Source organism: Streptomyces sp. NPDC047981 (assembly GCF_040653315.1).
Taxonomy (GTDB): Bacteria; Actinomycetota; Actinomycetes; order Streptomycetales; family Streptomycetaceae; genus Streptomyces.
The window spans coordinates 1-55140 of sequence record NZ_JBEZNQ010000029.1 but is presented as its reverse complement, the minus strand read 5'-3'; the positions used below and the strand labels follow the sequence as shown (position 1 = coordinate 55140).

The following is a 55140-nucleotide window of genomic DNA, read 5'->3' as shown; positions in this document are numbered from 1 at the left end:
CGACCGCTAGGCCTGTCCGACCGGACCCGACCGGACCCGGCCCGACCCCGCCCCGCCGGACAGGGCCCCAGGTCGTGGCCGGCGGGTCCGGCCCGGCCGGGCGAGGCGACGCCCGGTGGGCATGTCGCCGTAGCCCTTCGGGCACGGGAGGTGCCCGGGCGCCGCGTTGCCGAATTGCCTGAGGGGCTCCGCGACCAGAACATCCCGGCCGTCCCGGCGCCTCGCGATCGCACGCACCGGCCGCCCCCGGCCCCGCCCTTCGGGCGGACGGCCGTACTTCCCGACCCCCCCTAGGGCCTTGGGCGCCGAAGAGCCCGCGTCAGTCCCTCCGTGAGCGAGCGGTGGGCCCAGTCGGCCAGGGCGCCCCGGTGGCGTTCCAGCAGGCCCAGCATCTCCTCGGCCTCCTCCCGGGACCCACCGGCGGTGATCCACCAGCCCCGCCCGGCCGACCTCGCGGCTCGCTCCCGCAGTCGCGGGTCCGGATCGTCCAGCATGCGCAGGGCGCAGAGCAGCCGGAAGCCGTCGTAGCGCTCGGACATCACCCGCAGCGCCGCCGCCCGCCGCGGGTACGGCCGATCCGGCGCGGCCCGCGTCAGCAACTCCTCCGCCGGCACCTGGTGGGCGTGGGCGACCAGGGTGTGCGCGACCTCGCGGACCACGGCCGCCGAGGGATCGTCGAGCAGCGGCAGCACCCCGCGCCAGTCGCGCGGCGCCGGCACCCGCAGCCCCGCGACCGCCGACGCCCGGACCCGGGCCACCGGATGGCCCGTCAGGGCGCGCAGCAGGCCGGTGTCCTCGTCCGTCCGCTCCCGGCACTCGGCGAGCCCGAGCGGTGCGTACGGCGGGATCGTGCTCTCGGCGCACCGCCTCCGGTACCAGTCCGCCGGATCGTCGCCCACCTGGCGTACGGCCCACCGTGCGCAGGCCCGCACCAGCCCCGAGCGGTCCGCCAGGAACCCTTCCGCCTCCCCGTGGCGCCCGGCTCCGTGCAGCGCGGTCACCCCCGCCGACCGGACGCCCGGCCACCTGGCCCCCAGCAGGGGATCGAGGAGCGCGGGGTCCGCGCCCGCGCGCACGGCGGCCAGGACCGCCTCCGCGCACTCCTCCCGCACGAGCACGTCCGGGTCCGTGGCGGCCGTGCGGGCGAGCTGTGCCAAGGTCAGCCGCCCGTTCGCGCCCGCCCAGCAGTGGGCGAACCGGCGCGTCGCCGGGTCCGGCGCGGCGAGCAGCGCCCCGAGCGACACCGCGTCGACGGCTCCCAGCGCCTCCTCCAGCAGGGCGAGCGCCCGCCCGCCGCGAGGACCAAACCGGCGGTGGCGGTGAGGACGTGCGGGGGAAGCGGCCGCCCGAGAGCCTCCCGCAGAACCTCCAGGGCGCGCTCCCGTACGGGCTCGGCCCAGTCCGCGCAGCGGACCGCCACCAGCGGCAGCACGTCCGCCCGCACCTCCGGGGGAGCTGCGGGCACCCGCGTGAGCGCCGCCTCGCGCTCCGGCCCCGAAGGGTGGCAGAGCGCCGCCGCGAGTCCGCGCGCCGCCGCGTCGACCGGCCCCACCGGGCCGAGCGGCACCGCCCGGCCGAACCGCAGCGCGTCGCGGACGGCCCGATCCAGATCGAGCCACCGCGACGGGGGTGCGCTCTCCCCGGGCAGGGCGATGTCGAACGTCGTCATGCGCGGGACTGTAATCCGCCTGTGCCGCCCCCACCTGCGAATATCCGCACTCGCTCAGCCATGGATTGACGAAACATGCAGAGTTCTGCATACTCATGCATATCAAGCGTTGCTTGCGTCCGTGCGTGCGTCAGCGCCTGCAAGGTAAGGAGAAACCCGTGGCCGAGCGTGTCGTACTCGCCTACTCCGGTGGCCTGGACACCTCCGTCGCCATCGGCTGGATCGCCGAGGAGACCGGCGCCGAGGTGATCGCCGTCGCCGTCGACGTCGGTCAGGGCGGCGAGGACCTGGACGTCATCCGCAAGCGGGCCCTCGCCTGCGGGGCCGTCGAGGCCGAGGTCGCGGACGCCAAGGACGAGTTCGCCGAGGAGTACTGCCTCCCCGCGATCAAGGCGAACGCCCTCTACATGGACCGCTACCCCCTCGTCTCCGCCCTCTCCCGGCCCGCCATCGTCAAGCACCTCGTCGCCGCCGCCAAGAAGCACGGCGCGGGGACCGTGGCCCACGGCTGCACCGGCAAGGGCAACGACCAGGTCCGCTTCGAGGCCGGCATCCAGGCCCTCGGCCCCGACCTGACCTGCATCGCCCCGGTCCGGGACTACGCGATGACCCGGGACAAGGCCATCGCCTTCGCCGAGAAGGCCGACCTGCCGATCGCGACCAGCAAGAAGTCCCCGTACTCCATCGACCAGAACGTCTTCGGACGGGCCGTCGAGACCGGGTTCCTCGAGGACATCTGGAACGCGCCGATCGAGGACATCTACGAGTACACCTCGAACCCGGCCGTCCCGCGCGAGGCGGACGAGGTCGTCATCTCCTTCGAGGAGGGCGTCCCCGTCGCCCTCGACGGCACGCCCGTCACCGTCCTCCAGGCGATCCAGCAGCTCAACGAGCGCGCCGGCGCCCAGGGCATCGGCCGGATCGACATGGTCGAGGACCGGCTCGTCGGCATCAAGTCCCGCGAGGTGTACGAGGCTCCCGGCGCGATCGCCCTCATCACGGCCCACCAGGAGCTGGAGAACGTCACCGTCGAGCGCGAACTCGCCCGCTACAAGCGGCAGGTCGAACAGCGCTGGGGCGAACTCGTCTACGACGGGCTGTGGTTCTCCCCGCTCAGGCGCGCGCTCGACGGCTTCATCCAGGAAGCAAACCAGCACGTCACCGGCGAGGTCCGGATGACCCTGCACGGCGGCCGCGCCGTCGTCACCGGCCGACGGTCCGAGGAGTCGCTGTACGACTTCAACCTCGCCACCTACGACTCGGGCGACACCTTCGACCAGTCCAAGGCGCAGGGCTTCATCGACATCTTCGCCCTCTCGGCGAAGATCGCCGCCCGGCGTGACCTCGCCTGACCACGATTCGTTCCACAGCCGCCTCCCCACCGCAGGGACCGGGGAGGCGGCCTGTTATCCACCTCCTGAGGAGCAGTAGCTGTGAGCAGCAACAACGGTGACGTCCGGCTCTGGGGCGGCCGTTTCGCCGACGGCCCGGCCGAGGCACTGGCGAAGTTGTCCGCGTCGGTCCACTTCGACTGGCGTCTCGCGCCCTACGACATCGCCGGTTCCCGCGCCCACGCGCGCGTGCTCCACAAGGCCGGGCTGCTCACCGAGGACGAGCTGACGCGCATGCTGGCCGGCCTCGACCAGCTGGAGGCCGATGTCGCCGACGGCTCCTTCGTGGGCACCATCGCCGACGAGGACGTCCACACCGCGCTGGAGCGGGGCCTGCTGGAGCGCCTCGGGGCGGACCTCGGCGGCAAACTGCGCGCCGGCCGGTCCCGCAACGACCAGGTAGCCACGCTCTTCCGGATGTACCTGCGCGACCACGCCCGGATCATCGGCGGTCTGATCGCCGACCTCCAGGACGCCCTCGTGGGCCTCGCCGAGGCGCACGCGGACGTCGCCATGCCCGGCCGGACGCACCTCCAGCACGCCCAGCCGGTGCTCTTCGCCCACCACGTCCTCGCCCATGTCCAGTCCCTCTCCCGGGACGCGGAGCGGCTGCGGCAGTGGGACACCCGTACGGCGGTCTCGCCGTACGGCTCCGGCGCCCTGGCCGGTTCCTCCCTCGGGCTCGACCCGGAGGCGGTCGCCAAGGACCTCGGCTTCGAGCGGGGCTCGGCGGGCAACTCCATCGACGGCACGGCCTCGCGCGACTTCGTCGCCGAGTTCGCCTTCATCACCGCGATGATCGGGATCAACCTCTCCCGCATCGCGGAGGAGATCATCATCTGGAACACGAAGGAGTTCTCCTTCGTGACGCTGCACGACGCCTTCTCCACCGGCTCGTCGATCATGCCGCAGAAGAAGAACCCGGACATCGCCGAGCTGGCGCGGGGCAAGTCGGGCCGCCTGATCGGCAACCTGAGCGGCCTGATGGCCACGCTCAAGGCGCTGCCGCTCGCGTACAACCGCGACCTGCAGGAGGACAAGGAGCCGGTCTTCGACTCCTGCGACCAGCTGGAGGTCCTGCTGCCGGCCTTCACCGGCATGATGGCCACGCTCACCGTGAACCGGGAGCGGATGGAGGAGCTGGCCCCGGCGGGCTTCTCGCTCGCGACCGACATCGCCGAGTGGCTGGTCAAGCAGGGCGTGCCGTTCCGGGTGGCGCACGAGGTGGCCGGCGAGTGCGTGAAGGTCGCCGAGGCGGAGGGCAAGGAGCTGGACGAGCTCACGGACGAGCAGTTCGGCAAGATCTCCGAGCACCTCACCCCCGAGGTCCGCACGGTCCTCAACGTCCCGGGCGCGCTCGCCTCCCGCGACGGCCGCGGCGGCACGGCCCCGTCGGCGGTCGCCGCCCAGCTGGTCGAGGTCAAGGCGGACCTGGTGATCCAGCACGCCTGGTCCACCGCCAAGCAGTAGCCCCCACCCCCACCCCCGTCACACCGCCGCCGCCCACTCCACGAGCGCGTCGACATCCCGGCCGGAGCATCCCTGGCCGAGGGCCGACACGCGTGAGGAGGGGGCGGCGACGTGTTTCTCCGCCACGTACTCCCGCTCGTAGGTGGGCCGCCGTCGTCGTCCACGCGCGACCGGTCGACACGGGTGAGTCGTGGATTTATCGAATGAGACATCAACGTCTCATTCGGTGTATGGTTGTCTCATGACAGTCGATCGCGCCCAGGTGCTTCTCGCCGCCGCCGCCCTGCTCTCCCGGAAGTCGACCGCCACCATGGACGAGGTCGCCCGGGCCGCGGGGATCGGTCGGGCGACCCTGCACCGGCACTTCGCGGGGCGGGACGCCCTGGTCAGGGCGCTGGAAGCGATGGGTATCGAAGAGTTCGAGGCCGCGCTCGACGCGGCGGAGCTCGACGAGGGGCCGGCCGACGAGGCCATGCGGCGCCTCGTCGCGAAGATCGAGCCCAACGCCCAGCTGATGGCCTTCCTCGTCACCGAGAACCAGCTCTTCGAGGGCGACCACGTCAACGCGGGCTGGGCACGCCTCGACGCCCGCGTCAGCGACCTCTTCAGACGCGGTCAGGAAGAGGGCACCTTCCGCATCGACCTGAGCCCGGCGTGGCTCACCGAGGCCCTGTACGGCCTCGCGTCCTCCTGCGCCTGGGCCGTCATGGACGGCCGCGTCGCGGCCAAGGACTTCCAATACATGATCACCGAGCTGATGCTCGGTGGCGCACGACGGAGCGTGGAGAAATGAGCGGCACCCGCCAACTGAACCCGACGACAGGGACCGAGGTGAAGAGCCCCGGCCGCTGGCTCGCCCTGTCCGTCCTCGTCCTCGCGGTCCTGCTGGTCGCGGTGGACGCGACCGTCCTCGGGCTCGCCACCCCCGCCCTGAGCGAGGAGCTGAAGCCGACCGGCACCCAGCTGCTCTGGATCGGCGACATCTACTCCTTCGTCATCGCCGGACTCCTCGTCTCCATGGGCTCCCTCGGTGACCGGATCGGCCGCAAGAAGCTCCTCCTGATCGGCGCGACCGCCTTCGGCGCCGTCTCGGTGCTCAACGCCTACGCCACCAGCCCCGAGATGATGATCGTCGCCCGCGCCCTCCTCGGTGTCGCCGGCGCCACCCTGATGCCGTCGACCCTGGCGCTGATCCGGAACATCTTCCACGACCCCAAGGAGCGCAGCCTCGCCATCGGCATCTGGGGCGCCACCGCCTCGGCCGGCGCCGCCGTCGGCCCGGTCGTCGGCGGAGCGCTGCTCCAGCACTTCTGGTGGGGCTCGGTCTTCCTCATCAACCTGCCCGTCATGGCCGCCCTCGTCCTCGTCGGCATCAAGCTGCTGCCCGAGTCCAAGAACCCGGTCGCGGGTCCCTGGGACCTGATCAGCGTCGGGCTCTCGCTCGTCGGCGTCATCGGCGTCGTATACGCGGTGAAGGAAGCCGCCTCCCACGGTCTGTCCTGGGAGATCGGCGCCGCCGCCCTCATCGGCGCCACCGCCCTGTGGGCCTTCGTCCGCCGTCAGCACCGGCTGACCGCACCCCTGCTCGACATGCGGCTGTTCAAGCACCGCGGCTTCTCGGGCGCGGTCCTCGCCGACCTGCTCACCGTCTTCGGACTGTCCGGCCTCGTCTTCTTCCTGTCCCAGTTCCTCCAGCTCGTCCAGGGCCGTGAGCCGCTGGAGGCCGGTCTGGCCGAACTGCCCGCCGCCATCGGCGCGGTGGTCACCGGTCTGGTCGCCGGCCGGTACGCCCGCCGGTTCTCCGTACGGGGCGTGGTGACCGGCGGTCTCGCGGCGATCGGGCTCGCCCTCGCCGTGGTCACCGTGATCCACAAGGAGACCGGCTATCCCCTGCTCGGCGCGGCCCTCCTCGTCGTCGGCCTCGGCGCGGGCTTCTCGTTCACCGTCACGGCGGACGTGATCCTGTCCAGCGTGCCCAAGGAGCAGGCGGGTTCGGCGTCCGCCGTCTCCGAGACCGCGTACGAACTGGGCGCCGCCCTCGGCATCGCCCTCCTCGGCTCGATCGTCACCGGCGTCTACCAGGGCTTCGTGACCCCGGCGGGCGTCCCCGCGGACGCCGCCGCGGCGGCGCACGAGTCGCTCGGCGGCGCGGTCGAGGCCTCCGCGGGCCTCGCCCCCGACTCGGCGAACGCCCTGGTGTCCACGGCCCAGGAGGCCTTCGTCGACGGCCTCAACATGGCGGCCGGCGTCGGCGCCGCGGTGCTCCTCGCGACGGCCGTCGCGGCCTGGTTCCTCCTGAAGGGCCAGAAGCTGGCGGACGGCATCGAGCACTGAGCCCGCTGGACGCAGAGGGGCCCCGCACGGAACGACGTCCGTGCGGGGCCCCTCTGCATGCCTTCTCGCGTACGGCTACGCGGCCTTCGCCTTCGTGGCGTACATGTCCACGTACTCCTGGCCCGACAGGCGCATCACCTCGGCCATCACCGAGTCCGTCACCGCGCGCAGCACATAGCGGTCGCGGTCCATGCCCTCGTACCGTGAGAACTCCATCGGCTCACCGAAGCGGACCGTCACCCGGCCCGGCCGGGGCAGGCCCGCGCCGCCGGGCTGGATCTTGTCCGTGCCGATCATCGCGAACGGGACCACCGGAGCGCCGGTCATCAGCGTCAGCCGCGCGATGCCCGTACGGCCCCGGTACAGCCGGCCGTCGGGGGAGCGGGTGCCCTCCGGGTAGATGGAGAACATCCTGCCCTCCTCGAGCACCCGGCGGCCCGTCATCAGCGCCGCGACACCGCCGCGGCCGCCGTCGCGGTCCACCGGGATCATGCCGACGCTGGTGAAGAACCAGGCCATCAGGCGGCCCTTCAGCCCCTTGCCCGTGACGTACTCGTCCTTGCCGATGAAGAAGACCGGCCGGTCGATGCAGATCGGCATGATCATCGAGTCGATGAAGGTGAGGTGGTTGCCCGCGAGGATCACCGGACCCGTCCCTGGGATGTTCTCCGCGCCGTCGACACGGGGGCGGAACATCAGGCGCAGGAGCGGTCCGAGCACTGCCTTGATGAGTGCGAGACGGGACAACGGTTCCTCCGGTGTCGGGGGCGGGGACGGCGTCGTACAGGGGCTGTGCAGGTGAGGACGATACTCGCGGGTCGTCCTCGCGCGCACATCGGGTTCATCGAGTGGATACGCAGTGTTGACGTGTGTTTCCGCTGTGTTCGGCCCAGGTCTGTCGCGTGGAGGGACCGACTGCCTACTGTCGGAGCCGCGTTTGACAGGTGCGGGACATCACATCGAAGGAGCCTTCATGACCCAGGGTGAGCACGCGAGCCCCGCTCGGCGCACGGTCCTCGGAGCGGCGGGCGCGGCCGTCACCGGGGTGGCCGGAGCCGCCGTCCTCGGCGCCTCCGCGGTCCTCGCCGCCGGCCCGGCGCAGGCCGCCGAGGCACAGGGCGGAACCCAGGACCGTGGACACGGCCACGGCCACGGCCACGGCTACCGCTCCCTCCCCGCCCCCACGGTGATCGCGCACCGCGGCGCCAGCGGCTACCGCCCCGAGCACACGCTCGGCTCCTACCAGCTCGCCCTGGACCTCGGCGCCCACGTCATCGAGCAGGACCTCGTCCCGACCAAGGACGGCCACCTGGTCTGCCGCCACGAGAACGACATCACCGGCACGACCGACGTCGCCGACCACCCCGAGTTCGCCTCCCGCAGGACCACCAAGTCCGTCGACGGCGTCTCGTACACCGGCTGGTTCACCGAGGACTTCACCCTCGCCGAGCTGAAGACCCTCCGCGCCAAGGAGCGCATCCCGGCCGTCCGCCAGGAGAACACCCTCTACGACGGCCGCTGGCAGATCCCCACCTTCGAGGAGGTGCTCCGCTGGGCCGAGTCCGAGGGCCGCCGCCGGGGCCGCCCGGTCTGGCTGCACGTCGAGACCAAGCACCCCACGTACTTCCGCTCCCTCGGCCTCGGCCTGGAGGAGCCCCTCGCCAAGCTGCTGCGCCGCTACGGCCGCCACCGCGCCGACTCCCCGGTCTTCCTCCAGTCCTTCGAGCCCAGCAGCATCCAGCGCCTCGCCAAGCTGGTGAACTCGCCGCGCGTCGTCCTGCTCTCCGCCGCGAGCAGCCGCCCCTGGGACTTCGTCCAGGCCGGCGACCCGCGCACCGTCGCCGACCTGGTCACCCCGCAGGGCCTTCGGTGGATCGCCTCCTACGCCCAGGGCATCGGCCCCACCCTGGACCTGGTCATCCCGCGCGACGCGACCGGCAAGCTCGGCACCCCGACCACCCTGGTGCGCGACGCCCACGCGCAGGGCCTGATCCTCCACCCGTACACCCAGCGCAACGAGAACAGCTTCCTGCCCGCCGACTTCCGGCGCGGCACCGACCCGAACGCGTACGGCGACGTCTTCGGCGCCCTGAAGACCTACCTGGCGACCGGCATCGACGGCATCTTCTCCGACAACCCGGACACCGCCCTCCTCGCGGCCGAGGACGCCGGCACGCGCTGAGCCCCGGCCACCGGCACGAGTTGAGCCCCGGCACCGGCACGCGCCGAGCCCGCGGACGCCGATCCCCGCGCCACCCGGTCGGAACGCCCGACCGGGTGGTTTGCGGCCCGTCCCGCAACCGCTCCGGCCCGCCCCGGCATCGTGCCGGGCATGACCCACCTCCTCCGTACCCTGGCCCCCCTCCTCGCCGCGGAATCGAAGGCCGAGGCCCCCGCCGCCGGCGTCGAGGCGGGCGACCTCGAACAAGCGGTGTGGCTACGGCTCCTCGAACGCCTCCGGGACGACGACGCCCCCACCCACCCCGCCGACTGGCTCCGCCGCGCCGTCCGCGCCGAGGCCCGCCGCGCCCGGCGCGCCGCCCTGCGGGAGCGCCCGTACCGGGGGGAGGAGGCCGACGAGGCGCGGGACGCCACTCCCGAGAGCACCGCCCTCACCACCGAGCGCCGCCGTGCCGTCCGCGCCGCCGTCCGCCGTACCCCCGGTCACTGCCCCCGGCTGCTCACCGCGATGCTCGACCCGACAGACCCCACCTACCGAGAAATCGCAGGAGAGTTGGGTATCTCACAGGGCAGTCTGGGGCCCATGCGTTCCCGTTGCCTGGGATGCCTGCGCAGAATGCTGGCTGCAGAGGTTCCTGCGACGACCCCGAGGGGAAGGGTGCGGGAGACCGACCGGTGGACCAGGTGAGCGGGAGGCATGCGCACATGGGCATGAGCGTGACCATCTCAGCGGCTGACGCGCAGGACGCGGAGCACATACTGAAGTTGCAGTACCTCTGTTACCAGAGTGAGGCGGAGCTCTACGGCGACTACGCCATCGAGCCGCTCACCCAGACCCTCGAATCCCTGCGCGCCGAGATCGCCGAGGGCTACGCGCTCGTGGCCCGCCTCGGCGACGAGATCGTCGCCTCCGTCCGCGGCCGGGTCGACGAGGCCGGCACCGTACGGATCGCCAAGCTCATCGTCCACCCGCGCATGCAGCGCCACGGCCTGGGCGGCCGGCTCCTCGACGCCATCGAGAGCCACTTCGCCGCCGACCCGGCGCCCACCGCCAAGCGCTTCCAGCTCTTCACCGGCCACCGCAGCGAGGGCAACCTCCGGCTCTACCGCAGCAAGGGGTACGAGCAGGTCGCCGCCCGCGAGATCGGCCCCCGGCTCACGCTCGTGACCCTGGAGAAGGCCGCCTAGGCAGCCTGGGCGGCGGTCGTCCGCGACCGCCGCAGCCACCAGATCCCGGTCACCGGCAGCAGGACCGGGATGAAGATGTAGCCGTAGCCGTAGTCCGACCAGACCGTGGCGTCGGGGAAGGCGGACGGATCGGCCAGCGTCCACGTCCCCACGGTCAGCACGCCCACCAGCTCGGCGGCGCAGCACACCAGCGCCGCCCTGCGGGCCGTCTCCCCGCCGCGGACGAGGGTGTACGTGATGAAGGCGTACACCACGGCCGCCACCGCCGACAGCGCGTAGGCCAGCGGCGCCCGGTCGAACTCCGTCGCGATCTGGTAGATCGAGCGCGAGACCGCGCCGACCGACATGACCCCGTACAGCCAGACCAGCAGCATGCCCGGGCCCTTGACGAGCCGCGTCCCCACGCTCGTCCCCTCGGTCGCGGTCATCAGCCCACCGTCCAGATGTCGAAGAGACGTACTTCCAGGACCGCGAGCACGACCCCGCTCGCCGCCACCGTCGCCGAACCCCACCGGCTGCGCTCCGTCAACGACATGAAGCCCGCCGCGGGCACCGCGCACAGCGCGCCCAGCAGATAGGCCACGAAGATCGTCGTGCCCTCCTCGGCCTTCTCGCCGCGCGAGAGCTGCACGATCCCGACGACCAGCTGCACCAGGGCGAGGAACGTCACCACGGCCATGCCGATGAAGTGCCAGTCCTTGGTCGGCTGGTCGCGGGTGAAGGCGAAGCCGCACCAGGCGGCGAGGGCGAGCGCGGCCACCGAGACCGCGACCGTCAGGACGTCAAGCATGCGCCCGAGGGTATTACGGGCCGAAAGGCCCGATGCGCTCGCCCCCCACCCGCCCCGTAGGGTCGGGAGCCATGAAGATACGCGCGGAAGCCCTCCTGTTCGACAACGACGGAACCCTCGTCTCCTCCATGGCGTCCGTGTACCGCTGCTGGACCCGATGGGCCGGGGAGTACGGGATCACGGCCGAGGACTTCGCCCGCGTCGAACTGCACGGCAGGCCCGCCGCCGAGATCATCGCCGACCTGCTGCCCGCCGCCCGGGTGCCGGGCGCCCTGCGCCGCATCGAGCAGCTGGAGGTCGAGGACGTCCCCGGCGGGGTCGAGCTGCTCCCCGGTACCAAGGAACTCCTCTCCTCGCTCCCGGCCGACCGCTGGGCCGTCGTCACCTCCGCGACCCGCCCGCTCGGCGAGGCGCGGCTGCGCGAGGCCGGCATCGACTTCCCCGCCCTCGTCGCCGCCGACGACATCACCCGCGGCAAGCCCGACCCGGAGCCCTTCCTCCTCGCCGCGGCCAGGCTCGGCGTCGACCCGGCCGCCTGCGTGGTCTTCGAGGACGCCCCCGCGGGCCTCGCCGCCGGCCGCGCCGCGGGCATGCGGACCGTGGCCTTGGCCACAACCCACGACCGCGCCGAACTCGACGCCGACTACGTCGTGACCGACCTCTCCGCCGTGTCCGCGCAGGCCACGGACGGGGGAGTGGAGCTCGTCCTCGGCCTCTGACACCCACCGGGGGTGTCCGCATGATGTCTCAACGACGTCCGCTATTCGGACACCCCCGAAGTCGTCGTACCCCCGCGTGCTTTACTTGCAGACATGACCACGACGAGCAGCCGCACCCTTGCGACCGAGGCGAACCTGACGCCCGGTGCTCGTTGTATGTGTCGAATGTGCGCCTTCTGAGGGCCCCCGCCGAGCCTCGCGCCCCGAAGCGAGACCCCGACGGCCGAGCCGATCCGCCCGCCGAAACCGGCGCCGGACCGTGCCCGCCCCGCGCACGCGCTGCCTCCGGTTCATCCACCGAAGCGGCCGATCTGCGCCTGACTGTCCGAACGACGAATGCCCCGTGCCCGGCGGACCCCGCGCCGTGCACTCGACAGTGACGGAAACCCCTGTGATCACCACTTCGGGCCTGACCAAGGTCTACGAGTCGCGAGGCCGCCAGGTCACCGCTCTGGACGGTGTCGACCTCCACGTCCGCGAGGGCGAGGTCTTCGGCGTGATCGGCCAGAGCGGCGCCGGCAAGTCCTCGCTCATCCGCTGCGTCAACCTCCTGGAGCGCCCCACCTCCGGCACCGTGACCGTGGACGGCGTCGACCTCACCGCGCTCGCCGCCACCGGCCGCCGCGCCGGCAAGGACCTGCGCCGCGCGCGCAGCAGCATCGGCATGGTCTTCCAGCACTTCAACCTGCTGTCCTCCCGCACGGTCAAGGACAACATCGAACTCCCCCTGGAGATCCTCGGCGTCTCCGGCGCCGAGCGCACCCGCCGCGCCCTGGAACTCCTCGACCTCGTCGGCCTCTCCGACAAGGCCAAGGCCTACCCCGGCCAGCTCTCCGGCGGCCAGAAGCAGCGCGTCGGCATAGCCCGCGCCCTGGCCGGCAACCCCAAGGTCCTGCTCTCCGACGAGGCCACCAGCGCCCTCGACCCGGAGACCACCCGCTCCATCCTCCAGCTGCTGCGCGACCTCAACCGGCAGCTCGGCCTCACCGTCCTGCTCATCACGCACGAGATGGACGTCGTCAAGACGATCTGCGACTCGGCCGCGCTGATGCAGAAGGGCCGCATCGTCGAGTCCGGCACCGTGAGCGAACTGCTCGCCACCCCCGGCTCCGAGCTGGCCGCCGAACTCTTCCCGGTCAGCGGCGCCGCCACCGGCCCCGACCGCACGGTCGTCGACGTCACCTTCCACGGCGAGGCCGCCACCCAGCCGGTGATCTCCCAGCTCTCCCGTACGTACAACATCGACATCTCGATCCTCGGCGCAGCCATGGACACCGTCGGCGGCAAGCAGATCGGCCGGATGCGGATCGAACTGCCCGGCCGTTACGAGGAGAACGTCGTGCCCGTCGGCTTCCTGCGCGAGCAGGGCCTCCAGGTCGACATCGTCGAAGAGGACGCCCCCGCCGGCGCCGTGCTCGTCAAGGAAGGTGCCAAGTGACCTGGTCGGAGATGCAGCCCCTCCTGGAGCAGGGCACCGTCGACACCCTCTACATGGTCCTGTGGGCCACGGTCGTCACCGTCCTCGGCGGACTGCCGCTCGGCATCCTCCTCGTCCTCACGGACAAGGGCGGACTGCTGCAGAACACGGTGGTCAACAAGGTCGTCGGCGTGATCGTGAACATCGGCCGCTCGCTGCCGTTCATCATCCTGCTGATCGCCCTGATCCCCTTCACGACCTTCGTCGTCGGCACCTTCATCGGCCCCACCGCGATGATCGTGCCGCTCGCCATCGGCGCCATCCCGTTCTTCGCGCGCCTCGTCGAGACCTCGATCCGCGAGGTCGACCACGGGCTCGTCGAGGCCGTCCAGTCCATGGGCGGCTCCGTACCGACGATCATCCGCAAGGTGCTGCTGCCGCAGGCGCTGCCCTCGCTGATCTCCGGGATCACCACCACCGTCATCGTGCTCATCGGCTACTCCGCGATGGCCGGCGCGGTCGGCGGCGAGGGCCTCGGCTCCAAGGCGATCACTTACGGATACCAGCGCTTCGACACTCAGTTCATGCTGGTCACCGTCGTCGTCCTGATCGCGATCGTCACCGTCGTCCAGCTCATCGGCGACCTCGCCGTCCGGCTCCTCGCCCGCCGCGGCCGGACCGCGTAACCCCAGACTTCGTCCTTCGAAGAAGTGCCCGGACTTGTTGTCCAGGCGTCCACCGCACCACCAGAAAGAGGCACTTTTCGTGCGTAAGAACATCAAGCTCACCGCCGGTATCGCCGCCACCGCCGCGCTCGCCCTCGGCCTCACCGCCTGCGGCACCGCCTCGGACCCGTCCTCCGCCAAGGACGCGGCCGGCTCCGCCGACAAGCCGCTCGTCGTCGCCGCGTCCCCGACGCCGCACGCCGACATCCTCAACTACGTCAAGGACAACCTCGCCGCGAAGGAGGGCCTGAAGCTGGAGGTGAAGGAGTTCACGGACTACGTCCTGCCGAACACCGCCACCCAGTCCGGCCAGGTCGACGCCAACTTCTTCCAGCACAAGCCGTACCTCGACGACTTCAACAAGAAGAACAACACCACCATCGTCCCGGTGGTCAACGTCCACCTGGAGCCCCTCGGCCTCTACTCCAAGAAGGTCAAGGCGCTCTCGGACATCAAGGCCGGCCAGACCATCGCCGTCCCCAACGACACCACCAACGGCGGTCGCGCCCTCCAGCTGCTTGCCGAGAACGGCCTCATCACCCTCAAGGACGGCGTCGGCACCAACGCCAAGCTCTCCGACATCACCGACAAGAAGGGCCTGGAGTTCAAGGAGCTGGAGGCCGCCACCGTGCCCCGCGCCCTGAACGACGTGGACGCCGCCGTCATCAACGGCAACTACGCCATCGAGGCCAAGCTCTCCCCGGCCAAGGACGCCATCGCCATCGAGAAGGCCGAGGGCAACCCGTACGCCAACTTCCTCGCCGTCAAGGAGGGCAACGAGAAGGACGCCCGCGTGCAGAAGCTCGCCAAGCTCCTCAACTCGCCCGAGGTGAAGAAGTACATCGAGGACACCTACAACGGCTCGGTCATCCCGGCCTTCGGCGCCGTCGCCAAGTAAGGCCCGCCGTACGGTTCCTGTGCCGAAGGCCCCCCGCACCCGCTCCGGGTGCGCGGGGCCTTCGCCGTAACACCCCGTCATCTGACGCCACATCGGACCCGGTCATGCGCACCGACCTCTGCATGCTGCATGCTGTGCGTTCACGGTCGATTCGGACGGTCCACGGCATGGAGCTGCGCATGACTACCACCTTTCCGGACATCTCCATCAACACGGACCGGTTGGTGCTGCGCGCGCTCGAAGACGTGGACGCTCCCGCCCTCGCCGAGATGATGAACGACGAGATGGTCGCCGCATGGACCGCCGTCCCCCAGCCCTACACCGAGGACGCCGCCCACCGCTGGATCGCCGAGTACGCCCCCACCGAACGCACCGCGGGACGCGGCCTCGACCTCGCCGTCACCGAATTCCTCACCCAGCGCCTCGTCGGCATCATCCAGCTCAGCCACACCGACTGGCGGGTCCGCTCCACCGAGCTCTCCTACATCGTCGCCCCCTGGGCCCGCGGCGAGGGGTACGCCACCGAAGCCGCCCTCGCCACCGCCCAGTGGCTCTTCGGCGACCAGCGCTTCGAACGCATCGAGCTGCGCACCGCCGCCGACAACACCGCCTCCCAGCAGGTCGCCCAGAAGATCGGCTGCATCAGCGAAGGCGTCCTCAGAAACGCCTGCATAGCCCGCACCCGCACCGAGGACGGCACCTGGGCCGACCTGCGCACCGATTTCATCGTCTGGGGACTGCTCCCCGAGGACCTCGAAGGGGTCGAGGACCAGATGGCGGAGGCCGGATACTCCTCCTTCACCGACTGGAGCTGAGCCCGCCACCGATCACGGGTACCCTCGTGTCGCCCCCGACCTGCGACAAGACCTCAGGAGACAGAAGACGATGGCCGACCGGGTCACGGTGATCGGCTGGGACGGCTCGCCCCTCACCGCAGCGGCCCGGTCCGCGCTCTCCGCCGCCACGCTCGTGGCGGGCGCCGCGCACCACCTCGCCCTGCCCGAGGTCCCCCGCGCCGCCGAGCGGATCCGCCTCGGCAGCGTCGACCTCGCCGCCCGCCGCATCGCCGGACACCGCGGCACCGCCGTCGTCCTCGCCGACGGCGACCCCGGCTTCTTCGGAGTCGTCCGCACCCTGCGCGCCCCCGAACACGGGCTCGAGGTCGAGGTCGTCCCCGCCGTCTCCTCCGTCGCCGCCGCCTTCGCCCGCGCCGGCATGCCCTGGGACGACGCCCGGGTCGTCGTCGCCCACCAGCGCACCCTGCGCCGCGCCGTGAACGTCTGCCGCGCCCACCCGAAGGTCGCCGTCCTCACCTCACCCGGCGCCGGACCCGCCGAACTCGCCCTCCTCCTCGAAGGCGTCCACCGCACCTTCGTCATCTGCGAGGAACTCGGCACCGACCGCGAACAGGTCACCGTCCTCACCTCCGACAAGGCCGCCGACCACGTCTGGCGCGACCCCAACGTCGTCATCGTCATCGGCGGCACCGCCGGAGCACCGCCCGGCGGCTGGCTCATGGGCCAGGAGACCCCGGCCGTACGCGGCTGGGCCCTGCCCCCCGAAGACCCCGCACACGGCGGCAGCGGCGAGGACCGCACCCTGCGCGCCGCCCAGCTCGCCCGCCTCGGCCCCCGCGTCGGCGACCTCGTCTGGGACATCGGCTGCGGCGGGGGAGCCCTCTCCGTCGAGGCGGCCCGCTTCGGGGCCGCCGTCATAGCCGTGGACGCCGACCCGGAGGCCTGCGCCCGGACGGAAGCGGCCGCCCGACGCCACGGCGTCCAGCTCCAGGCCGTACGCGGCCGGGCCCCGCACGTCCTGGAACGGCTGCCCGAACCCGACGTCGTACGGATCGGCGGCGGCGGCGTGCCCGTCGTCACCGCCTGCACCGACCGCAGGCCCGAACGGATCGTCGCCCACGCCTCCACCCGCGACGAGGCCGAGGCCGTCGGCGCGGCCCTCGCAGAGGGCGGCTACGACGTCGAATGCGCCCTTCTCCAGAGCGTCGGCCTCGACCCCGACGACTGGTCGGAACGCGACCGCACCGTGGTCTTCCTGCTCTCCGGACGCCGGATCGACCGCGCCCCCTGACCATGCCGCCCCACCGGCCAGGTAGGCTGGCCTGTCGTTGTACCGCGCCCGGGCCTTCGGTGTTTTGTTCGCCAATATCCGGACAGAGGGGGCCGATAGGGCCCCTGATGTGGTACGGGGCAACGGGGGGATGCGCGACGTGGCGCAGTCCACAGCAAACCGTGGCGGATCCGCCTGTCACGACGGCCGATGGCCGCGACAATGCTGGGGTGCCCGCGCGTCATTCGTGCCGCACGGCGCGCACGCTCGTTCTTGTTGACGGGCGAAGGTCTGAAGGAGCACAAGCGATGGGCGAGGGGTACGCATGACGGACACCGGCCAGGTCCCGGGCGAGGGGCTGCCGGAGAACGCAGGCATGGTCGAGCAGCCGGGCATCCCCGCTCCGGGCGCGTACACCTTCCTGGACCCCTCCGAGCACGCAGCCGAGGACGACGACCTGCTTCTCATGCCGGGCGCCCAGGGCGCCTGGAGCGAGCACCAGCCGGGCGCCGTGCCCGCGCCGCCCGTCGCCGTCCCGGCCCCCGGCATGATGCCGCCGGTCGGTGACCCGCTGGCCGGCCCGATCGCCGACGCCCTCGCCGCCCAGGCTCCGTTGACCCCGCCGGCTCCGGTCGCCCACGAGCCCGTCGCCACCCCGGCCCACGGCGTCCCCCTGGGCTTCTCGACCCCCGCGCACGGCGTGCCGGTCGAGGCCGTGACCGACCACGGCTACGAGCCCGGGATCCTGGACACCGGCGCCCACGAGGCCGCCGGCCGCGACTCGGGCTCCGTGGACCTCAGCGCCGTACGCATCGCGCCGCCGGCCGCCGCCACCCCGCCGCCCGCCCGCCGCCCGCTCCACATGGGCCCGCCGGTCCCGGAGACCGGCGGAGTCGTCCGCTCGCTCGCCGACCGCGGCCCCGCCGCCCCGGCTCCGGCGCCCGTACCGGTCGCCGTGACGGTCCCCGCGCCGACGCCGGTCCAGGTCGCGGGCCCGCCCACCTCGGGCCTCGAGTACCTCGACGTCCACCAGGAGCAGCCCGCCGCGCCCCAGCTCGGCGACGTGCCGCCGAAGGGCGCCGTGCCGTGGGACCCGCAGCCCCAGGCGACCGTGCCCGCAGAAACGGTCGGCCAGTTCGTCCCGGTCGAGGGGACGGTCCCGACGACCCCCCACCTGGCCCCCACCCCGACCGAGGCCCCCGAGGCCCTCGTGGAGGAGGCCCCCGCCGCGGTCCCGGCCCCCCGCGACGGCGGTCCGGCCGTCGCCGTACAGGTGCCGCCGGCCGAGGAGCCCACCCCGGAGCCGGAGCCGATCGAGGAGCCCGCGGCGGCGGACGTCACCCCCGAACCGGCAGCGGAGCCGACCCCGCCGGAGCCCGAACTCCCGGTCATGGCCGAGCCGGAGACGCCTCCGACGGAGACCGTCACCGCCGAGGCCCCCGCGGCGACGGAACTCCCCACCGAGCCCGCCCCCGTGGAGCACATCGCCGAGCCCCCCGCGGCCACGGAACCCCCCACCGCCGAGCAGCCGGACACCACCCCCGAGCTGACGGAGTCCACCCCGGAACCGACCCCCGAGCAGGCGGACACGGCCCCCGAGTTGACGCCCGAGCAGCCGGAGTCCACCCCGGAACCGACACCCGAGCAGTCGGACTCCACCACCGAGCTGACGCCCGAGCAGGCGGAGTCCACCCCGGAACCGACACCCGAGCCCGCGGACACCGCCCCCGAGCAGGCGGAAACGGCCCCCGAGCCGACGCCCCAGCCCTCGGAGCCCGCCCCCGAGCAGTCGGAGCCCGCCCCCGAGCAGGCGGAAACGGCCCCTGAGCAGTCGGAGCCCGCCCCCGAGCAGTCAGAGCCCGCCCCCGAGCAGTCGGAGTCCACCCAGGAGCAGGCGGACAATACGCCCGCTCCGGCGTCCGCCGCCCCGGCGCCCGCGTACGACGACGCGGAGCGCGAGGCGGTGCTCAGGGTCATGCGGGAACGCCGCGACATCCGCAACGGCTTCCGCTCCGACCCGATCCCGCACGAGGTGCTGCTCCGCGTCCTCGAGGCGGCGCACACGGCACCGAGCGTCGGCCACTCCCAGCCCTGGGACTTCGTCGTCATCCGCTCGGCGGAGACCCGCCGCACCATGCACGAACTGGCTCAGCGCCAGCGCGAGGCGTACGCCAAGTCGCTGCCCAAGGCGCGGGCGAAGCAGTTCAAGGAACTGAAGATCGAGGCCATCCTCGACACCCCGGTCAACATCGTCGTGACCGCCGACCCCACGCGGGGCGGCCGGCACACTCTGGGCCGCTACACGCAGCCGCAGATGGCTCCGTACTCCTCGGCCCTCGCCGTCGAGAACCTCTGGCTCGCCGCGCGTGCCGAGGGTCTCGGCGTCGGCTGGGTCAGCTTCTTCGACGAGCGCGAGATGGTGCGCGAGCTGGGCCTGCCCGAGCACCTCGAAGTGGTCGCGTACCTCTGCGTCGGCTACGTGGACGAGTTCCCCGAGGAGCCCGAGCTGATGCAGGCGGGCTGGTCCAAGCGCCGCCCGCTGTCCTGGGTCGTCCACGAGGAGACGTACGGCCGCCGGGCGCTGCCCGGTGAGGAGCCGCACGACCTCCTCCAGGAGACGGTCAGCAACATCCGCCCGCTGGACGCCAAGGCGCTCGGCGAGGCGTGGGAGCGGCAGAAGCGCATGACCAAGCCCGCCGGGGCCCTGGGCATGCTGGAGATCATCTCCGCACAGCTCTCCGGCCTCTCCCGGATCTGCCCGCCGCCCATCCCCGAGCCGGCCGCGGTCGCGATCTTCGCCGGTGACCACGGCGTGCACGCCCAGGGTGTCACCGCCTGGCCGCAGGAGGTGACCGGCCAGATGGTCGCGAACTTCCTCGGCGGGGGAGCGGTCTGCAACGCCTTCGCCAACCAGGTCGGCGCCGAGGTCTGCGTCATCGACGTCGGCGTGGCCTCCGACCTCCCGGCGACGCCGGGCCTCCTGCCCCGCAAGGTCCGCCCGGGCACGGGCGACTTCACCACCGGCCAGGCGATGAGCCGCGAAGAGGCCCTCGCCGCCATCGAGGTGGGCATCGAGACCGCGCGCGACCTCGTCGCCGCGGGCAACAAGGCCCTCCTCACCGGTGAGATGGGCATCGCGAACACCACCGCGTCCGCCGCGCTGATCTCGGTGTACACGGGCGTCGACCCGGTCGAGGTGACCGGACGCGGCACGGGCATCAACGACGAGATGCACGCCCGCAAGGTGGACGTGGTCCGCCGCGCCCTGGACCTCCACAAGCCGGACCCGGCGGACCCCATCGGCGTCCTGTCGGCCATCGGCGGCCTGGAGCACGCGGCGCTCGTCGGCCTCATCCTGGGCGCCGCCTCGCTGCGCGTCCCGGTCGTCCTCGACGGCGTCTCGACCGGCGCGGCCGCGCTGGTGGCCCGGGCGATCGCGCCCGAGTCCCTCGCGGCCTGCATCGCGGGCCACCGCAGCGCCGAGCCGGGCCACGTGGCGGCCCTCAACAAGCTGGGCCTGCGCCCCCTGGTCGACCTCGACCTCCGCCTCGGTGAGGGCACGGGCGCCCTCCTCGCCCTCCCGATCGTGCAGAGCGCGGCCCGGGCGATGCACGAGGTGGCGACGTTCGACTCGGCGGGCGTGACGGAGAAGTAGGACCAGCGGCCCCGCGCGCCGGCCCCGCCCCCATTCGACGGGAGTGGGGGCCGCGCAGGGGCCGCGTTCGGGACGTAAAGCGTGATTTGTGGTGCGCGAGGGCGTCGCACCGAGGATCCTCCGCGCGCCGTAAATCATGCAGTCCCGAACGCGGCCCCGGAGCGTCCCCCACGGCACGCACCACCCGGGCGAACCCCACGCACGGCACCACCCCGGAGCCGCCGCCGCACACCGCACCACGCACCACGCACCACGCACGACGCACGCGAGGGACATCCGTCACAGCTCGCCCACCCCCGGTGACCGATATCGTGGTCAAAGGGCTCGGCGCAGCACCCGCACCCCGCCCCACCAGCCGCTTCACCGCAGCAGCGGCCCACACCCCCGCTCTCCGAGGAGCCGCACCACATGGCCGACGCCGAAACCTCCGCCACGCACCCCGCGTACCCCGTAGGCCTCCGCCTCGCCGGCCGGCGCGTCGTCGTGCTCGGCGGCGGTCAGGTCGCCCAGCGCCGGCTCCCGGCCCTGATCGCGGCCGGCGCGGCGGTCACCCTCATCTCCCCCTCCGCGACCCCCTCCGTCGAGGCCATGGCGGAGACCGGCGAGATCACGTGGGTCAAGCGGCGCTACGAGGACGGGGACATCGCCGACGCCTGGTACGCGCTCGTCGCCACCAGCGACCCCGCCGCCAACGCGGCCGCGTCCGCCGAGGCCGAGCGGACGAAGACCTGGTGCGTGCGCTCGGACGACGCCGAGGCGGCCACCGCCTGGACCCCGGCCACCGGCCGCAGCGAGGGCGTCACCGTGGCCGTGCTCACCGGCCACGACCCCCGCCGCTCCGCCGCCGTGCGCGACGCGATCGTCGAGGGCCTCCGGGACGGTTCGATCGCCGCCCCCGCGCACCGCACCCGCAGCCCCTTCGTCGCCCTGGTCGGCGGCGGCCCCGGCGACCCCGACCTGATCACGGTCCGCGGCCGCCGACTCCTCGCCGAGGCCGACGTGGTCATCGCCGACCGCCTGGGCCCGCGCGACCTGCTCGCCGAACTGCCCCCGCACGTCGAGGTGATCGACGCGGCGAAGATCCCGTACGGCCGCTTCATGGCGCAGGAGGCCATCAACAACGCCCTGATCGAGCACGCGAAGAAGCGCAAGTCGGTCGTGCGCCTCAAGGGCGGCGACCCGTTCGTCTTCGGCCGGGGCATGGAGGAGGCCCAGGCGCTGGCGGCGGAGGGCATCGCGTGCACGGTCGTCCCGGGCATCTCCAGCTCGATCTCGGTCCCCGGCGCGGCCGGCATCCCGGTCACGCACCGCGGGGTGGCGCACGAGTTCACCGTCGTCAGCGGCCACGTGGCGCCCGACGACCCGCGTTCCCTCGTCGACTGGGCGTCGCTCGCCAAGCTCACGGGCACGCTCGTGATCCTGATGGGGGTGGACAAGATCGGGAAGATCGCCGAGGCACTCATCGCGCACGGCAAGTCCCCGGAGACGCCCCTCGCGCTGGTCCAGGAGGGCACCACGGCCACCCAGCGCCGTGTGGACGCCACGCTGGCCACGGTTGCCGAGACGGTCAAGGCGGAGGAGGTCCGCCCGCCCGCGGTGATCGTGATCGGGGACGTCGTGCGGGAGGCCCCACACAAACTGACGAAGCCCACCCCCTAGCGAACCTGACCCCCACTCCACTCCACCCCACCCCCACCCCCACTCCACCCCCCACCCCGCACACTCATTGGCACCGCACCCCGGACAAGGCAGTATCACCTCGTGGCCGAACTCATCACGATCGACGACCCCGACGACCCGCGCCTGAGCGACTACACCGGCCTGACCGACGTGGAGCTGCGCCGCAGGCGTGAGCCCGCGGAGGGCCTGTTCATCGCCGAGGGCGAGAAGGTGATCCGCCGGGCCCGCCAGGCCGGGTACGAGATGCGGTCGATGCTGCTCTCCGCCAAGTGGGTCGATGCCATGCGCGATGTCATCGACGAGGTCCCGGCGCCCGTGTACGCGGTACAGCCGGAGCTCGCGGAGCGCGTCACCGGCTACCACGTGCACCGAGGCGCCCTCGCCTCCATGCAGCGCAAGCCGCTGCCGAGCGCGGAGGACCTGCTCCGCCAGGCCCGGCGGGTCGCCGTGATGGAGTCGGTGAACGACCACACCAACATCGGGGCCATCTTCCGCAGCGCGGCGGCGCTCGGCATGGACGCGGTGATCCTCTCCCCGGACTGCGCGGACCCGCTGTACCGCCGCTCCGTGAAGGTGTCGATGGGCGCGGTCTTCTCGGTTCCTTACGCCCGTCTGGAGACCTGGCCGCGTGGCCTGGAGGCGGTACGGGAGGCGGGTTTCAAGCTGTTGGCCCTGACCCCGGACGAGAAGGCGTCTCCGATCGACGTGGCGGCCCCGCACAAGCTGGAGCGGGCGGCGCTGATGCTGGGCGCGGAGGGCGACGGCCTGTCCACCCAGGCGCTCCGGGCCGCGGACGAGTGGGTCCGCATCCCGATGGCGCACGGTGTCGACTCGTTGAACGTGGGCGCGGCGGCGGCGGTGGCGTTCTACGCGGTGGCGAGCGGCCGCCCACAGGACTGACAGGGCGGCGAAAGGACGGGCGGGACGCGAGGGGGACGTACACCCGCCCGCCCCTCACTCAGGCCTACCCCCACGCCTCCCCCCACGACTACCCCTGCAGGGCCTGCGCCGCGGCGATCCCCAGCGCGACGACGAGCGTCACCACGACGAACACGAAGAGCCGCTGCCGCAGCAGCCGAGGGTTGGCGGGCCGACGACCGGTCGAGGTGGTGCGCGCACCTCCGGGCCGGGAGGCCGAGGGACGGCCGCCCGGCCGGGACTGTGGGGCGGAGGAGGGCCGGCCGCCGGTGCGGGACGGCGCGGAAGGCCGGGAGTCGGTGCTGCGTTCGGTGTACCGCTCCGTGGGCCGGCTGCCGGTGGACGACTCCGTACGCTCTCGCTGCACCGGAGGACGTGAGACGGGCAGGCCCTGGGCCTCGCGGGCGGCGATCTCCTTGAGGCGCATGGACAGCTGAAGGGTGCTGGGCCGGTCTTCGGGGTCCTTCGCCAGACAGGCCCGGACGAGCGGCGCCAGCGCGTCGGGCACTCCGCCGAGCTGCGGCTCCTCGTGGACCACGCGGTAGAGCATGACCTCGGAACTGCCGTGCCCGAAGGGCGAGTCCGCCATGGCGGCGTAGGCCAGGGTGGCGCCGAGGGAGAAGACGTCCGTGGCGGGGGTGACGGCCGCGCCCCGTACCTGCTCGGGCGCGAGGAAGCCGGGGGAGCCGACGGCGGTGCCGACGTGGGTGAGGGTGCTGGCGCCGGTGGCCCAGGCGATGCCGAAGTCGATGATCCGGGGGCCCTTGGGGGACAGGAGGATGTTCGACGGCTTGAGGTCCCGGTGCACGACGCCCGCCTCGTGGACGGCGACCAGGCCCTCCGAGAGCGCTGCCCCGATCGCGGCCACGTCGGCGGCCCGCAGGGGGCCCTCCTCGGCGACCCGGTCGTGCAGCGAGGGACCGGGCACGTACTGGGTGGCGAACCACGGGCGGTCGGCCTCCAGGTCGGCGGCGACCAGTCGAGCCGTACAGCCGCCCCGGATCCGCCGGGCGGCGGAGACCTCGCGGGCGAACCGCGAGCGGAACTCCTGGTCCTCGGCCAGGTCCGGCCGGATCACCTTCAGGGCCACCCGCTGGCCGCGCCGGTCGGATCCCAGGTACACGACCCCCATCCCACCGGCCCCGAGCCGGCGGTGGAGCCGGAACGACCCGACGATCCGCGGATCCTCGCGCCGGAGCCGCATCATCGCCATGTCCGTCCCCTCGTCCGTTCGACGTGGCACAGCTTACGTATTGACGCCCCGGTGTGCTCATAGGCCGCGCCCTCGCGGGGGCATCGATTGTCAGTGCTGGGGAGGACACTTGAGGGGTGGTCAGGACGCCGACGGAGCGACCGGCCCGAAGCGAACGATTCTCCAACATCCAATCAGGCAAGGGGGATTCGACCGATGAAGGGTGACCGTGTGGAGATAGTCGTGGACGCGGGGGACACGACTCGGACGTACGAGGTGGTGGCCAGCAGGACGGGCCGCAGGGTGGAGACCGCGGTGCGGAGAGGGGTGGTGGAAGTGAGCGAAGTCACGCGCACGGGCGTGGTCGTCCGGACGGCCCGCTTCATGGCGAGCCGGCTGCTCGCCCTCGTCGAGCAGCCGGTCCCTCTCAGGGAAGACCCTCAGTCCTAGGTCTCCCTCTCCACCCAGGGGAGTACGCCATCGGGGTAGGCGTCATCCTCCCGTAGGCCCGGTAATCGGTACGCGGGCATGACGTCCGGGCGGCTCCGGATGCCTAGTGTTGAAGACAAGCGGCGGGTGCAGCACTCGTCCCCCGAGGTCAGACACCCGCCGCTGCCAGACACGAACAGGAGAGGAACCATGGCGTACCCGGTTTCGCGGATCACCCCCCGTCCTTCGGGCCGCCGCCACCCGCTGGTGGCGACCGCCATGGTCCTCCCTCTCGCGACCCTGCTGGTCGTCGTCTTCGGCGGCTGGGAAGCAGTGGTCACACAGGCGTCGTCCGTGGGCGTGATGCTGGGGCGCTGAGCGGCGCCCCGGACCCGGGAGAGCGGCCCGGGTCGGGGACATCCGGCCAACAACCCCGTGGGGACGGGGGTGCGGCGGACGGCAGCGTGTGGCCGGTCAGCTGGGGAGCTGACCGGCCCTCGCGCTTTCCGGGACCGGGTACGGCAGCGCGTACGCTCCCCGGGTGGAGCATGCCGAACTCGAACAGCTCAGGGCCCTCGCGCGTGAGGCCGCGCACCGGACCGATCCGGCCTGCGCGTGCGCGCCGCACGCGAGCGGCGTGCTCGCCGACCGTGACGACGGCACGGTGGTCCGGCACGGCGTGGTCGTGGTCAAGGCCCACGCCCCCGACACCGACCTCGTGGCGCACCGCACCCGGATCGCCGTGGCGGGACTCCCGGAACTGACGGGCATCCTCCTCACCCCCCACACACCACCCCACCCCACCATCCCCGCCCCCAGCACCCCCGCCACCCCCCGCCCCCTCTCCACCTGGCCCTACGGCACCCCGGTCGACCCCACCGATCCGGACGCGGCCCCCTGGGAGGACGCGGCGCGCCTGCTCGCCCGGCTCCACCGCACTCCGCCGCCGGACCACCTCGCCGTCCCGCCGATGCGCGCGCCGGTGAAGGCGGCCCTGGCCGTCGAGCGGATGCGCCGCTCCGGCGCTCCCGGCGCCGCGGTGGAGACCGTGCTCCGTGCCTGGCGGACGCTCCCGGGGGTGCCGAGGGAGCGCCCGCTCCTCTGCCACGGCGACTTCCACCTGGGTCAACTCGTACGCGCCCCGAACACCCCCCACACCCCTCACACCCCGAACACCCCCCGCACCCCCTGGCTCCTCATCGACGTGGACGATCTAGGGCTCGGCGACCCCGCGTGGGACCTGGCCCGGCCCGCGGCCTGGTTCGCGGCCGGCCTCCTGCCGCCGGACGTCTGGTCCCGCTTCCTCGACGCGTACCGGCGGGAAGACGGCCCGGCCGTCGCCGCACTCTCCGACGACGACCCCTGGGCCCAACTCGACGTCCCCGCGCGCGCCCTGACCGTGCAGACCGCGGCGCTCGCCCTCGCCAAGTCCACCGCCGAGCGGCGCCCCCTGGACGAGGTCGAGGAAGTGATGATCGACACCTGCGCCCGAATCGGCTCGCTCCGAACCGAGTTGGCCCCGCCCGCGTCCCCATAAGCTGAGAGCACCATTCGAACGGCAGGGAGTTGAGCCGACCATGCAGTGTCCCAAGTGCCACGCAGCGATGCACACGTACAACCGCAACGGCGTCCAGATCGAGCAGTGCAGCGGCTGCCGCGGGATATTCCTGGACTACGGCGAGCTGGAGGCCCTGACCCGGCTCGAGTCCCAGTGGGTGCAGCAGGCGCCGCCCGCGCCCGCCCCGCCGGCCTACCCGGCGCACGGCGCGCCCGCCGCGCCCGCCTGGGGCGCCCCGCACCACGGCGGCCACCACGGAGGCCACCACCAGCGCGGCTTCGGCCGGATGCTCTTCTCCTCCTGAGGCAACGACGAAGCCCCCGGCCGCGAGATGCGGCCGGGGGCTTCGTACGTCTGGTGCGCGATACTGGGATTGAACCAGTGACCTCTTCCGTGTCAGGGAAGCGCTCTCCCGCTGAGCTAATCGCGCGGGACGGTCCCAAACCATACAGGACCAGGGTTACTGCCGTACTGCTTGCTGTGTACTGCGTGCGCGATACTGGGATTGAACCAGTGACCTCTTCCGTGTCAGGGAAGCGCTCTCCCGCTGAGCTAATCGCGCGGGGATCCTTGCGGACCAGATCCTTCCGGATCAGTGGACGATACTGGGATTGAACCAGTGACCTCTTCCGTGTCAGGGAAGCGCTCTCCCGCTGAGCTAATCGTCCTTGGAGGTGGAGACGGGATTTGAACCCGTGTAGACGGCTTTGCAGGCCGTTGCCTCGCCTCTCGGCCACTCCACCAGGAGTGAAACGGGGGTTCGGGAAGATCCCCCACATCGAGCGGACGACGAGATTCGAACTCGCGACCCTCACCTTGGCAAGGTGATGCTCTACCAACTGAGCCACGTCCGCTTGTCGTTTCCGTTTCGCTTGCGCGTCCCGGCGACGTGTTGAACTCTAGCGGATTCCTGGGCCAGTACAAAAACGCGTTTCCGCAGCGTGCTGAGCCGCGCACGGAGCCGGGGTGCAGGACGGGGTGCCGAGGCGGGCGGCGGACAGCTCGGGGGCAGGGTTCCCGCGCCGTTCACTCCCCGTGCCCCCGAGGTCGCACGATGCCGTCACGCAGCCGTCACGCAGCCGGCAGGCAGCCGTCACGCAGCCGCACTCGGCCGGTGGCCCGGCGTCGGCCGCCGCGCCCGCCCTAGACTCGATCCGTGCACGACCTTGCTCCTCTGGCCCGCTTCGGCGGCCTCGTCGCGACCGACCTGCGGGATGTCACCAGTGACCCCGCGGCCCTGGACTCCGCCGGCTTCTGGGCCGTCTCCGCGGACTTCGAGGGCCGGCTGACCTGCGCCCGCTTCGGCGACGTGCGCAGGGAGCCGGTCCCGGCCCCCGTCGCCGCTCCCGCCGCGGGCGCCTGGCGCGGCCCCGCCGCCGGTGACTGGACGTCCTCCCTCGACCGCGCGGCGTACACGGCGGGCGTCCGGCGGATCCGGGAGCACATCGCGCGCGGGGAGGTCTATCAGGCCAATCTCTGCCGCGTGATGTCCGCGCCGCTTCCCGACCCCGCCGCCGCCGACGTCGACGCCCTCACCGCGCTGCTGGCCCGCGGCAACCCCGCGCCGTACGCCGGAACGATTCGGCTCCCCGCGCACGGGGTGGAGATCGCCACCGCGTCCCCCGAGCTGTATCTGCGCCGTGACGGCCTCACCGTCGAGTCGGGACCGATCAAGGGCACCGGCCGCACCGCCGAGGACCTCCTGGAGAAGGATCACGCGGAGAACGTGATGATCGTGGACCTCGTACGGAACGACCTCGGCCGGGTCTGCGCGACCGGATCCGTCACCGTCCCCGAACTCTGCGCCGTCGAACCCCACCCGGGACTGGTCCACCTCGTCTCCACCGTGCGCGGCGAGCTGGCCGCGCACGCCGGCTGGTCGGAGCTGCTCGCCGCCACCTTCCCGCCCGGTTCTGTCACCGGTGCCCCGAAGTCGAGCGCCCTGCGGATCATCGAGGCCCTGGAGACCGCTCCGCGCGGCCCCTACTGCGGGGGCATCGGCTGGGTGGACGCCGACCGCCGTACCGCCGAGCTGGCCGTCGGCATACGGACCTTCTGGATCGACCGCCCCGAGGGCGTGCTGCGCTTCGGCACCGGCGCCGGGATCACCTGGGGCTCGGACCCGGAGCGCGAGTGGGCGGAGACCGAGTTGAAGGCGGCCAGACTGCTGGCGGTAGCGTCGGGCGCGTACGAGGCGAGCGGAAAGGCCATATCGCGATGAAACTCTGGGTCAACGGCGGACTGCGCGACGCGGAGGAAGCCCGGGTCTCCGTCCTGGACCACGGGCTGACCGTCGGCGACGGCGTCTTCGAGACGGTCAAGGCCGAGCGCGGCGGAACCTTCGCCCTCACCCTGCACCTGGAGCGCCTCACGCGCTCCGCGCGCGGCCTCGGCCTGCCCGATCCCGACCTCGACGAGGTCCGCCGGGCCTGCGCGGCGGTCCTGGAGGCCAACCCGATGGAGCTCGGCCGGCTCCGCATCACGTACACCGGCGGGCTCTCCCCGCTCGGCTCCGAGCGTGGGGACGCGGGGAGCAGCCTGGTCGTGGGGCTCGGCGAGACGAGCCGCCGTCCCGACTCCACCGCGGTGATCACGGTCCCCTGGACCCGCAACGAGCGTGGGGCGCTCACGGGCCTGAAGACCACGTCGTACGCCGAGAACGTCGTCGCGCTCGCCCGGGCGCGCGAACAGGGCGCCTCCGAGGCGCTGTTCGCCAACACGGTAGGGCAGCTCTGCGAGGGCACCGGCTCCAATGTCTTCGTCGTGCTCGACGGCCGGATCCACACCCCGCCCGTCTCCTCCGGCTGCCTGGCGGGCATCACCCGCGCCCTCGCGGTGGAGTGGACGGGCGCGGTGGAGACCGATCTGCCGTTGGAGGTGCTGGAGAGCGCAGAGGAGATCTTCCTGACCTCGACCCTCCGGGACGTCCAGGCGGTGCACCGGGTCGACGGCCGGCAGACGGCTTCCGCGCCGGGACCGGTCACCGCCAAGGCCATGCAGATCTTCGACGAGCGCGCGGCGGCCGACCGGGACCCGCGCCTCGGGTAGACCCCGCCCGGGTGACTCTCCCCTGGTAAATCGTGATGACGGCCGGCCGCAGGAGGGGTAGAACACCCCTGATGACCACCACCCTGCGGCCGGCCGAGCCGCTTCAGCAGACCCCTGACGGCGACCGCTCCCGTACGTACGACGTCTGTGTCAACAGCCGTCGCGTGGGCTCCGTGCGCCTTGCCACCGCGCCGGGCTTCGGCGCCGGATCCGGGGCGATCGAGGCCCTGACCATCGACGAGAGGGACCGCCGTCGGGGCCGGGGCACGGTCGCCGCGCTGGCCGCCGAGGAGGTGCTGCGCGGCTGGGGCTGCGGCGAGGTCCAGATCTCCGTGCCGACGGCGGCGGAGGCGGCCCTGCGGATGGCGGAGGTGCTCGGCTACACCGAGCGCGGCAGGAACATGGTCAAGGAACTCCCGGCCGAGCCGCCCGCGCCGGCGCCCGGCTTCGAGGTCCGTCCGATGACGGAGGCCGAGTACGGACCCTGGGCGCTGGAGGCCAGGGAGAGCTACGCCCGGAGCTGGATCCGGCGGGGCGTTCCCGAGGACCGGGCCCGCGCCAAGTCCGATGCCACCCACCGGCAGCTGCTGCCCGACGGCCTGGCCACCCCGGGCACGGCGATCAACGTGGCGGTGCGGGACGGGGAGACCGTGGGGCACGTCTGGACGGCCGACCGCGAACTGGAGCCGGGCGTGCGGGGCAGCTACGTCTACGGCGTCGAGGTCGCCGAGGGACACCGGGGCCAGGGCTACGGCCGCGCCCTGATGCTCCTCGCCGAGCGGGTCGCGCTCGACGCCGGGCACCGCCTGCTCGGACTCCACGTCTTCGCGGGCAACACCCCGGCGATCCAGCTCTACACCTCGCTCGGCTACGCGACGACGTACGTCAACAGCTACAAGCCACTGCTCTGAAGCCGCACCGCGCGAGACGGCACGGCGCGAGACGGCATCGTGCGGAACGGCATCGTGCGGTACCGCATCGCGACCGCTGCCGGGCGCCCGTCCGGCGGCGCGTCTCAGCCGGCGAGGAGCCGGTCGACGATCTCCTGGACGCGGGCCCGCAGGCCGTCCTGGCTCTGGCCCCCGTCGAGGCGCTCGCCGCCGACGACGTAGGTCGGGGTGCCGGTGACCTTGATCGCCTTGCCCTCCGCCTGGTCGGCGTCGACGGTCAGCAGGTGCCGGCCGTCGATGAGCGCGGTGTCGAACTCCTCGGCGTCCAGGCCCAGTTCGCGGGCGACGTCGAGCAGCACAGGCTCGCCCCGCTCGCCCAGCTCCTCGGTCCTGGCCAGCAGCGCCTCCACGTAGGGCCAGCTCTCGCCCTGGTCGGCCGCCTCCTCGGCGGCCTGCGCGGCGGCGTACGCGTGCTTGTGCTTCTCCAGCGGGAAGTGCCGCAGCTGTACGTCGATCCGGTCGCCGTACGTCTCACGGAGCGCGCGCACGTCGTCGAGGGCGCGGAAGCAGTCGGGGCACTGGAGGTCGAACCAGGCCTCCACGGTGACGGGGGCGGCGGACGGGGTGGTGGAGTCGCTCATGGGAGCAGTCTCCCAGCCCGGTCCGGCCCGACCCAACCGGGAACCCTTCCCCACCGGAACGTCTCCCCACCCGGGAACGTCTCCCCACCCGGGAACCCGTCACCACCGGGACCTGGGGAGGACATCCCGAGGGGGAGACCCGGAGATCTCCCTGAGGTCGGCCTCGGAACGTGGCCCCGGGCCCCCTCGCCGGTGCAGGATGGAAGGGACGTAACGCCCCGGCCCAGGAGGATCGCATGCTCGCCGAGACCATCTTTTCCGCGGTGTCCGTGGCGGGGCTGGGCATCGCCGCGATCACGGCGTACCGGAAGCGTTTCCTCGCCGCGACGCGGATCGCCGCCTATGCGCTCGTGCCCATCGGTCTGGTGATGACCGGGGCGGTGGAGTGGGCCTTCGACACGGCCTTCAGCCCGACGGCGTGGGCGGGCTTCGGCGTGCTCGGCGCGGCCTGGGCGCTCTTCATGACGAGCCGGGCCGTCGAGCGGCGCAGAGCCGGCCGGAAGCAGGCCGAGCGCGGCGAGGTGCCCGGGGCGGTCGCACCGGCCGCGTCCGCGCCGTCCCTCGGCGCCGGGCAGCGGGGCGCGACTCCGAAGCCGCAGGCCAAGCCTGCCGCCGGGGACGACTTCAGCGACATCGAGGCGATCCTGAAGAAGCACGGCATCTGACCGTGGGGGCCCCGGTGGGGCCGTCCGGCGCGGACGAGGGTGAGAGCGGGAGGCACGCGGGAGGAGAGCGGGAGGCGATCCGCGACATCCACGGGATGTGATGAACTGCCGCGATCGAGGGGCGTGTTGCGGTCCCTCGCGTGAGTCGCTGCGCCATGATCGCCCCCGAGATGCTGGATACCTCGCGGGATCATGCCCCCGCCCCCACCGAAGAGCCGCGCGGCTGTCTGTTCGCGCTCTCCCAGCCGCCGCTGATGATCTTCCTCGCGGTGATCGGCTGTCTGCTCCTGATGGCCGCCGTGCACGACCTCTTCCTGCTGTGAGGGGGGTCGTGCCCCCTGCGGGGTCTCAGCCGGCGGCTTCCTTGCGGCGCGCCCGGTACGCGGCGACGTGGAGCCGGTTACCGCAGGTGCGGCTGTCGCAGTAGCGGCGCGAGCGGTTGCGGGAGAGGTCGACGAAGGCCCGGCCGCAGTCGGGGGCCTCGCAGCGCCGCAGCCGTTCCTGCTCGCCCGCCACCACGATGAAGGCCAGGGCCATGCCGCAGTCGGCGGCGAGGTGGTCGGCGACCGAGGCGCCCGGCGCGAAGTAGTGCACGTGCCAGTCGTAGCCGTCGTGGTCGGTGAGCTGCGGGGTCGTGCCCGCCGCGGCGACCAGCTGGTTGATCAGGGTGGCCGCGATCCGGGCGTCCGGAGCCGCGAACACCGCCGTGAACCTGGCCCGTACCTGCTGGACGGCCTTGAGGTCCTTGTCGGTGAGGTCTCCGACGTCGCTGATGTTGTGGGCCCGCACGAAGGTGCGCAGCGCCGGGACGTCCACGAGTTCGTCGTGGCGGTCGCCCTGTGGTGCGGTGTTCATCAGATCGACGACGCTGTCGAGGGCGATCCGGGTGTCGTGAGGGATCAGCACGATTCGCTCCCTGGCCGGCCGCGGGCGGGTGCCCGCGGATTTGCGCTGACTCTAGCGGCTTCGTCGCGCGGCTCCGGGCGGGGTCGGGTCACGTGCAGCGGCGCCCTCCTCCGCGCCGGCTGCGCGGTGAGGACGCCGATGTCTGCCGTATGTGGTTGTCCGCGTCTTCCGCGCGGCGCCGTCTCCCCGAGTCGGACGGCGCCGTGCGGCTCTCGACCTGGCTCAGCTGTCGGCCAGGATGTGGGAGAGCTCCGTGTCGAGGTCGAAGTGCCGGTGCTCGGTGCCCGGTGGCACGGCGGCGTCGGTCCGCTTGAGGAACGACTCCAGGGCCCTCGCCGGGGCCTCGAGCAGGGCTTCGCCCTCGGGGGAGCTCAGCGCGATGCAGACGACGCCCTGACCGTGACTGCGGGACGGCCAGACTCTGACGTCGCCCGTGCCGGTGGGCCGGTGCAGCCCCTCGGCGAGAAGGTCGCGGGCGAAGACCCACTCGACCGTCTCTTCGGCTCCGGTGTGGAAGGTGGCGTGCACGGCATAGGGATCGGCCGTGTCATACCGCAGGCCCGCGGGTACAGGCAGTGAGGACTCGCTCGACACAACGAGGCGCAGGTGCAGCTCGCAGCTGACCGTGGTGTTCATAAGCGCCAGGGCCTTTCGCTCAGTGTGCGCTCGGGGATTCGCACGTCGGCGAAATCGACATGCCACCTACGGTGCCGTTGTAAACCCCTCTGTCTGTTTTGTGATCGTTCAGGTAGCTCGTATGGGGGTGTGTGACTTTTGGTAATCCGACTGAACGGGTGAGGGTGTCCGGTCCGGTAAGTTGGGACCATGAATGCGGAGAGTGACGAGCGCACCGGGGAGTCCGCGGCCGACGGGGAGTCCGAGCTGGGATCCCGGGCCCCCGACTTCATCAAGGCACGCAGGACCCTGCACCTGAGCTGGCAGGTCGGCGTCTTCATCGTGGGGCTGGCCGTGGTCGGCGCCGGTGTCGCGATGCTGGTGCTGCCGGGACCCGGCTGGGTCGTGATCTTCGGCGGTATGGCGATCTGGGCCACCGAGTTCGTCTGGGCCCAGCTGGTGCTCCGCTGGACCAAGCGGAAGGTCACCGAGGCGGCGCAGCGCGCGCTCGATCCGAAAGTCCGCAGGCGCAACATCATCCTGACCACGGTCGGTCTGGTGATCGTCGCCGCACTGCTCGGCTTCTACCTCTGGAAGTACGGCTTCGTGATGCCGTGGAAGATCAACGACTGACCTGGGGGACGGTCAGGGCACCGGCTGACATGCGGTAATGTTTGCGGTGCGCCCGGGCGATTAGCTCAGTGGGAGAGCACTTCGTTCACACCGAAGGGGTCACTGGTTCGAACCCAGTATCGCCCACCACCCGGATCGAAGGCCCGGAGACTGGATCCAGTCTCCGGGCCTTCGGCGTTTCCCCGGACCGCCCGCGCGGCCGGGGAATCCGAGGTCACCGCATCCGGCCGAGCCGCTCCCGCAGGCGGCGGGCGTCCCGCAGCCGCTGCTCGTACGTCGCGCCGACGGCGAGCAGCAGCAGACCGGCAAGGGCCGGCGGCAGCCAGCGGGGCAGGGCGCCGACGGCCTGGACGACGTACGGGGCCAGCTCGTGCAGCGCGTCGAGGGCCAGGACCGTGGAGCCGAGCAGCAGCGGCGCCTGCAGCCGGAACCGGGCCCCGAGGAGCGTCACCGCGAGCGCGGCCACCCCGAGGAGCAGCGGGCGCGGCCAGTCGGGATCGACCCAGGCCGCGAGCAGGCTCGGCACCAGCGTGGCGGCGAGCCCGGGGCCGTACGCCACCCAGGACGAGGACTCCGGGTCGCGGCGCCGCCGCAGCGCCCCCACGACCAGGGCGGGCACGGTGACGGGCAGCGTGTACGCCTCCGGGGTCGTCACGTCCCAGACGGCCAGCCGCACCCAGGTCGCCACGAGGAAGAGCAGCCCCGCCGTCCACGAGGCGAACGCGCGGCGCTCGGGCCTGAGGGCCGTTGCGGCGGCGATCACGCCGGTCAGGGCGAGGACGAGCGCGAGGGCGGCAGGCGTCGGAACGGCCATGACGATCGCGAGCAGCGCGACGGCCGCGCCCGTGAGCTCCATGGGGAGCGCGACCGGGTGGCGCCGGAGCCGTCCGCCGATCAGGGCGGTGGCCGCGGGGACGAGCAGCAGGGCCAGGGCGATGTGCTGGTCCCGGAACCCGGCGGCGACGGCCCCGGCGGACACCAGGCCGGCCGCGACGGCGACCGCCGCGCAGGCGGCGACGGCCCGCCGGGCGCCGTCGGCGACGAACGCCACCGCCACGAAGAGCGCGAGCAGCACCCCGAGCGTGGTGAACGTGGCCGTGCGGGTGTCGAGTGCCGCCGCGACAGCGCTCACCGCCGACGCGAGCCCGCAGCCGAACGCGCTCCACCCGAGGAGCTCCCGGGGCGACACGGGCGCGGCACCTGCCGCCGGGGCGGAGGCGGGGCCCCAGCCGGGCCACCGCGGCTGCGCGGCCGACGCGCCGGCCTCAGAGCCGACCTCGGAGCCGGCCTCGGAGCCGACCTCCGCATCAGCGTCCGGGCCGGACTCCGCGCCGGAAGCGCCTTCCGCCCGAACGGGCAGGCCCCGCGTAAGGGTCCCCGGCCGCACCGCCAGCAGGGCGGCCGCCACGGTCGTCACGAGCTGGAGGGCGAGCGTCGGGGCGTACGGGAGGCCGAGGGCGACCGGGACGGCGGTCAGGGTCCCCCAGGCGAGGAACAGAGCCGCGCAGCGGGACCACGCGCGGGGGAGCGCCGCACAGGCCGTCGCGGCGACGAGCAGGACGACCGGGGCGGACGAGGGGTACCCGGCGAGGAGCGGGTCCGCATGGTCACCGGACCAGACCGGGGCCGTCCGGGCCAGCGGCGCGAAGAGCGCGGCCACCACAGGCGGGAGCGCCCACGCCACTCCCAGTACGAGCACTCCCGCGCCCGCGCCGGTCAGGCCGACGCGCACCCCGCGCGGCGCCGACGTCCGCAGCACCGTGGCCAGAGCCACCGCGCACAGCACGTACGCCGGGACCTCCCAGTCGCCCGGCAGCACCGGGCGCAGCGCGCCACCGGCCGCCGCGACCACCGCGACGCCCGCCGCCACCGAGGCGGCCACCGACGCCCCGGCCACCTTCCACGCCACCCACAGCGCCACCGCCGCACAGGCCAGCAGCAGCGCGCCCGCCGGAAGCGGCGAGCCGAACGAGAGCCGCACACCCGTCAGGAGCGCCCAGCCGCCCAGCGTCCCCGCCGCGACCGCCGCCGTGGTCCGTACCGCCGCCGGCTTCACCCACAGCACCACCGCCAGATCCACGACCGCCGTCGCCAGTGCCGCCCAGCCGAGGGCGAGCGCCCCGCCGTCGGCGGCCAGGACGCCCAGAGGCAGCGGGAGTTGAGCCGTCGCCACCGCCACCGGCAGCGGGATCCGCAGCCGGCCGAGCGCGGTGCCGTAGGCCGTCCATGCCCCCGCGAGCACCGCCGAGGCCACCGCCGTGTACGCGAGCCCGTCGGTGTCCGACAGCGCCACCCGGTGCAGCGCGTACGCGTCCAGGACCATCAGCACCAGGCCCAGGGCGGCGACCGCCTCGGCCGTCGAACGGAGCCCCCGGCGCAGCAGCACCACCGGCACGGCCAGCGCCGCGGACGTCACCACGGCGAGGACGGTCGCACGGCCGCCGATCCCCATCGTCCCCCAGCTGACCAGCGTGAACGCGAGCGCCGCGATCGTCAGCAGGATCCCGCCCAGCGTGAGGAGCACGTTCTGCGCGCCGCGCGGGGTCGACTCGGCCACCGGCCGGCCGGTGGCGGCGCCGGTGGTGGCCCCGGCCTCCGGGAGCGGCACCGGTGTCTGCAGGACCCGCAGCAGCCAGGCCCGGCGGGCCAGCAACTGGGACCGGTGGGCGTCGAGTCGCGCCAGTTCACGATCGACGAGCACCAGCTCGTCGGCGGGCGGGAGAGGTCTGTCCATGCCCGGAGTGTGCGCCGGACCACACCCCGGAACCATGCGTCCGGGTACTCAGATCCGCGGCTGAGTACGTACACACTGGGGTCATGGACTGGTGCCGCTACCGCTTCCGCAGCGTCTGGCAGCTGCCCGCGCCGCCCGACGCGGTCTTCGCCGTGCTCGAACGCGCCGAGGAGTACCCGAGCTGGTGGCCGCAGGTCCGCGAGGTCGTCCCCGTCGACGAGGCCACCGGCACCGCCCGGTTCCGCTCGTTCCTCCCGTACGACCTCGTGGTCACCGCCGAGGCCCGGCGCCGCGACCCGGAGGCCCGCGTCCTGGAGGTCGCGCTCGGCGGCGACCTGGAGGGCTGGGCGCGCTGGACCCTGACGGCCCACGGCCCGGGAACACGCGCCGTCTACGAGCAGGAGGTCGAGGTGACCAGCCCTCTGATGCGCCGGCTCGCCGTCCCCGGCCGGCCCGTCTTCCGCGCCAACCACGCGCTGATGATGCGCGCGGGGCGACGGGGTCTGGCGGCCCGCCTGCGCCGAGTTTGAACGATGCCCGCGGAAACCTGTATGGTTCAACCCGTTCCCGGGCGATTAGCTCAGCGGGAGAGCACTTCGTTCACACCGAAGGGGTCACTGGTTCGATCCCAGTATCGCCCACCGGGAGAGGCCGGTCCGTCGAAAGACGGACCGGCCTTCCGCATGTACGGGCGCCGGTTCACGCCGCCGTCCGCAGCTCCGGGCGGAGCGGCCACGCCGGATCCACCGTCTCCGGCGTCCCGTTGCGTGTGAACCACGCCTGCAACCCGCGCGCCTGCGCCGCGTGCCACACCGCCTGCAGCGTGTGCAGCTCGGCGGGGGAGAGCCGTTCGAGCCGGGACGCGAACCGCCGCGCCACCGCCCGTACGACATCCAGCGCGGCCGTCGCGTCCGCAGCCGCGTCGTGCGCGCCGTCCAGATCCACGCCGTACTGCGCGCACAGGTCCGTCAGCGTCCGGCGGCCCTTGCGATAGCGGTCCAGATGCTTGTCGAGCACCCGCGGATCCAGCACGCACAGCGGTGCGTGCTCCAGATAGCGGCCCAGCGTGGAGGCGCGGTGGCGGCGCAGCTCGCGGTCCAGGATCGTCAGATCGAAGGGCGCGTTCATCACCACCAGCGGTCGCCCCGCGGCCAGTTGCTCGGCCAGCGCCCGCCCCAGCTCCTCCATGACGGGCGCCGGCCAGCGCCCGTTCCGCTGCAGATGGTCGTCCGTCAGACCGTGGACCTCCGTGGCCCCGGGAGGCACCGGAATCCCCGGGTTGACCAGCCAGCGTGTGACCCGCGGACGCCCGCCGGCCGTGTCCTGGACGACGAGCGCGGCCGAGACGATCCGGTCCTGCTCGACGTCAACTCCTGTGGTTTCCGTGTCGAATGCGGCCAGGGGCCCGTCATACCAGTGCGTCATCCCCGAACTCCTCGCACATGTCGGGCAGATGGCGATCCCCCTGCCCGAATCGGTGATACCCGGCCTGTTTGCCCCGTACGCGGACCGGTGACAACACAGATGACGGGGAAGGGAATTGACATGGCGCTCGCCCAGCCCGAATCGGGAGGGCTGCCGCCTCAGCGGGCGGCACCGCTGCGCGGCTCACTCGCCACCACCGCCTGCATGGAGACGCTCCAGGTGGGGTATCTGCACGCGGTCGCCGCGGCGGCGGGCTGCTCGCTGTCGCAGCCGTTTCCGGACAACGGAATCGACTGGCACGTGAGCCACAGCGCTCCGGGCCACACGGTCGACGACGAAGTGACCATCAAGGTGCAGCTCAAGTGCACCTACCAGCTGCCGCCGCGGCCGCCCGGGCCCGCGTTCTCCTTCACCCTGGACAACGACCATCTGGTGAAGCTGGCGCGGACCCCGGTCTCGGTGCACAAGATCCTGGTCGTCATGATCGTGCCGCGCGACCGGGAGGACTGGCTGCGGGCCGGGCACGACCGCCTGGACCTGCGGCACTGCTGCTACTGGATCAACCTGGCCGGCCACCCGGTGACGGGGCGGCGGCGGACGACCGTGCGCATACCGACGGCACGGATCTTCGACGACCGGGCACTGTGCGAGATCATGACCCGGGTCGGCGTGGGAGGGAGACCTTGATGCACCGGCCGATCGGCGAACCGGAGGGCGGGGCCGGACACGGCCCCGTTCTGCCATCGTTCCGCCCCCATCCCACCCCCGGCGAACGCCCCGGCGGCCCCTGGGCCGACGCCGGGGGCTCGCCCGACCCCGGGCGCGTCGACCCGCTGGTCCTCGGCGCGCTGCTCGCCCGGCACGGCTGGCGGCGGCGCGGCGGCGCCGCGGGCCGCTACAGCCGCTGGACACCGCCCGGGACGGGCGGCCCCACGGGCGGCACCAGTCTCCTCGTCCCGGAGAGCCGTGCCTTCCCGGACTGCGAGGACCTGCTCGGCGAGGCGCTCACCGCGCTCGCCCACAGCGCGGCGCCCTCGGCGCGCGAGGTCCTCGTCGGCCTCACCGTGCCCAGCGACGAGATCCGCTGGTGGCGCGATGTGCCGCCAGGGCCGGCGGGCACGGTCCCGTGGCCCGTCCAGGAACAGCTCAGGTCGGCCGCCCGGCAGCTGCTGCTCGCCGGGGCGCTCGCCGTGCGTGGCCGCGCCGGCTACTACGGCGCCCGCCATCGCCGCCAGGCGCAGGCGTCCCTGGAGGCGGTGGTCGTCGGCGCGGCGCCGGGCGGGCGGGGTCTCACCGCGTTCGTGCCCGTGGACTCGGGCCGGGCCATCGCCGTACGGCTGTACCACGCGCTGTACGCGGCCCGGGAGGCCGCCGACTACCAGCGGGCGACGGGCGGCATGGAGGCCTTCGACGCGGCCGTCGAGGCGGGGGTGAGCCGCGAGCTGACCGAGGCCCTGGTCGCGCTGGTGCGCGGCACGGAGGGGGCCAGGATCGCGCTGGAGTGGTCCCCGGCCGCCGGGACGCCCGCGGGGTGCGCGGCCCGGCCCGAGCCGGTCGAGTTCTCGGCGGGTGACCTTCCGGCGCTGCGCGAGGCCGGCGCCCGCTATCTGACCGACGAGCCGTCCGTACCGGTCCGGATCACCGGAGCCGTGGTGCGGATGCGCCGCTCCGGGCCGCGGGGCGAGGGGACCGTACGGCTGCGGGTGCTCGGCGGTGCCGAGGTGCCGCACGTCCGGGTGACGCTGGACGAGGAGTCGTACCGTACGGCCGGGCACGCGCACCTGGTCGGGCTGCCGATCCGGGTGGTGGGCCGGCTGGAGAGCCGGGGCGGCTTCCGGCGGCTCACCGACGCCACCGGGGTCGTACCGGTGCAGGTCGACGAGGCCGAGCGGGACCGGCTGATGAAGTCGCTCCACGAGAACCTGGACTTCTTCGAGGAGGCCTGCGGCCCGGGGGAGTGACGACGGGCGGGCGGCGCGGGGACCGTCGGGGAGCGGGGCGGAGAACAGCGGGCGGCCGGGCCCGGCTCGCAGCGCAGGGACACTGACCGAGCCCTTAGGATTTAGGCGCGCGGCACCTCGTCTCTGCCGCGCGTCGCCGGTGCCGGCACCTCGTGTCTGCCGGCGCCCCAAGGGAAAGAGCATCCGTGTCTGATGTCCGTGTGACCGTCCAGTCCGCCTCAGGAGCCGAGGATCGGGCGGTGAGCGCGGGCACCACCGCCGGCGCGCTGTTCGCCGACGACCGGTCCGTGATCGCCGCCCGCGTCGGCGGCGAGCTGAAGGACCTCACCTACGTCGTCGCCGAGGGTGACGTCGTCGAGCCCGTCGAGATCTCCTCCCCGGACGGTCTCGACATCCTGCGCCACTCCACCGCGCACGTCATGGCCCAGGCCGTGCAGGAGCTCTTCCCCGAGGCCAAGCTGGGCATCGGCCCGCCGGTCCGTGACGGCTTCTACTACGACTTCGACGTCGAGAAGCCCTTCACCCCCGAGGACCTCAAGGCCGTCGAGAAGAAGATGCAGGAGATCCAGAAGCGGGGTCAGCGCTTCTCCCGCCGTGTGGTCACCGACGAGGCCGCCCGCGAGGAGCTCGCCGACGAGCCGTACAAGCTGGAGCTCATCGGCATCAAGGGCTCCGCTTCGACCGACGACGGCGCGAACGTCGAGGTCGGCGGCGGCGAGCTGACCATCTACGACAACCTCGACGCCAAGACCGGCGAGCTGTGCTGGAAGGACCTCTGCCGGGGTCCGCACCTGCCCACCACCCGGAACATCCCGGCGTTCAAGCTGATGCGCAACGCGGCCGCCTACTGGCGCGGCAGCGAGAAGAACCCGATGCTGCAGCGCATCTACGGCACCGCCTGGCCGTCGAAGGACGAGCTGAAGGCGCACCTCGACTTCCTGGCGGAGGCCGAGAAGCGCGACCACCGCAAGCTCGGCAACGAGCTGGACCTCTTCTCGATCCCGGACGAGATCGGCTCCGGCCTCGCGGTCTTCCACCCCAAGGGCGGCATCATCCGCCGGGTCATGGAGGACTACTCGCGCAAGCGCCACGAGGAGGAGGGCTACGAGTTCGTCTACTCGCCGCACGCCACCAAGGGCAAGCTGTTCGAGAAGTCGGGCCACCTCGACTGGTACGCCGAGGGCATGTACCCCCCCATGCAGCTCGACGAGGGCGTGGACTACTACCTCAAGCCCATGAACTGCCCGATGCACAACCTGATCTTCGACGCGCGCGGTCGCTCGTACCGTGAACTGCCGCTGCGCCTCTTCGAGTTCGGCACCGTGTACCGGTACGAGAAGTCCGGCGTCGTGCACGGTCTGACCCGGGCCCGCGGCTTCACCCAGGACGACGCGCACATCTACTGCACCCGCGAGCAGATGGCGGAGGAGCTCGACAAGACCCTCACCTTCGTCCTGAACCTGCTGCGCGACTACGGTCTGACCGACTTCTACCTGGAGCTGTCCACCAAGGACCCGGAGAAGTTCGTCGGCTCGGACGAGGTCTGGGAGGAGGCCACCGCGGTCCTCCAGCAGGTCGCCGAGAAGCAGGGCCTCCCGCTCACCCCCGACCCGGGCGGCGCCGCGTTCTACGGCCCGAAGATCTCCGTGCAGGCGCGCGACGCCATCGGCCGTACCTGGCAGATGTCCACCGTGCAGCTGGACTTCAACCTGCCGGAGCGCTTCGACCTGGAGTACACCGGCCCGGACGGCACCAAGCAGCGTCCGGTCATGATCCACCGCGCGCTGTTCGGCTCCATCGAGCGCTTCTTCGCCGTGCTCCTCGAGCACTACGCGGGCGCCATGCCGCCGTGGCTGGCCCCCGTCCAGGCGACCGGCATCCCGATCGGTGACGCCCACATCCCGTACCTGCAGGAGTTCGCCGCCAAGGCGAAGAAGCAGGGGCTGCGGGTCGACGTCGACGCGTCCTCGGACCGGATGCAGAAGAAGATCCGCAACGCGCAGAAGCAGAAGGTCCCGTTCATGATCATCGCGGGCGACGAGGACATGGCCAACGGCGCCGTCTCCTTCCGCTACCGCGACGGGTCGCAGGAGAACGGCATCCCCGTCGACGAGGCGATCGCCAAGATCGCCAAGGTCGTCGAGGAGCGCGTCCAGGTCTGACCGGCCGGGCGAAGGGCCTCACGTCGGGCGATGGGTCAAGGGGCCCCCGGGGAATTCCCCGGGGGCCCCTTCTCGTCCTCCCGCGTGAACGACTGGATCAGCCAGGACGAGAAGGAACCCGTCACCGCCCCGAGCAGCGCGACGCCGCACGCCATCATGCCGACCGCGATGACCCGCCCGACCGGGGTCACCGGGGTCACGTCCCCGTACCCCACCGTGGTCAGCGTCTCCGAGGCCCACCAGAGCGAGTCGCCGAAAGTGTGGATCGTGGCACCCGGAGCCCCGCGCTCGTGCTGTAGGACAGCCAGCGCGCCGGCGAAGCCGAGCAGGGCGACGGTGAGGCTGGAGTACGCCATGACCCGGGCGTACAGAGTCAGCCGGGGCTTGTCCTGGCGGCGCTGGATCTGCTCGTAGATCCGCACCATCTGCAGCGGCCTCAGCAGCGGCAGCACGAGGATCACCGTGCCCAGGAGGTGGGTGCGGACGAAGCGGAGCGGCCCGAGACCGCTGAGCCGGAAACGGACCCCGTAGTCGAAGGCGAAGACCGCCCAGGCAGCCAGGGTCATCGCGAGGCAGAGGTCCCGCCAGACCGGGTCGAGACCCGGGGCCAGGACCTGCACCGCGTAACCGGCGAGATAGACCAGGGACGCGATCGCGAGCGGTGTCTCCATCCGGCGGTCCCACCGCCGCTGCCTGTCCGTCGGCTCGTTCATCCGATCAGCATCTCCGGGACGGAGTGATCGAAGCCCCGGCGACACGGTCCGAACGGGCGAAGCCATATGCTGCACAGCATGACGACTGAGCCGGAGCAGCAGATCGGAGTGGGGACGCAGGACGCGTTCCAGCGCCTGTGGACGCCTCACCGGATGGCGTACATCCAGGGCGAGAACAAGCCGACCGGGCCGGGGGCCGACGACGGCTGTCCGTTCTGCGTGATTCCGTCGAAGTCGGACGAGGACGGGCTCGTGATAGCGCGCGGCGAGAGCGTCTACGCCGTGCTCAACCTCTACCCGTACAACGGCGGCCACCTGATGGTCGTCCCGTACCGGCACGTCGCCGACTACACGGACCTGGACGCGCCGGAGACCGCCGAGCTGGGCGAGTTCACCAAGCGGGCCATGATCGCGCTGCGGACCGCCTCCGGCGCGCACGGCTTCAACATCGGCATGAACCAGGGTGCGGTGGCGGGCGCCGGCATCGCCGCCCACCTGCACCAGCACATCGTGCCCCGCTGGGGCGGCGACACCAACTTCATGCCGGTCGTCGGCCACACCAAGGTGCTGCCGCAGCTCCTCGCCGACACCCGCGCGATGCTCGCCGCCGCCTGGCCGGCCTCCTCCGAGCTGGCGTAGCCCCCCAGCGGCCGGGCCTGCCGGCCGCTACGCGTCGTAGACGTCGGCCTTCTTCGTGCCCGGGTCCTGAACGGCACCGCTCAGTATCAGCGAGCGGTTGGTGAAGCGCTCCGTGTCCACGCCGTGGTCGTCGAGCACCGCGATGGTCGCCGCGTGGACGGCGCGCATCACCGGCGTCGCGGCGCGGATCGCGTCATCGGCCATGAAGCGGTGCCGCCAGGGCGCGGCGGCCCAGGCGTGCCGCAGCCCGAACGGCTCGGGCAGCACCAGCTTGCCGCCGAGGAAGTCCAGGATCGGCGGGAACCAGGTCAGCGGGGCCCGGACCGCCTTGCGGACGATCTCGTCCGTCTCCAGGAGGGGCAGCTGGACCGTCCGCGTCTCCCAGAACTTGACCGTCTTGGAGACGTCCTTGGTCTTCGCCGCCGGCTTGCTGGTGAAGAGCGAGTGGACCGGGCCGAGCGCGTGCCCGGTGACCTCCACGCGCAGCGTGTGGTGGAGCGAGGTCACCGTGATCATCATCGTCAGCACGAGCTGGCCGTCCCAGAGCGTGAACTGCACCCCGAGATAGTGCCGGTTGCCGGCGCCGAACTGCTGGTCGTTGCAGATGCGCTGTATCTCGTGCGGCTTGACCTGGAAGTGCACGATGTTGTCGCCCTCCGGCCGGGAGACCTCGTCGGCGCCCTCGCCGACCGGGGAGACGATCCAGTGCTTGACGGTCGGCTTGGGGAAGCCGGTCTTCAGGGAGCCCCGCTCAAGGAGGGTGAGCTGGTCGTGGATCTTCCGTACGACGTCCCAGGCGCGGAAGTCGTGGATCTCCCGGCCGTCCTTGGGGACCAGCTCCTCGGCGAGCGTCCAGCTGCCCCAGCGCGTGCCCATGCCCAGTATTCCCTTGGGGCCCGCGTAGAAGACGATGTTGGACTGCTGCTCGGCGGAGAGCTTCTCCAGGTTCTGCCGCAGGTCCTCGGCGGACTTCTCGCCCGGGTCCCCGGGGACCGCCTCGGGGATCTTGGCGCCGATGCCGCCGCCGCTCAGCAGGGCGGTCCAGCGCTCCCGCAGGTCGACGGCGGTGTTCTCGCAGATCCGCTTGGCGAGGAACCAGCCGACGACCGGGGCGACGATCATCGCCCGGATGTAGATCGACAGGACGCCGGTGATCGGCAGCTTGACCAGGACCAGCGCCGCCAGCAGGCCCGCGCCGATCAGGATCGCGGTGCCCACCGCGCTCGTCCGCTTGTTCTCCGAGCCCGCGACGACCCGGCGCAGCTGGATCACGCCGAGCCAGAGCAGCAGCCCGGGCAGGAACAGGACCCCGAAGACGAAGGTGACCAGGGTCAGTTTGACGTCCCGCCGCTTGCGGATGCCGGTGGCGGCGAGGCAGTGCTCGACCACCGGCTGCGGGTCGGTGCCGAAGGACTGGATGAGCGCCTTGCGGGCGCCGCCGAGCATCCGGACCTGGACCGCGCGCGAGAAGGCCTCGCCGAGGTCGGGCCGGAACAGCTTCGCCCACCGGCCGTCGGTCACCTTGGACTTGTGCCAGTCGTTGTTGGCGTCCAGGATCGCTTCCACCTTGCTGTCGCGGTACGCGGCGGAGGCCAGGGCATGGGTCGCCGCGGTCTGTCCGTCCGAGCCCTGCAGGGGAATCTGCGCCCCGGGTCCGAAACTGCCGATCGTCACCTGATGCCCCCATCGCCGCGTGCCCGCGTGGTTCACCGCGTATCCCTCTGCGGCCTGTTCCCGACGACCGCACCCCGCACACCTGCTGAGCTGGGCACCACAGCGTAGCCGGGTACCGGCGGATGCGTCACCGGTCGGCCGAATGCCGCCCGCCGGAGGGGAGTTGACGGGGCGGCATCCGGACGTCTGCGGGGCGCCGCTACGAGCCCTTCTCCGCCTGTTCGCGGATCTTCTCGGCGAGTTGGGGCGGCATCGGTTCGTGACGGGCGTACGAGCGGTCGAAGCGGCCGGTGCCGTGCGAGATCTGCCGGAGGTCGACCGCGTACCGGCCGATCTCGATCTCGGGCACCTCCGCGCGCACCAACGTCCGCCCCGGACCTGCCTGTTCGGTGCCGACGACGCGGCCCCGGCGGCCGGACAGATCGCTCATCACCGGCCCCACGTACTCGTCGGGGACGAGCACCCGCACCTCGGTGACCGGCTCCAGGAGCCGGATGCTCGCCTCGGCCGCCGCCTCGCGCAGCGCCAGGGCGCCGGCGGTCTGGAAGGCGGCGTCGGAGGAGTCGACCGAGTGGGCCTTGCCGTCCCGCAGCGTGATCCGTACGTCGACCAGCGGGTGGCCGGCCGCGACCCCGCGCGCGGCCTGCGCGCGGACGCCCTTCTCGACGGACGGGATGAACTGACGCGGAACCGCCCCTCCGACCACCTTGTCGACGAACTCGACCCCGCTGCCCGGCGGCAGCGGCTCGACGTCGATCTCGCAGATCGCGAACTGGCCGTGGCCGCCTGACTGTTTGACGTGCCTGCCCCGCCCCGCCGAAGGACCGCCGAAGGTCTCCCGGAGCGCCACCTTGTGCGGGACGGCGTCCACCCGCACCCCGTACCGGCTGCGCAGCCGTTCGAGGGCCACGTCCATGTGCGCCTCGCCCAGGCACCACAGAACGACCTGATGGGTGTCCTGGTTCTGTTCGAGACGCATCGTCGGGTCCTCGGCGACGAGCCGGGCGAGCCCCTGTGAGAGCCGGTCCTCGTCGGCCTTGCTGTGCGCCTCGATGGCGAGCGGCAGCAGCGGGTCGGGCATCGTCCAGGGCTCCATCAGGAGCGGATCGTCCTTGGCGGACAGCGTGTCACCGGTCTCCGCGCGGCCCAGCTTGGCCACGCACGCCAGATCGCCCGCGATGCACCGCCCCACCTGCCGCTGCTGCTTGCCGAAGGGCGAGGTCAGCGCGCCGACCCGTTCGTCGACGTCGTGGTCCTCGTGGCCCCGGTCGGCCAGACCGTGCCCCGACACATGGACGGTCTCGTCCGGCCGCAGGGTCCCGGAGAAGACCCGGACCAGCGAGATCCGGCCCACGTACGGGTCGGAGGCGGTCTTGACGACCTCGGCGACGAGTGGCCCGTCGGGGTCGCAGGTGACCGCGGGCCGGGGCACGCCGTCCGGCGTGGTCACGGCCGGGGCTTCGCGCTCCAGCGGGGTCGGGAAGCCACCGGTGATCAGTTCGAGCAGCTCGACCGTGCCGAGACCCTGCTTCGCCCCGTCCGCGGCGGGCGCCGCGGCGAGCACCGGATGGAAGGTGCCCCGGGCGACCGCCTTCTCCAGGTCGTCGATCAGCGACTTGATGTCGACGTCCTCGCCGCCGAGATAGCGGTCCATGAGGGTCTCGTCCTCACTCTCGGCGATGATGCCCTCGATGAGCCGGTTGCGGGCCTCGGCGATCAGCGGCCGTTGGGTGTCGTCGGGCGGGCTCTCCTGCCGTACGCCCGAGGAGTAGTCGAAGATCCGCTCCGAGAGGAGTCCGACGAGACCGGTGGTGGGCGCGTGTCCGTCCGGCGCCTCGGCTCCGTACAGCGGCAGATAGAGCGGGAGCACGGCGTCGGGGTCGTCCCCGCCGAGCACCTCGGAGCAGACTGCGGTCAGCTCGTCGAAGCCGGTGCGGGCGGTTTCCAGGTGGGTCACGACGATCGCGCGGGGCATGCCGACGGCCGCGCACTCCTCCCACACCATGCGGGTCGCCCCCGCGATCGCCTCGGCCTCCTGCGCGGCCGAGACGACGAAGAGGGCCGCGTCCGCCGCACGCAGACCGGCCCTCAGCTCCCCGACGAAGTCGGCGTATCCCGGTGTGTCGAGGAGATTGATCTTGCACCCGCCCCATTCCAGAGGGACGAGCGACAGCTGTACGGAACGTTGCTGGCGGTGCTCGATCTCGTCGTGGTCGGAGACCGTTCCGCCGTCCTCGACCCGTCCGGCCCGGTTGACCGCGCCCGCGGTCAGCGCGAGGGCCTCGACGAGGGTCGTCTTTCCCGATCCGCTGTGGCCGACCAGCACCACGTTCCGTACGTCCGAGGGCCGGTCGGCCGTCGGAGCCCTGCCGGCGGCCCCGGGGTGTGCGTTCGCCTTGTCGCCCATGGTGGTCCTCCCGATCGCTTGCACCGCTCGCTCGCACGGTGAGGCGGGGCGCGGGCGCGGGGGGAGACGCTGGGCAGCTCCGGAGGTGCCCGCGGTTGTCCTTCGAGCTTTGCACCGACGCCATGGTGCGTCCATACGTCGTACGCGACGCGACGGGCGGGTGCCCGGCGGTCCGGCGGGAGCCGCGCTGGCTACGATGGGCGGGCCGGTGGTCGTAGGGGCCGCGCGGCCCACCGAACCTCGGGAAGGCCATGCTGAACAAGTACGCGCGTGCCTTTTTCACGCGTGTCCTCACACCGTTCGCCGCGTTTCTGCTCCGCAGGGGTGTCAGCCCCGACGCGGTCACGCTCATCGGCACGGCCGGAGTGATGGCGGGGGCCCTGGTCTTCTTCCCCAGGGGAGAGTTCTTCTGGGGCACGATCGTCATCACCCTCTTCGTCTTCTCCGACCTGGTCGACGGCAACATGGCCCGGCAGGCGGGGATCTCCAGCCGTTGGGGCGCGTTCCTCGACTCGACCCTCGACCGGGTCGCCGACGGCGCCATCTTCGGAGGCTTCGCCCTCTGGTACGCGGGTACCGGCAATGACAACGTGCTGTGCGCGGTCTCCATCTTCTGCCTGGCCAGCGGTCAGGTCGTCTCGTACACCAAGGCGCGCGGAGAATCGATCGGCCTGCCGGTCGCCGTGAACGGCCTGGTGGAGCGGGCCGAGCGGCTCGTGATCTCACTGGTCGCCGCCGGCCTCGCCGGACTCCACGCCTTCGGCGTGCCCGGCGTCGACGTCCTGCTGCCGATCGCGCTGTGGATCGTGGCGGTGGGCAGCGCGGTGACCCTCGGCCAGCGGGTGGTCACGGTACGGCGGGAGTCGGCGGAGGCCGACGCGGCCGCCGCAGCGGACGCGCCCGGGGCGCGGGGGAACGAGGCGACGTCATGAGCGCGATGAAGGACCGGCTGACCGATTCCCTGTACGGGCTCGGCTGGGCGACCGTGAAGAAGCTGCCGGAGCCGGTGGCGGCCGGGCTCGGCCGACGGATCGCCGACACCGCCTGGAAGCGGCGCGGCAAGAGCGTGCTGCGCCTGGAGTCCAACCTCGCGCGCGTGGTGCCCGACGCCACGCCCGCGCGGCTCGCCGAGCTGTCGCAGGCCGGCATGCGCTCGTACATGCGGTACTGGATGGAGTCCTTCCGGCTGCCGACCTGGGCCAAGGAGCGCGTCGACAACGGCTTCGACATCAAGGACGTGCACTACCTCAAGGACGGCCTGGCCTCCGGCCGGGGCGTGATCCTCGCGCTGCCGCACCTGGCCAACTGGGACCTCGCCGGCGTGTGGGTCACACGCTCGCTCGGCGTGCCGTTCACCACGGTCGCCGAGCGGCTCAAGCCGGAGACGCTGTACGACCGGTTCGTCGCCTACCGCGAGTCGCTGGGCATGGAGGTCCTGCCGCACACCGGAGGCTCCGCCTTCGGGACGCTGGCGCGGCGGCTGCGGGCGGGCGGCCTGATCTGCCTGGTCGCCGACCGCGACCTGTCCGCCTCGGGCATCGAGGTCGACTTCTTCGGCGAGACGGCGCGGATGCCCGCGGGCCCGGCGATGCTCGCCCAGCAGACGGGCGCGCTGCTGCTGCCGGTGACGCTCTGGTACGACGAGACCCCGGTCATGAAGGGGCGGATCCACCCGCCCGTCGACGTACCCGAGTCAGGTACGCGGGCCGAGAAGACGTCTGTGATGACACAGGCGCTGGCCGATGCCTTCGCCACCGGAATCGCGGACCACCCGGAGGACTGGCACATGCTGCAGCGGCTGTGGCTGAAGGACCTGGAGGAGCGCGTGCCGCTCGACGAGGGGCGGGCACCGCGGGACGAGGAGCGCCCGCTCGGCGACGAGCGCGCACCTCTCCGCGAAGGGCGGGCACCGCTCGGCGAGGAGCGACAGCCGTGAAGATCGGCATCGTCTGCCCCTACTCCTGGGACGTGCCGGGCGGCGTCCAGTTCCACATCAGGGACCTCGCCGAGCACCTGATCCGGCTCGGGCACGAGGTGTCCGTCCTGGCCCCCGCCGACGACGAGACGCCGCTGCCGCCGTACGTCGTCTCGGCGGGGCGCGCCGTGCCCGTGCCGTACAACGGATCCGTGGCGCGGCTGAACTTCGGCTTCCTCTCGGCGGCGCGGGTCCGGCGCTGGCTGCACGACGGCACCTTCGACGTCATCCACATCCACGAGCCCGCCTCGCCCTCGCTCGGCCTGCTGAGCTGCTGGGCGGCGCAGGGGCCGATCGTCGCCACCTTCCACACCTCGAACCCGCGCTCGCGGGCGATGATCGCCGCGTACCCGATCCTGCAGCCCGCGCTGGAGAAGATCAGCGCGCGGATCGCGGTGAGCGAGTACGCGCGCCGGACGCTGGTCGAGCACCTGGGCGGCGACGCGGTCGTCATCCCCAACGGCGTCGACGTCGACTTCTTCGCGGGGGCCGAGCCGAAGGCGGAGTGGCAGGGCGAGACCCTGGGCTTCATCGGCCGGATCGACGAGCCGCGCAAGGGCCTCCCGGTCCTGATGAGGGCGCTGCCGAGGATCTTCGCGGAACGGCCGGGGGCGCGGCTCCTGGTCGCCGGGCGCGGCGACGAGGAGGAGGCGGTGGCCACGCTGCCGAAGGAGCTGCGGGAGCGGGTCCAGTTCCTCGGGATGGTCAGCGACGAGGACAAGGCGCGGCTGCTGCGCAGCGTCGATGTGTACGTGGCGCCGAACACCGGCGGTGAGAGCTTCGGGATCATCCTGGTCGAGGCGCTGTCGGCGGGCGCGCCGGTCCTCGCCTCGGACCTGGACGCCTTCGCCCAGGTCCTGGACCAGGGCGCGGCGGGCGAACTCTTCGCCAACGAGGACGCGGACGCGCTCGCGGACGCGGCGATCAAGCTGCTCGGGGACGAGGCCCGGCGCAAGGAGCTGCGCAAGCGCGGCAGCGCGCACGTACGGCGCTTCGACTGGTCGACGGTGGGCGCGGACATCCTCGCGGTCTACGAGACGGTGACGGACGGCGCGGCCTCGGTCGCGACGGACGAACGCGTGGGCCTGCGGGCGCGGCTGGGGCTGGCGTCGCGGGACCAGGGCGTGTCGCCGAAGTAGCGGCGGGCGGAACGGCCGCGGCCCCGCCCGCCGCTGGGCGGCCGGGGCCGCGCCCCGCAGCGCGCGGCCCCCGGGTTCCGGCTGACGGAACAGATGCCCCGCCTGGTGCCCGTTCCGGTCGTCACCGCACGCCCCGGTAGCCTGTGCGCCCGTGACCCAAACCCTGATCTGGACCGTCGTCGCGCTGATCGCGATCGGCCTGTACCTCAGCTGGACCGCCGGCCGGCTCGACCGACTGCACGCCCGGATCGACGCGGCCCGTGCCGCCCTCGACGCCCAGCTGCTGCGCCGCGCCTCGGTCGCCCAGGAGCTGGCCACGTCCGGAGTGCTCGACCCGGCCGCCTCGATCGTGCTCTACGAGGCCGCCCACGCCGCCCGGCAGGCCGAGGAGGATCACCGTGAGGTCGCCGAGAGCGAGCTGAGCCAGGCGCTGCGCGCCGTGTTCGGCGAGCCCGAGCAGGTCGAGGCGGTACGTGAGGCCCCGGGCGGCGAGGAGGCGGCGGGCGAACTCGCGGCGGCCGTCCGCCGCGTACCGATGGCCCGCAGGTTCCACAACGACGCCGTGCGCGCCGCGCGGGCGCTGCGTCGCCACCGCAAGGTGCGCTGGTTCCGGCTCGCGGGCCACGCCCCGTTCCCGCTGGCCTTCGAAATGGACGACGAACCGCCCGTCGCCCTTGCCGATCGCCCGACCTGACCGCCGTCACCTGCGAAAACAACGAAAACGATCCACCGGCTCCACATTGGCCCTTGATGTGGACTGGTGGAGGAATGTTTCCTCACTCTTGTCTCAACACCGCTTTCACGAGTGAGGTCCCCCGTGTCCACCACGCTTCCCAACGGCTCCCAGTCCGCAGACTCCTCGGCGATCGGCACCTCGCGCGTCAAGCGCGGCATGGCCGAGCAGCTCAAGGGCGGCGTGATCATGGACGTGGTCAACGCCGAGCAGGCGAAGATCGCCGAGGACGCCGGCGCCGTGGCCGTCATGGCCCTGGAGCGGGTCCCCGCCGACATCCGCAAGGACGGCGGCGTCGCCCGGATGTCCGACCCGAACATGATCGAGGAGATCATCGGCGCGGTCTCCATCCCGGTCATGGCCAAGTCCCGCATCGGTCACTTCGTCGAGGCCCAGGTCCTGCAGTCCCTCGGCGTCGACTACATCGACGAGTCCGAGGTCCTCACCCCGGCCGACGAGATCAACCACTCCGACAAGTGGGCCTTCACCACCCCCTTCGTCTGTGGCGCCACCAACCTGGGTGAGGCCCTGCGCCGCATCGCCGAGGGCGCGGCCATGATCCGCTCCAAGGGCGAGGCCGGCACCGGCAACGTCGTCGAGGCCGTCCGCCACCTGCGCCAGATCAAGAACGAGATCGCCAAGCTGCGCGGCTTCGACAACAACGAGCTGTTCGCCGCCGCCAAGGAGCTGCGCGCCCCGTACGAGCTGGTCAAGGAGGTCGCCGAGCTCGGCAAGCTGCCGGTCGTGCTGTTCTCCGCCGGTGGTGTCGCCACCCCCGCCGACGCCGCGCTGATGCGCCAGCTCGGCGCCGAGGGCGTCTTCGTCGGCTCCGGCATCTTCAAGTCGGGCGACCCGGCCAAGCGCGCCGCCGCCATCGTGAAGGCCACCACCTTCTACGACGACCCGAAGATCATCGCGGACGCCTCCCGCAACCTGGGCGAGGCCATGGTCGGCATCAACTGCGACACCCTCCCCGAGTCCGAGCGCTACGCCAACCGCGGCTGGTAATCACTCATGACCACACCCGTCATCGGTGTCCTGGCACTCCAGGGCGACGTACGGGAGCACCTGATCGCCCTGGCCGCGGCTGACGCCGTGGCCAGGCCGGTCCGGCGCCCCGAGGAGCTGGCCGAGGTCGACGGCCTCGTCATCCCCGGTGGTGAGTCCACCACCATCTCCAAGCTGGCCGACCTCTTCGGTCTGATGGAGCCCCTGCGCGAGCGGATCGCGGCCGGCCTGCCGGTCTACGGCACCTGCGCCGGCCTGATCATGCTCGCGAACAAGATCCTCGACCCGCGCTCGGGCCAGGAGACCTTCGGCGGCATCGACATGATCGTCCGCCGCAACGCGTTCGGACGCCAGAACGAGTCCTTCGAGGCGGGCGTCACCGTCACCGGCATCGAGGACGGCCCCGTCGAGGGTGTCTTCATCCGCGCCCCGTGGGTCGAGTCCGTCGGCGCCGAGGTCGAGGTGCTCGCCGAGTACGACGGCCACATCGTCGCCGTACGACAGGGCCGGGCCCTGGCGACCTCGTTCCACCCGGAACTCACCGGCGACCACCGGATCCACGCCCTGTTCGTCGACATGGTGCGCGCGGCCCGGTGACGAGGTCCCGGTAGGATCTCTGGGGTTCGTTCAGAAATTGGTTACGCGAAGGAGACAGGCAGATGTCCGGCCACTCTAAATGGGCTACGACGAAGCACAAGAAGGCCGTGATCGACGCCAAGCGCGGCAAGCTCTTCGCGAAGCTGATCAAGAACATCGAGGTCGCCGCCCGTACCGGCGGTGCCGACCTGGACGGCAACCCGACCCTCTTCGACGCCGTGCAGAAGGCGAAGAAGAGCTCGGTCCCGAACAAGAACATCGACTCGGCGATCAAGCGCGGCGGCGGCCTCGAGGCCGGCGGCGTCGACTACGAGACGATCATGTACGAGGGCTACGGCCCGAACGGTGTCGCGGTGCTCATCGAGTGCCTCACCGACAACCGCAACCGCGCCGCCTCCGACGTCCGCGTCGCCATGACCCGCAACGGCGGCTCGATGGCTGACCCGGGCTCGGTCTCGTACCTGTTCAACCGCAAGGGCGTCATCCTCCTGCCCAAGGCCGAGCTCACCGAGGACGACGTCCTCGGCGCGGTCCTGGACGCCGGTGCCGAAGAGGTCAACGACAACGGCGAGACCTGGGAGGTCATCAGCGAGGCCACCGACATGGTCGCCGTCCGTACCGCCCTCCAGGAGGCCGGTATCGACTACGACTCGGCGGACTCCAGCTTCGTCCCGACCATGCAGGTCGAGCTGGACGAGGAGGGTGCGCGCAAGATCTTCAAGCTGATCGACGCGCTGGAGGACAGCGACGACGTGCAGAACGTCTTCGCCAACTTCGACATCAGCGACGAGGTCATGGAGAAGGTCGACGCCTGAGGGCGACCGCTCTGACGGCGGGCCGACGGGGACACACCCCCGTCGGCCCGCCGCCGTTTGTGCGGCGTTGTCGGTGGCAGCGGATAGCCTGCACAAACAGGTGGGCGAATACGGATCCACGGACGGTCCAGGGAGGGGCTCAGGTGCGCGTGCTCGGGGTGGACCCGGGGCTGACCCGGTGCGGTGTCGGCGTCGTGGAGGGGGTGGCCGGCCGGCCGCTGACCATGCTCGGCGTCGGGGTCGTGAAGACCCCGCCGGAGGCCGAGACCGGCGTCCGGCTCGTCGCCATCGAGCGTGGCATCGAGGAGTGGATCGACCGCTTCTCGCCCGAACTGGTCGCCGTGGAGCGGGTGTTCAGCCAGCACAACGTCCGTACGGTGATGGGCACCGCCCAGGCCAGCGCCGTCGCCATGCTCTGTGCCTCCCGGCGCGGCATCCCCGTCGCCCTGCACACCCCCAGCGAGGTCAAGGCCGCCGTCACCGGCAGCGGACGTGCCGACAAGGCCCAGGTCGGCGCCATGGTGACCCGGCTGCTGAGGCTCTCCGCCCCGCCCAAGCCGGCCGACGCGGCGGACGCCCTCGCCCTCGCCATCTGCCACATCTGGCGGGCCCCGGCCCAGAACCGGCTGCAGCAGGCTGTCGCCGCGCACCACGCAACCCACGCATCGAAAGGCCGTTCCGCATGATCGCCTTCGTCAGCGGCCCGGTCGCCGCGCTCGCCCCCACCACCGCGGTCGTCGAGGTCGGCGGCGTGGGCATGGCCGTCCAGTGCACGCCGAACACCATCGCGGGGCTGAGGATCGGTCAGGAGGCCCGGCTCGCCACCTCCCTGGTGGTCCGTGAGGACTCCCTGACGCTCTACGGCTTCGCCGACGACGACGAGCGCCAGGTCTTCGAACTGCTCCAGACCGCGAGCGGCGTCGGCCCGCGCCTCGCCCAGGCCATGCTCGGCGTGCACAGCCCCGACGCGCTGCGGCTCGCCGTCTCCACCGGCGACGAGAAGGCGCTGACGGCCGTCCCGGGCATCGGGAAGAAGGGCGCGCAGAAACTGCTCCTGGAGCTGAAGGACAAGCTGGGCGCCCCGCTGGGCACCAGCGGCCTCCTCGGCGCCCAGCGCGTGGTGGCCACCGGCCCCGCGCCCTGGACGGAACAGCTCTCCGCCGCGCTGATCGGCCTCGGCTACGCCTCGCGCGAGGCGGAGGACGCGGTCGCTGCGGTGACCCCGCAGGCGGAGGCGGCGATCGCCGCGGGCGGCACGGCCCCGGTCCCGCAACTCCTCCGCGCGGCCCTCCAGACGCTGAACCGAGCGAGATGACCCTGCGGGGCGCTTCTCCCCACCCCGCCCCTTCCCGAACTGGGGCTCCGCCCCAGACCCCGCGCCTCAAGCGCCGGCGGGGCTGGATGTTCGCCCTCCGGGCGACATCCAGCCCGTCCGGCGCTTGAGGACACGGCCGCAGGCCGTACGGGGGCCTGGGGGCT

At 72.4% G+C, this 55140-nt stretch carries 55 protein-coding genes and 7 tRNA genes (1 of these 62 only partly in view); 43 read left to right on the top strand and 19 right to left on the bottom strand.

What is annotated here, in order from left to right; translation table 11 throughout:
• Positions 1-10 carry the 3' portion of an arginine repressor gene (locus AB0E14_RS19000; protein WP_362418798.1) on the top strand. It extends 527 nt beyond the left edge of the window, so the window shows 10 of its 537 coding nt (coding positions 528-537); its start codon lies off the left edge, out of view; its stop codon occupies positions 8-10.
• A gap of 280 nt (positions 11-290) precedes the next feature.
• On the opposite strand, the gene AB0E14_RS18995 is transcribed toward AB0E14_RS19000, so the two are convergent.
• The gene (locus AB0E14_RS18995; RefSeq protein ID WP_362418796.1) at positions 291-1244 is read right to left on the bottom strand and encodes a hypothetical protein; all 954 of its coding nucleotides are present in this window, start codon (positions 1242-1244) and stop codon (positions 291-293) included.
• Positions 1160-1669 (bottom strand): hypothetical protein, encoded by a 510-nt coding sequence (locus AB0E14_RS18990; protein WP_362418793.1) that lies wholly within the window; start codon positions 1667-1669, stop codon positions 1160-1162. The genes AB0E14_RS18995 and AB0E14_RS18990 overlap by 85 nt, the downstream gene beginning before the upstream one ends.
• 158 nt (positions 1670-1827) lie before the next feature.
• On the opposite strand from AB0E14_RS18990, the gene AB0E14_RS18985 reads away from it, so the two are divergent.
• From AB0E14_RS18985 to AB0E14_RS18970, 4 genes are all read left to right on the top strand, one after another.
• A complete protein-coding gene (locus tag AB0E14_RS18985; RefSeq protein ID WP_362418790.1) occupies positions 1828-3021 on the top strand; it encodes an argininosuccinate synthase in 1194 nt (397 codons plus the stop codon).
• Positions 3022-3102: 81 nt separating this feature from the next.
• Positions 3103-4530 carry an argininosuccinate lyase gene (gene argH, locus AB0E14_RS18980; protein ID WP_362418787.1) on the top strand — a complete coding sequence of 476 codons (1428 nt, stop codon included), beginning with the start codon at positions 3103-3105 and terminating at the stop codon, positions 4528-4530.
• 241 nt (positions 4531-4771) lie between these two features.
• Entirely contained in the window at positions 4772-5323 is a 552-nt protein-coding gene (locus AB0E14_RS18975) for a TetR family transcriptional regulator (protein ID WP_362418784.1), read from the top strand.
• Positions 5320-6864, top strand: coding sequence for an MFS transporter (locus tag AB0E14_RS18970; RefSeq protein ID WP_362418781.1), 1545 nt, complete (start codon positions 5320-5322; stop codon positions 6862-6864). Before AB0E14_RS18975 ends, AB0E14_RS18970 begins: the two co-directional genes overlap by 4 nt.
• 75 nt (positions 6865-6939) lie before the next feature.
• Here the strand turns inward: AB0E14_RS18970 and AB0E14_RS18965 are convergent, their stop codons facing one another.
• Complete coding sequence (locus AB0E14_RS18965) at positions 6940-7611, bottom strand: lysophospholipid acyltransferase family protein (RefSeq protein ID WP_362004647.1); 672 nt, start codon at positions 7609-7611, stop codon at positions 6940-6942.
• A 226-nt stretch (positions 7612-7837) separates the two neighbouring features.
• On the opposite strand from AB0E14_RS18965, the gene AB0E14_RS18960 reads away from it, so the two are divergent.
• The 3 genes from AB0E14_RS18960 (at position 7838) to AB0E14_RS18950 (ending at position 10233) form a co-directional block, all read left to right on the top strand.
• Positions 7838-9046: a glycerophosphodiester phosphodiesterase gene (locus tag AB0E14_RS18960; protein ID WP_362418778.1), complete on the top strand. Its 1209-nt coding sequence runs from the start codon at positions 7838-7840 to the stop codon at positions 9044-9046.
• Between the two features lie 150 nt (positions 9047-9196).
• On the top strand, positions 9197-9733 hold the full coding sequence (locus AB0E14_RS18955) for a sigma-70 family RNA polymerase sigma factor (RefSeq protein ID WP_362418776.1): 537 nt from the start codon (positions 9197-9199) through the stop codon (positions 9731-9733).
• Between the two features lie 17 nt (positions 9734-9750).
• A complete protein-coding gene (locus AB0E14_RS18950; RefSeq protein ID WP_362418773.1) occupies positions 9751-10233 on the top strand; it encodes a GNAT family N-acetyltransferase in 483 nt (160 codons plus the stop codon).
• Here AB0E14_RS18950 and AB0E14_RS18945 read toward each other — a convergent pair.
• Both AB0E14_RS18945 and AB0E14_RS18940 read right to left on the bottom strand, forming a co-directional pair.
• A complete protein-coding gene (locus AB0E14_RS18945; RefSeq protein WP_362418770.1) occupies positions 10230-10661 on the bottom strand; it encodes a hypothetical protein in 432 nt (143 codons plus the stop codon). The genes AB0E14_RS18950 and AB0E14_RS18945 overlap by 4 nt on opposite strands.
• A complete protein-coding gene (locus AB0E14_RS18940) occupies positions 10661-11023 on the bottom strand; it encodes a hypothetical protein (protein WP_362418767.1) in 363 nt (120 codons plus the stop codon). Before AB0E14_RS18940 ends, AB0E14_RS18945 begins: the two co-directional genes overlap by 1 nt.
• Before the next feature lie 71 nt (positions 11024-11094).
• On the opposite strand from AB0E14_RS18940, the gene AB0E14_RS18935 reads away from it, so the two are divergent.
• The 9 genes from AB0E14_RS18935 (at position 11095) to AB0E14_RS18895 (ending at position 23084) form a co-directional block, all read left to right on the top strand.
• A complete protein-coding gene (locus AB0E14_RS18935; protein ID WP_362418764.1) occupies positions 11095-11742 on the top strand; it encodes an HAD-IA family hydrolase in 648 nt (215 codons plus the stop codon).
• A 343-nt stretch (positions 11743-12085) separates the two neighbouring features.
• Positions 12086-13180: an ATP-binding cassette domain-containing protein gene (locus AB0E14_RS18930; RefSeq protein ID WP_362418761.1), complete on the top strand. Its 1095-nt coding sequence runs from the start codon at positions 12086-12088 to the stop codon at positions 13178-13180.
• Complete coding sequence (locus AB0E14_RS18925) at positions 13177-13845, top strand: methionine ABC transporter permease (RefSeq protein WP_362418758.1); 669 nt, start codon at positions 13177-13179, stop codon at positions 13843-13845. Before AB0E14_RS18930 ends, AB0E14_RS18925 begins: the two co-directional genes overlap by 4 nt.
• Positions 13846-13924: 79 nt before the next feature.
• On the top strand, positions 13925-14782 hold the full coding sequence (locus tag AB0E14_RS18920) for a MetQ/NlpA family ABC transporter substrate-binding protein (RefSeq protein ID WP_362418755.1): 858 nt from the start codon (positions 13925-13927) through the stop codon (positions 14780-14782).
• A 179-nt stretch (positions 14783-14961) separates the two neighbouring features.
• Positions 14962-15597: a GNAT family N-acetyltransferase gene (locus tag AB0E14_RS18915; protein WP_362418752.1), complete on the top strand. Its 636-nt coding sequence runs from the start codon at positions 14962-14964 to the stop codon at positions 15595-15597.
• Between the two features lie 70 nt (positions 15598-15667).
• Positions 15668-16870 (top strand): precorrin-6y C5,15-methyltransferase (decarboxylating) subunit CbiE, encoded by a 1203-nt coding sequence (cbiE, locus tag AB0E14_RS18910; RefSeq protein ID WP_362418749.1) that lies wholly within the window; start codon positions 15668-15670, stop codon positions 16868-16870.
• Between the two features lie 304 nt (positions 16871-17174).
• Entirely contained in the window at positions 17175-20504 is a 3330-nt protein-coding gene (cobT, locus tag AB0E14_RS18905) for a nicotinate-nucleotide--dimethylbenzimidazole phosphoribosyltransferase (RefSeq protein WP_362418746.1), read from the top strand.
• A gap of 408 nt (positions 20505-20912) precedes the next feature.
• Positions 20913-22163: a uroporphyrinogen-III C-methyltransferase gene (gene cobA, locus AB0E14_RS18900; RefSeq protein ID WP_362418743.1), complete on the top strand. Its 1251-nt coding sequence runs from the start codon at positions 20913-20915 to the stop codon at positions 22161-22163.
• A gap of 102 nt (positions 22164-22265) precedes the next feature.
• Positions 22266-23084 (top strand): RNA methyltransferase, encoded by an 819-nt coding sequence (locus AB0E14_RS18895; protein WP_362418740.1) that lies wholly within the window; start codon positions 22266-22268, stop codon positions 23082-23084.
• An 88-nt stretch (positions 23085-23172) separates the two neighbouring features.
• Here AB0E14_RS18895 and AB0E14_RS18890 read toward each other — a convergent pair whose 3' ends face one another.
• On the bottom strand, positions 23173-24315 hold the full coding sequence (locus AB0E14_RS18890) for a protein kinase (RefSeq protein WP_362418737.1): 1143 nt from the start codon (positions 24313-24315) through the stop codon (positions 23173-23175).
• Between the two features lie 195 nt (positions 24316-24510).
• Between AB0E14_RS18890 and AB0E14_RS18885 the strand changes: the two genes are divergently transcribed.
• The 4 genes from AB0E14_RS18885 (at position 24511) to AB0E14_RS18870 (ending at position 26585) form a co-directional block, all read left to right on the top strand.
• Positions 24511-24744 (top strand): hypothetical protein, encoded by a 234-nt coding sequence (locus AB0E14_RS18885; protein ID WP_362418734.1) that lies wholly within the window; start codon positions 24511-24513, stop codon positions 24742-24744.
• 189 nt (positions 24745-24933) lie between these two features.
• Positions 24934-25101 (top strand): hypothetical protein, encoded by a 168-nt coding sequence (locus tag AB0E14_RS18880; RefSeq protein ID WP_362418731.1) that lies wholly within the window; start codon positions 24934-24936, stop codon positions 25099-25101.
• A gap of 163 nt (positions 25102-25264) precedes the next feature.
• Positions 25265-26260 carry a phosphotransferase gene (locus AB0E14_RS18875; RefSeq protein WP_362418728.1) on the top strand — a complete coding sequence of 332 codons (996 nt, stop codon included), beginning with the start codon at positions 25265-25267 and terminating at the stop codon, positions 26258-26260.
• Positions 26261-26300: 40 nt separating this feature from the next.
• Positions 26301-26585 (top strand): zf-TFIIB domain-containing protein, encoded by a 285-nt coding sequence (locus AB0E14_RS18870; protein WP_361601785.1) that lies wholly within the window; start codon positions 26301-26303, stop codon positions 26583-26585.
• Positions 26586-26636: 51 nt separating this feature from the next.
• On the opposite strand, the gene AB0E14_RS18865 is transcribed toward AB0E14_RS18870, so the two are convergent.
• The 5 genes from AB0E14_RS18865 to AB0E14_RS18845 all read right to left on the bottom strand — a co-directional run bounded on the left by AB0E14_RS18865 (position 26637) and on the right by AB0E14_RS18845 (position 27135).
• A tRNA-Val gene (locus tag AB0E14_RS18865) sits at positions 26637-26711 on the bottom strand.
• A 60-nt stretch (positions 26712-26771) separates the two neighbouring features.
• Positions 26772-26843, bottom strand: a tRNA-Val gene (locus AB0E14_RS18860).
• 34 nt (positions 26844-26877) lie between these two features.
• Positions 26878-26949 (bottom strand) — tRNA-Val (locus AB0E14_RS18855).
• A gap of 1 nt (position 26950) precedes the next feature.
• A tRNA-Cys gene (locus tag AB0E14_RS18850) sits at positions 26951-27024 on the bottom strand.
• A 38-nt stretch (positions 27025-27062) separates the two neighbouring features.
• Positions 27063-27135: transfer RNA gene (locus AB0E14_RS18845), tRNA-Gly, on the bottom strand.
• Positions 27136-27437: 302 nt separating this feature from the next.
• Here AB0E14_RS18845 and AB0E14_RS18840 point away from each other — a divergent pair.
• The 3 genes from AB0E14_RS18840 (at position 27438) to AB0E14_RS18830 (ending at position 30240) form a co-directional block, all read left to right on the top strand.
• Positions 27438-28502, top strand: a complete 1065-nt coding sequence (locus tag AB0E14_RS18840; RefSeq protein WP_362418724.1) for a chorismate-binding protein — start codon at positions 27438-27440, stop codon at positions 28500-28502.
• Positions 28499-29329, top strand: coding sequence for an aminodeoxychorismate lyase (locus AB0E14_RS18835; protein ID WP_362418721.1), 831 nt, complete (start codon positions 28499-28501; stop codon positions 29327-29329). Before AB0E14_RS18840 ends, AB0E14_RS18835 begins: the two co-directional genes overlap by 4 nt.
• 71 nt (positions 29330-29400) lie before the next feature.
• A complete protein-coding gene (locus AB0E14_RS18830; RefSeq protein WP_362418718.1) occupies positions 29401-30240 on the top strand; it encodes a GNAT family N-acetyltransferase in 840 nt (279 codons plus the stop codon).
• A 104-nt stretch (positions 30241-30344) separates the two neighbouring features.
• On the opposite strand, the gene AB0E14_RS18825 is transcribed toward AB0E14_RS18830, so the two are convergent.
• On the bottom strand, positions 30345-30860 hold the full coding sequence (locus tag AB0E14_RS18825) for a DsbA family protein (protein WP_362418715.1): 516 nt from the start codon (positions 30858-30860) through the stop codon (positions 30345-30347).
• Positions 30861-31096: 236 nt separating this feature from the next.
• Here AB0E14_RS18825 and AB0E14_RS18820 point away from each other — a divergent pair, with 236 nt between their 5' ends.
• Together AB0E14_RS18820 and AB0E14_RS18815 are read left to right on the top strand one after the other, a co-directional pair.
• On the top strand, positions 31097-31525 hold the full coding sequence (locus AB0E14_RS18820) for a hypothetical protein (protein WP_362418712.1): 429 nt from the start codon (positions 31097-31099) through the stop codon (positions 31523-31525).
• A 140-nt stretch (positions 31526-31665) separates the two neighbouring features.
• Entirely contained in the window at positions 31666-31848 is a 183-nt protein-coding gene (locus tag AB0E14_RS18815) for a hypothetical protein (protein WP_362418892.1), read from the top strand.
• A gap of 25 nt (positions 31849-31873) precedes the next feature.
• Here AB0E14_RS18815 and AB0E14_RS18810 read toward each other — a convergent pair whose 3' ends face one another.
• Positions 31874-32431 carry a CGNR zinc finger domain-containing protein gene (locus tag AB0E14_RS18810; protein WP_362418709.1) on the bottom strand — a complete coding sequence of 186 codons (558 nt, stop codon included), beginning with the start codon at positions 32429-32431 and terminating at the stop codon, positions 31874-31876.
• Positions 32432-32653: 222 nt separating this feature from the next.
• Positions 32654-33067, bottom strand: a complete 414-nt coding sequence (locus tag AB0E14_RS18805; RefSeq protein ID WP_015032345.1) for an SsgA family sporulation/cell division regulator — start codon at positions 33065-33067, stop codon at positions 32654-32656.
• 189 nt (positions 33068-33256) lie between these two features.
• Here AB0E14_RS18805 and AB0E14_RS18800 point away from each other — a divergent pair, with 189 nt between their 5' ends.
• Both AB0E14_RS18800 and AB0E14_RS18795 read left to right on the top strand, forming a co-directional pair.
• The gene (locus AB0E14_RS18800; RefSeq protein WP_362418706.1) at positions 33257-33679 is read left to right on the top strand and encodes a TIGR02611 family protein; all 423 of its coding nucleotides are present in this window, start codon (positions 33257-33259) and stop codon (positions 33677-33679) included.
• Positions 33680-33733: 54 nt separating this feature from the next.
• A tRNA-Val gene (locus tag AB0E14_RS18795) sits at positions 33734-33808 on the top strand.
• Between the two features lie 85 nt (positions 33809-33893).
• Here AB0E14_RS18795 and AB0E14_RS18790 read toward each other — a convergent pair.
• Positions 33894-36413: a hypothetical protein gene (locus tag AB0E14_RS18790; RefSeq protein WP_362418703.1), complete on the bottom strand. Its 2520-nt coding sequence runs from the start codon at positions 36411-36413 to the stop codon at positions 33894-33896.
• Positions 36414-36496: 83 nt separating this feature from the next.
• Between AB0E14_RS18790 and AB0E14_RS18785 the strand changes: the two genes are divergently transcribed.
• Entirely contained in the window at positions 36497-36943 is a 447-nt protein-coding gene (locus tag AB0E14_RS18785; protein ID WP_362418701.1) for an SRPBCC family protein, read from the top strand.
• Positions 36944-36982: 39 nt separating this feature from the next.
• Positions 36983-37054, top strand: a tRNA-Val gene (locus tag AB0E14_RS18780).
• Positions 37055-37112: 58 nt separating this feature from the next.
• Here the strand turns inward: AB0E14_RS18780 and AB0E14_RS18775 are convergent.
• Entirely contained in the window at positions 37113-37838 is a 726-nt protein-coding gene (locus AB0E14_RS18775) for a 3'-5' exonuclease (protein ID WP_362418698.1), read from the bottom strand.
• Positions 37839-37958: 120 nt separating this feature from the next.
• On the opposite strand from AB0E14_RS18775, the gene AB0E14_RS18770 reads away from it, so the two are divergent.
• From AB0E14_RS18770 to thrS, 3 genes are all read left to right on the top strand, one after another.
• Positions 37959-38525: a DUF4365 domain-containing protein gene (locus AB0E14_RS18770; RefSeq protein ID WP_362004729.1), complete on the top strand. Its 567-nt coding sequence runs from the start codon at positions 37959-37961 to the stop codon at positions 38523-38525.
• A complete protein-coding gene (locus tag AB0E14_RS18765; RefSeq protein WP_362418695.1) occupies positions 38525-39799 on the top strand; it encodes a hypothetical protein in 1275 nt (424 codons plus the stop codon). Before AB0E14_RS18770 ends, AB0E14_RS18765 begins: the two co-directional genes overlap by 1 nt.
• 185 nt (positions 39800-39984) lie before the next feature.
• Positions 39985-41961 (top strand): threonine--tRNA ligase, encoded by a 1977-nt coding sequence (thrS, locus tag AB0E14_RS18760; RefSeq protein WP_362418692.1) that lies wholly within the window; start codon positions 39985-39987, stop codon positions 41959-41961.
• 35 nt (positions 41962-41996) lie between these two features.
• On the opposite strand, the gene AB0E14_RS18755 is transcribed toward thrS, so the two are convergent.
• Positions 41997-42674, bottom strand: a complete 678-nt coding sequence (locus AB0E14_RS18755; protein ID WP_362418689.1) for an ion channel — start codon at positions 42672-42674, stop codon at positions 41997-41999.
• 66 nt (positions 42675-42740) lie between these two features.
• On the opposite strand from AB0E14_RS18755, the gene AB0E14_RS18750 reads away from it, so the two are divergent.
• Positions 42741-43313 carry an HIT domain-containing protein gene (locus AB0E14_RS18750; protein WP_362418686.1) on the top strand — a complete coding sequence of 191 codons (573 nt, stop codon included), beginning with the start codon at positions 42741-42743 and terminating at the stop codon, positions 43311-43313.
• Positions 43314-43340: 27 nt separating this feature from the next.
• On the opposite strand, the gene AB0E14_RS18745 is transcribed toward AB0E14_RS18750, so the two are convergent.
• Positions 43341-44981 carry a hypothetical protein gene (locus AB0E14_RS18745; RefSeq protein ID WP_362418889.1) on the bottom strand — a complete coding sequence of 547 codons (1641 nt, stop codon included), beginning with the start codon at positions 44979-44981 and terminating at the stop codon, positions 43341-43343.
• 205 nt (positions 44982-45186) lie between these two features.
• On the bottom strand, positions 45187-47394 hold the full coding sequence (locus tag AB0E14_RS18740) for an elongation factor G-like protein EF-G2 (protein WP_362418683.1): 2208 nt from the start codon (positions 47392-47394) through the stop codon (positions 45187-45189).
• A gap of 251 nt (positions 47395-47645) precedes the next feature.
• On the opposite strand from AB0E14_RS18740, the gene pgsA reads away from it, so the two are divergent.
• The 9 genes from pgsA to ruvA all read left to right on the top strand — a co-directional run bounded on the left by pgsA (position 47646) and on the right by ruvA (position 54976).
• Entirely contained in the window at positions 47646-48326 is a 681-nt protein-coding gene (gene pgsA / locus AB0E14_RS18735) for a phosphatidylinositol phosphate synthase (protein WP_362418680.1), read from the top strand.
• Positions 48323-49330 carry a phosphatidylinositol mannoside acyltransferase gene (locus tag AB0E14_RS18730; protein WP_362418677.1) on the top strand — a complete coding sequence of 336 codons (1008 nt, stop codon included), beginning with the start codon at positions 48323-48325 and terminating at the stop codon, positions 49328-49330. The genes pgsA and AB0E14_RS18730 overlap by 4 nt, the downstream gene beginning before the upstream one ends.
• The gene (locus AB0E14_RS18725; protein ID WP_362418674.1) at positions 49327-50508 is read left to right on the top strand and encodes a glycosyltransferase family 4 protein; all 1182 of its coding nucleotides are present in this window, start codon (positions 49327-49329) and stop codon (positions 50506-50508) included. The genes AB0E14_RS18730 and AB0E14_RS18725 overlap by 4 nt, the downstream gene beginning before the upstream one ends.
• Before the next feature lie 151 nt (positions 50509-50659).
• Positions 50660-51202 carry a hypothetical protein gene (locus AB0E14_RS18720; protein ID WP_362418671.1) on the top strand — a complete coding sequence of 181 codons (543 nt, stop codon included), beginning with the start codon at positions 50660-50662 and terminating at the stop codon, positions 51200-51202.
• A 123-nt stretch (positions 51203-51325) separates the two neighbouring features.
• On the top strand, positions 51326-52249 hold the full coding sequence (gene pdxS, locus AB0E14_RS18715; protein WP_362418668.1) for a pyridoxal 5'-phosphate synthase lyase subunit PdxS: 924 nt from the start codon (positions 51326-51328) through the stop codon (positions 52247-52249).
• A 6-nt stretch (positions 52250-52255) separates the two neighbouring features.
• On the top strand, positions 52256-52846 hold the full coding sequence (pdxT, locus tag AB0E14_RS18710) for a pyridoxal 5'-phosphate synthase glutaminase subunit PdxT (RefSeq protein ID WP_362418665.1): 591 nt from the start codon (positions 52256-52258) through the stop codon (positions 52844-52846).
• 62 nt (positions 52847-52908) lie between these two features.
• On the top strand, positions 52909-53661 hold the full coding sequence (locus tag AB0E14_RS18705; protein ID WP_362418662.1) for a YebC/PmpR family DNA-binding transcriptional regulator: 753 nt from the start codon (positions 52909-52911) through the stop codon (positions 53659-53661).
• A gap of 143 nt (positions 53662-53804) precedes the next feature.
• A complete protein-coding gene (gene ruvC / locus AB0E14_RS18700; protein ID WP_362418659.1) occupies positions 53805-54347 on the top strand; it encodes a crossover junction endodeoxyribonuclease RuvC in 543 nt (180 codons plus the stop codon).
• Positions 54344-54976: a Holliday junction branch migration protein RuvA gene (gene ruvA / locus AB0E14_RS18695; protein ID WP_362418656.1), complete on the top strand. Its 633-nt coding sequence runs from the start codon at positions 54344-54346 to the stop codon at positions 54974-54976. Before ruvC ends, ruvA begins: the two co-directional genes overlap by 4 nt.
• Positions 54977-55140 lie beyond the last annotated feature (164 nt).

Coding starts and splice junctions, on each gene's coding strand:
- AB0E14_RS18990 (WP_362418793.1), bottom strand. CDS start 1,669: ATGACGACGTTCGACATCGCCCTGCCCGGGGAGAGCGCACCCCCGTCG.
- AB0E14_RS18775 (WP_362418698.1), bottom strand. CDS start 37,838: ATGACGCACTGGTATGACGGGCCCCTGGCCGCATTCGACACGGAAACC.
- AB0E14_RS18940 (WP_362418767.1), bottom strand. CDS start 11,023: ATGCTTGACGTCCTGACGGTCGCGGTCTCGGTGGCCGCGCTCGCCCTC.
- AB0E14_RS18870 (WP_361601785.1), top strand. CDS start 26,301: ATGCAGTGTCCCAAGTGCCACGCAGCGATGCACACGTACAACCGCAAC.
- AB0E14_RS18785 (WP_362418701.1), top strand. CDS start 36,497: ATGGACTGGTGCCGCTACCGCTTCCGCAGCGTCTGGCAGCTGCCCGCG.
- AB0E14_RS18820 (WP_362418712.1), top strand. CDS start 31,097: ATGCTCGCCGAGACCATCTTTTCCGCGGTGTCCGTGGCGGGGCTGGGC.
- cobT (WP_362418746.1), top strand. CDS start 17,175: ATGACGGACACCGGCCAGGTCCCGGGCGAGGGGCTGCCGGAGAACGCA.
- AB0E14_RS18790 (WP_362418703.1), bottom strand. CDS start 36,413: ATGGACAGACCTCTCCCGCCCGCCGACGAGCTGGTGCTCGTCGATCGT.
- AB0E14_RS18835 (WP_362418721.1), top strand. CDS start 28,499: ATGAAACTCTGGGTCAACGGCGGACTGCGCGACGCGGAGGAAGCCCGG.
- AB0E14_RS18830 (WP_362418718.1), top strand. CDS start 29,401: ATGACCACCACCCTGCGGCCGGCCGAGCCGCTTCAGCAGACCCCTGAC.
- AB0E14_RS18915 (WP_362418752.1), top strand. CDS start 14,962: ATGACTACCACCTTTCCGGACATCTCCATCAACACGGACCGGTTGGTG.
- AB0E14_RS18800 (WP_362418706.1), top strand. CDS start 33,257: ATGAATGCGGAGAGTGACGAGCGCACCGGGGAGTCCGCGGCCGACGGG.
- AB0E14_RS18705 (WP_362418662.1), top strand. CDS start 52,909: ATGTCCGGCCACTCTAAATGGGCTACGACGAAGCACAAGAAGGCCGTG.
- AB0E14_RS18885 (WP_362418734.1), top strand. CDS start 24,511: ATGAAGGGTGACCGTGTGGAGATAGTCGTGGACGCGGGGGACACGACT.
- cbiE (WP_362418749.1), top strand. CDS start 15,668: ATGGCCGACCGGGTCACGGTGATCGGCTGGGACGGCTCGCCCCTCACC.
- AB0E14_RS18740 (WP_362418683.1), bottom strand. CDS start 47,394: ATGGGCGACAAGGCGAACGCACACCCCGGGGCCGCCGGCAGGGCTCCG.
- cobA (WP_362418743.1), top strand. CDS start 20,913: ATGGCCGACGCCGAAACCTCCGCCACGCACCCCGCGTACCCCGTAGGC.
- AB0E14_RS18805 (WP_015032345.1), bottom strand. CDS start 33,067: ATGAACACCACGGTCAGCTGCGAGCTGCACCTGCGCCTCGTTGTGTCG.
- AB0E14_RS18975 (WP_362418784.1), top strand. CDS start 4,772: ATGACAGTCGATCGCGCCCAGGTGCTTCTCGCCGCCGCCGCCCTGCTC.
- AB0E14_RS18880 (WP_362418731.1), top strand. CDS start 24,934: ATGGCGTACCCGGTTTCGCGGATCACCCCCCGTCCTTCGGGCCGCCGC.
- pgsA (WP_362418680.1), top strand. CDS start 47,646: ATGCTGAACAAGTACGCGCGTGCCTTTTTCACGCGTGTCCTCACACCG.
- AB0E14_RS18730 (WP_362418677.1), top strand. CDS start 48,323: ATGAGCGCGATGAAGGACCGGCTGACCGATTCCCTGTACGGGCTCGGC.
- AB0E14_RS18890 (WP_362418737.1), bottom strand. CDS start 24,315: ATGGCGATGATGCGGCTCCGGCGCGAGGATCCGCGGATCGTCGGGTCG.
- AB0E14_RS18765 (WP_362418695.1), top strand. CDS start 38,525: ATGCACCGGCCGATCGGCGAACCGGAGGGCGGGGCCGGACACGGCCCC.
- AB0E14_RS18960 (WP_362418778.1), top strand. CDS start 7,838: ATGACCCAGGGTGAGCACGCGAGCCCCGCTCGGCGCACGGTCCTCGGA.
- pdxT (WP_362418665.1), top strand. CDS start 52,256: ATGACCACACCCGTCATCGGTGTCCTGGCACTCCAGGGCGACGTACGG.
- AB0E14_RS18950 (WP_362418773.1), top strand. CDS start 9,751: ATGGGCATGAGCGTGACCATCTCAGCGGCTGACGCGCAGGACGCGGAG.
- AB0E14_RS18825 (WP_362418715.1), bottom strand. CDS start 30,860: ATGAGCGACTCCACCACCCCGTCCGCCGCCCCCGTCACCGTGGAGGCC.
- AB0E14_RS18750 (WP_362418686.1), top strand. CDS start 42,741: ATGCTGCACAGCATGACGACTGAGCCGGAGCAGCAGATCGGAGTGGGG.
- AB0E14_RS18770 (WP_362004729.1), top strand. CDS start 37,959: ATGGCGCTCGCCCAGCCCGAATCGGGAGGGCTGCCGCCTCAGCGGGCG.
- AB0E14_RS18755 (WP_362418689.1), bottom strand. CDS start 42,674: ATGAACGAGCCGACGGACAGGCAGCGGCGGTGGGACCGCCGGATGGAG.
- AB0E14_RS18935 (WP_362418764.1), top strand. CDS start 11,095: ATGAAGATACGCGCGGAAGCCCTCCTGTTCGACAACGACGGAACCCTC.
- AB0E14_RS18955 (WP_362418776.1), top strand. CDS start 9,197: ATGACCCACCTCCTCCGTACCCTGGCCCCCCTCCTCGCCGCGGAATCG.
- AB0E14_RS18945 (WP_362418770.1), bottom strand. CDS start 10,661: ATGACCGCGACCGAGGGGACGAGCGTGGGGACGCGGCTCGTCAAGGGC.
- ruvA (WP_362418656.1), top strand. CDS start 54,344: ATGATCGCCTTCGTCAGCGGCCCGGTCGCCGCGCTCGCCCCCACCACC.
- AB0E14_RS18970 (WP_362418781.1), top strand. CDS start 5,320: ATGAGCGGCACCCGCCAACTGAACCCGACGACAGGGACCGAGGTGAAG.